Below are 55,245 nucleotides of genomic sequence, written 5' to 3' on the forward strand. Positions count from 1 at the left end.
CGGACGTACCAGTACCAGCTGGACCTCCAGCGGGGCCACTGACACCGACGGCCGACGAGCCACGGCCCGCGGCCCACGTCCCACCGCCGACGTCACGGTGGCCATCGTCACACCCTGTGTGGGGCACGGCCGACCGTAATGGTTGTAGAGTACAACATGAGCGAAGGTTGTAAACGCCAACATCTTCATTGAGTTGCATACGCCAACGCCCAGCACCGCTCTCCGTCCATCTCTGGAGGTCCTGCCCATGCCCGCCGACCACAAGGCGCACCGCCCCTCGTCCGGGGGCGCCGCGCACGGCGTGCGGAATCCGGCCCTGCGCCACGTCCTGACGCACCTCATCACCCCGCTGCTGATGTGCGTGGGCATGGGGCTCGCCTACATGGGGGCCTTCGTGTCGCCCGAGCCGCACCATCTGCCGGTGGCGGTCGTCGGCGCGGGCCCCGAGGCCAAGGTCTTCGCCCAGACGGTGAAGGACAAGGCGGGTGACGCGCTCGACGTCCGTACGCTCGGCACCCGCGCGGCGGCCGTCGACCAGCTGCAGTCCCGGAACATCGACGGCGCCTACGTCCTGAGCGCGAAGTCCCCCGAACTGCTGGTCGCGACCGCCGGGTCCGACATGAGCGCGATGGCCGCGGAGAAAGTCTTCACGCCGGTCGCCGCGCAGCAGGGCGTGCCGCTGAAGGTGACGGACGTGACCCCGACGGTCTCGGACGACCCGACGGGCCAGGGCCTGTTCTTCCTGCTCGTGGCCCTGAGCATCGGCTCGTACGCGTCGGTGGCCGTGATCGGCGGGGCGGGTTCCGCGCTCTCGATGCGGTTGCGGGCGGCTCTCGTGGCCGGTGTGTCCGGCGTGGTCAGTCTCGTCGGCGCGGCTCTCGCGGGACCCGTCTTCCACCTGGCCCACCACGGCCTGTGGGGCATGTGGGGCATGGCCTGGCTGTACTCGGCGGGCATCCTGTTCATCGGCGTGGGGCTGCACACGTTCCTGAAGCGGTGGACGACGCTGGCGCTCATGGTGCTGTTCGTGATGCTGAACTTCACCAGCTCCGGCGGCCTCTTCCGGCCCGAGCTGCAGAACGGCTTCTTCGGCACCCTGCACGCCTTCTGGAACGGCGCCGGCTTCGTCGAGGGCTCCCGCAGCTTGCTCTACTTCGGCGGCCACGACCTGTCCAGGAACGTGTGGACGCTGGCCGCCTGGCTCGTCGTCGGCCTGGTCATGACGGGGCTCGCCGCGCTCACGGAGCACCGGCGCGCTGCCGCCACGGCCGAGCCCCGGCAGGACGCCGCGCACGCCGTGGCACCGGCCCCCTCCCGTTCCGCCCGCGCCGACGAGCAGACCGACGAGCAGACCGAGGAGATGGAGGAGGAAATGGAGGAGGCGGTCGCGGTCTGACCGCCGCCGTCACCCCCACCACCGCCGCCACCACCAGACGCACGTCGAACGCCGGGTTCCCCGCGAGGGGCGCCCGGCGCTCGTGCGTCCGCGGGTCAGACCCCTGTCCGCGGGTCAGACCCTGCCCGCAGGTCAGACCCCTTGGGGAATCCGCTTGGCCCTGCCGTGCAGCTGGATCGCCGTGACGACCTCCACGGCGCCCACGGCGATCAGCCACCAGCCGCCCACCAGGGTGAGCACGGCGACGGACTGGAACGGCGACACGATCAGGACCACGCCGGCCAGCGCGCTCACGACGCCGAGGAAGACCTGCCAGCCGCGCGCCGGCATCCCCGGGTCGGAGGCGGCGGCCACGGCCTGGGTGATGCCGCGGAACAGCCAGCCGATGCCGATCCACAGCGCGAGCAGCAGGATCGACTGCATCGCTCCGCGGAAGCAGAAGAGGCCGAGCAGGATCGACAGCGCGCCACTGATGAACGCCATGACGCGCAGCCCTGTCGTGACGTGCGTCCCGAACGCGGCCACGAGCTGGAAGACGCCGGTGACGAGGAGATACACGCCGAAGAGCACTCCGGCGGCGAACAGGGAGGCGCCGGGCCAGACGAGGACGAGTACGCCCAGGACGAGGGCGGCCAGGCCCGCGAGGAACACGATTTGCCACGCCGACTGTGCGAGGCGTCCCAGCGGGCCCTGTAGCGGGAACGGCTGCTCCTCGCGGGTGCGTTCGGACGCCGGGGTTCGGGGTTCATGCGGTGCGTGCGTCATGTCCGACTGTTCACACGGCACCGGCGTGGCCGCCACTCGGGTGAGGCGAACGACGTACGCGCCCGGCCGGAGCCGTAGCCCGAGCGGCGGTCACCCGCGGACACGAAGCGCGCGAAGTCCGCAGAATCGGTCCATGACGGAACGCTCCAAGAAGACCGAACCGCACTTCCGGGTCCGCCGGGTCTACGATCCGCCGTCCCCCGACGACGGCGTCCGGGTGCTCGTGGACCGGCTGTGGCCGCGCGGCGTCTCCAAGGAACGGGCGGACGTCCAGGAGTGGATGAAGGAGCTCACGCCGTCCTCGGCGCTGCGCTCCTGGTACCACGAGGACCGCGCGTCCCGCTTCCCCGAGTTCGAGCGCCGCTACCGGGACGAGCTGGAGCTCCCGGAGCGCGTCGAGCTGACGGACCGGCTGCGCGAGCTGGCCCGCACGCGCACGGTCACGCTGGTGACGTCGGTGAAGGACGTCGAGCACAGTCATGTGCCGGTCCTGGTGCGGCATCTGACCGGCGACTGACCCGCCGGCGGACGTCCGGCCCCGGCACACTTCAGGTGCGAAACGGTGCAAGCTATGCCAATTTGGTGCGAAGACGCACCACTTGGACGCATGGCCGTGTCCGAGCTACTTGGGCACCGCTGACCCCGGGGCCCTCTCAGGCGCCCCCGGGAGGGCCCGTATGAGCACCACGGATGTGCCGTCCGAGATACCCCGGCCGCAGACCAAGGCCGCCGGACAGGTCGCGGTGCCCGCCATGAAGTGGGTGACGCTGGCGCTGATGACGACCTCGTCGGTGGCGAGCCTGCGCTCCGCCCCGACCATGGCCGTGTACGGCCTGGCCTGCGTCTTCCTGTACATCGTCCCCGCCATCGTGTTCCTGCTGCCCACCGCCCTGGTCTCGGCGGAACTGGCGTCGGGATGGAGCGGAGGCGTGTACCGGTGGGTCAGCGAGGGGCTGTCGAAACCGCTCGGATTCCTCGCCGTCTGGTGCCAGTTCGCCATGACGATCTTCTACTACCCGAGCCTGCTCGCGTATGTGGCCAGCACCATCGCGTACGTCATCGACCCCTCGCTCGCCTCGGACGGTGTCTACACGGCCATCGTCATCATGGTCCTGTACTGGACCGGCGTCTGGGTGTCCTCGCGCGGCACGAAGGCCGTGGCGGGACTGTCGTCGTGGGGCCTGGTCATCGGCACGCTGGTCCCGGGCACGATCCTCGTCGTCCTCGGCCTCGTCTTCCTCGGCCAGGGCAACGCGTCGGCCGCCCCGATGGGCGCCTCGCACCTCTTCCCGCAGTGGACCGGCCTCGCCAGCCTGGTGCTGATCGTCAACAACTTCCTGAGCTACTCCGGAATGGAGATGAACGCCGTCCACGTCTCCTCGCTCAGGAACCCGGCCAGGGAGTACCCACGGTCGATGTTCCTCGCGATGGCGCTCGTCCTGCTGATCTTCATCCTGCCCGCGCTCGCCATCAGCTGGGTCGTGCCGTCCGACCAACTCAGCCTCACCGCGGGCGTCATGCAGGCGTTCGACGCGTTCTTCTCGTACTTCCACGTCGGCTGGCTCACCCCGATCGCCGCCGTCATGCTCGTAGCGGCCGCGCTCGGCGGCATGCTCACCTGGCTCGCCGGGCCGTCCAAGGGCCTGCTGCTGATCTCCCGCGAGGAGGGCTACCTGCCGCCGTTCCTGCAGAAGCTCAACAAGAACGGCATCCAGCAGAACATCCTCGTCACCCAGGGCGTCGTGACGACGGCCATCGCGCTGATGTACGCGCTGATCCCGGACGTCTCCAGCGCGTACTGGATCTTCTCGGTGATCACCACGCAGGTGTACCTCATCGTCTATCTGCTGATGTTCGCCGCCGCGATCCGGCTGCGCAGGACCCGGCCCGACCACCCGCGCGGCTACCGCGCGCCGGCTCTGACGCTGCTGTGCGCCGTGGGGCTCGTCGCCTCGCTCGCGGCCCTCGTCATCGGATTCGTGCCGTCCTCGCAGTTCGGCGGGAGCAGCGTCTGGACGTACATCGGCATCATCGGCGGCGGTCTCGTCGTCCTCGGGCTGCTGATCCCCTGGCTCTTCCTCAGGTTCCGCAAGCCGAACTGGCGCACCGCCGCGGCCACCGCCGACGAGGGGAGCGCGGTATGAGCCCCACCAGGTTCGCCTCCGAGCACCGGTGGATCTATCTCTACGCGATCCTCCTGCTGCTGGCTCTCGTGGTCATCGGTCTCATCCAGTACGACGGCGTGAAGACGACCAACGAGGCTCACAGGAAGGCAAATCAGCTCTCGGACGCGCTCGTGGCCGCCGGGTACAGCGCGCCCGACACCGGTGGCATCGTCCGCACGCTCGGCACCGACGGCGGCAACGTCTGCGACGACCCCGCGACGGCCCTCAAGTCGAGCCTGTGGAAGATCAACCTGTCCAACGGGTCGAGCGGTCCCGGCCAGCGGCCCGTGATCTCGGACCGGCGGGTCGTGGAGGCCGAGGCCCTCGTCCTGGGCGTCTACTGCCCCGACAGGCTCGACAGGATCCAGGACAGGCTGGACGCCCTCAGGACCGACGACACAGTGAGGCGATGACCCATGCCCGCGTCCGACCGTGAACCGGATGAACTGGCCACGCGCATCGCCGAGTTGATGCCGCGCGCCAAGGCCGACCTGACCGAGCTCGTCGCCGTGCCGTCCGTCGCCGATCCGCGCCAGTACCCGCCCGAGGAGTGCCGCAAGGCCGCGCAGTGGGTCGCGGACGCGTTCACCGAGGCGGGCCTGCACGACGTCCACCTCGCCGAGACCCCCGACGGCAGCCACGCCGTCGTCGGTCACCGGCCGGCACCGGCCGGCGCGCCGACCGTGCTCCTGTACTGCCACTACGACGTGCAGCCCCCACTCGACGACGCGGCCTGGACGTCCCCGCCGTTCACCCTCACCGAGCGCGACGGACGCTGGTACGGGCGGGGTACCGCCGACTGCAAGGGCAACATCGTCATGCACCTCACGGCGCTGCGCGCGCTCGGTGACGACATCCCGGTGGGCGTCAAGTTCGTCGCCGAGGGCTCGGAGGAACAGGGCACGGGCGGTCTGGAGGCCTACGTCGCCGAGTACCCCGAGCAGTTCCTCGCCGACGCCCTGCTCGTCTGCGACACCGGGAACGCGGCCGTCGGGACCGGCACGGCGACCACGTCCCTACGGGGCCTCACCAACGTGGTGGTGACCGTCGACACCCTGGCCGGCGAGGTGCACTCGGGCATGTTCGGCGGCCCCGCCCCCGACGCCCTCGCCGCACTCGTCCAGATCCTGTCGACCCTGCGCGACCCGAAGACGGGTGCCACGCGCGTCGACGGCCTTGACGGTGCGGGCACCTGGGAGGGCGCGGGCTACGACGAGGACCGGTTCCGCGCGGACGCGGGCGTCCTCGACGGAGTGCGGCTCACCGGCACGGGTTCCGTCGCCGACCGTCTCTGGGCGCGTCCGGCGGTCACCGTCCTCGGCATCGACTGCCCGCCGGTCGTCGGCTCGTCCGCGTCCATCCCGGCGACCGCGCGCGCGAGGGTCAGCCTGCGCGTGCCGCCCGGCACCGACGCGGACGCCGCGCGCCGGGCGCTCACCGCGCATCTGGAGGCAGCCGCCCCGTGGGGCGCGCGGGTCCGCGTGGAGGCCGAGAGCACCGGCGCCCCGTTCCGGGCGGCCACCGACGGTCCCGCGTACGCCGCGCTCGGCCGCGCCATGAGCGACGTGTACGGGAGACCCATGGAGTTCCTCGGCCAGGGCGGCTCCATCCCGCTGTGCAACGTCCTCGCCCAGGCCTTTCCCCGCGCCGAGATCATCCTGATGGGGGTCGAGGAACCGCAGTGCCTGATCCACGCCCCGAACGAGAGCGTGGACCCCTCCGAGATCGAGCACATGGCGCACGTGGAGGCGCTGTTCCTGCGCGCGTACGGCGCCGCGGCGCGCCGCTGACACACACCCCTGGGAGACCGACGTGACCACGACCGATGCCCCCGCACCCGACTTCGCCGACCGGACCGACTTCGAGGAGGCGGACCGGGGGCTGCTCGCGCCCCCGCCCACCGCGACGATCACGGCCGAGGACGGGCGCGTCGTGTGGAACTTCGGCGACACCGCGTTCCTCGACGAGGACTGCCCCGACACCGCTCACCCGAACCTGTGGCGGCAGTCCCAACTCTGCGCGCGGGCAGGCCTGTTCGAGGTCACCGAGGGCGTGTACCAGGTGCGCGGCTTCGACCTGTCGAACATGACCCTGATCGAGGGCCGGCGCGGCGTCGTGGTCGTCGACCCGCTCGTGTCGGCCGAGACGGCGGCCGCCGCGCTGGCCCTGTACCGGTCGCAGCGCGGCGACCGGCCGGTGACCGGCGTCATCTTCACGCACTCCCACATCGACCACTTCGGCGGTGTCCTCGGTGTCATCGACGCCTCCGACGACGTACCCGTGGTGGCCCCGCAGGGCTTCATGGAGCACTCGGTCGCGGAGAACGTGTACGCCGGTACGGCGATGCTGCGGCGCGGCATGTACTACTCGGGCGCCAACCTGGAGCCCGGCCCCGAGGGCCTGGTGGGCATGGGACTCGGCTTCACCGCGTCCGCCGGCACCCCGGGCCTCGTCCCGCCCACGGTCGAGATCCGGCACACCGGGCAGGAACTCACTCTCGACGGCGTCGTGTTCCGCTTCCAGATGACACCGGGCACCGAGGCGCCGTCGGAGATGAACTTCCTGCTCCCGCAGCTGCGCGCCCTGTGCATGGCGGAGAACGCCACCCACAACCTGCACAACATCCTGACCCTGCGCGGCGCCGTCGTGCGCGACGCCCGGATCTGGGCGCGCTACCTGGGCGAGGCCATCGAGCTGTTCGGCCACGACGCGGACGTCCTGTTCGCCTCGCACCACTGGCCGACGTGGGGCGGCGACCGGATCCGCTCCTTCCTCGCCGAACAGCGCGACCTGTACGCGTACCTGCACGACCAGACGCTGCGTCTGCTCAACCAGGGGTGCACGGGCGCGGAGATCGCCGAACGGATCGAGCTGCCGCCCGCGCTCGCCTCGGCGTGGCACACACGCGGCTACTACGGCTCCGTCAGCCACAACGTGAAGGCCGTCTACCAGCGGTACATGGGCTGGTACGACGGCAATCCCGCGTCCCTGTGGGAGCACACCCCCACGGAGACCGCGCGGCGCTACGTCGACTGCATGGGCGGGCTCGACGCGGTGCTCGGCAAGGCGCGTACGTACCTGGAGGAGGGCGATCTGCGGTTCGCCGCACAGCTGTTGAGGCACGCGGTCTTCGCCGAGCCCGACAGCGCCGACGCGAGGGAACTGCTCGCGCAGACCTTCGAACGGCTCGCGCACGGCGCCGAGAACGCCACCTGGCGCAACTGCTATCTCACCGGCGCCCAGGAGCTGCGCCACGGCGTCAAAAAGACGGGTCTCGCGTCGGGCAACATGGCGGCCGCCCTGAGTGTCGAGCAGCTCTTCGACTCGCTCGCGGTCCGGGTCGACGGGCCGCGGGCGTGGGACCACTCGCTCGTTCTGCACTGGCATCTGTCGGACCTCGGCGAGATGTACCGCATGACGCTGCACAACGGCGTCCTGGTCCACACCCGGACGACCCGCCCCGCCGACGGCGCGGACCTCTCGCTCACCCTCACGAAGCCCCAACTCCTGGAGGTGCTGGCCGGGAAGGGGCTGAACGGCGTCTACCACGCGGGCGACGTGGAGGTGCTCGACACCCTTCTCTCGGTCCTCGACGAGAACGACCCGGACTTCGCGATCGTCACCCCGTGACCAGTGCGGTGGCTGTCAGGTGCCGCGTGCGGCGCGCCGCACGGCGCGCGGGCGGTACTCGACCACGATCAGGGCCAGGGACACGTACCGCTCCACGAGCTCGTCCAGGGAGACCGGGCCCTCCGCCTTGTACCACTCCGCGATGGCGTTGCACATGGCGATCACCGCGCGCCGGGCGTCGTCCGGGTACGGCGTGAGAAAGATGCCCTGCGCCACGCCCCGCTCGACGACCTCACGGAACTGCTGGGTGCCGCGCGCCTCGTTCTTCCTGTAACGCGCCAGGTGCTCGGGCTCCAGGCTGCGCCCCTCGGTCAGCACGATGCTGCTCTTCACGGGGTGCTCCGTGCGGAACCGCACCGTCGCCGCGACGAGGGCCTCCAGCTGCTCGGCCGGATCGTCGCCCGCCGCGGCCAACGCCGCGTCGCACGCGCTGAAGTAGGCGTCGAGACCGTCTTCCAGGATCGCGACCAGCAGATCCTGCTTGCCTTTGTAGTAGTAATAGAGCGCGGACAGGCTCACCCCGGCGCGCTGGGCGATGTCACGGATCGAGGTCGCCCCGTAGCCGCGTTCGGAGAACTCCTGCCGAGCAGCCTCGACGATGGCCTTGTGGCCTGCCGGTTGCGTGGACACAGCTCTCCGATCTCGTCATCCCGTTCCTGGGGCCACGGTGGACTGAACGAACGGTCGAACAGCCGTGGCGGGACATGGCCGAGTGTACCGGCCCACCCGGTCAATCGGCCCGGCACAGGGCGAATGACCAGCGCAGACGCACCGCAGGGGCGCCCGGAACGGCAGGCCGTCGGGGCGCGTGACCACCGTCACAGCCGCACACCCCTCCCGGGCTGGCAGCATGCCGACCATGGGTGCCCAATACAACCAACTCGCCGTGCCGCCGCAGGCGCACGCCCCGGCCCGCCGCGCGGGCCTGCTCCCCCTCGCCGAGGCCCTGGAGATCGAGGCGTCGGGCGACGGCGCGTTCACCGGCATGCCGCACATGGGCCGGCCTCCGCGGGCCTTCGGCGGGGTCACTCTCGCGCAGGCCCTGCTCGCGGCGGGCCGCACCGTCGACGGCGGCCGCAGGCCGCACTCCCTGCACGCCTACTTCCTGCGCTCGGTCGCCCCGGAAGCGCCCGTCTCGTACGAGGTGGAACGCCTGCGGGACGGCTCCTCCTATGCAGCGCGCCAGGTGGCGGCGCGGCAGGACGGCATGTCCGTGCTGAGCCTCTCCGCCTCGTTCAAGAAGCCCGAGAACACGCTCGACCGTCAGGCGAAGATGCCCGGCGCGCCCGCGCCGCACGACTGCGACGCCCCGTACGAGGTGATGGCCCGTGAGCGCCCGGAGCGCTATGCGGCGTCCGTCATCCCCCGCGTCGTCGACCTGCGGCTCGTGGCGCCGGACGCCGACGAGGAGGCGGCGCGGGCGGAGGGCATGTCCCGGCAGCGCTGCTGGCTGCGGGCGGCCAGGCCGCTGCCCGACGAGCCGCTGCTGCACGCCGCCGCGCTCGCGTACCTGTCCGACCTGACGCTCTCCCCCACCGCCGCGCTGCCCTGGGAGCCGCACGGCGCGCGGCGCACGCGGCCGCCGGCGGTGATGTTCGCATCCCTGGACCACGCGATGTGGTTCCACCGCCCGGCACGCGCCGACGCCTGGCCGCTGTACGCCCAGCACACCACGAGCCTGTCCGACGGGCGCGCCACGACGCGGGGTGAACTCTGGTCACAGGAAGGCGAGTTGGTCGCGTCAGCACTCCAGGAGGCACTGATCCGGCACCGGGCCGCGACCACGTGACCGGCACGTACACGGTGGTGGGCAGGGCACTGAAGGCGGGGCGGGGCCGCGCGCGGGCGCTGCTGCAGAAGTCTGGACACGAGCCGACGGGAACCGTAGCTTAACGAATGTTCTGACAGCACGCCTGTCGCGCCTGTCGCGTCCGTCGACAAGGGAGTTGCCGCGTGATCCGTCGCCACCCGAAGGGCATGCCGGCCCACCTCTCCTATCCGGAGGCGTCCGTCGGCGATCTCCTCGCCGGCTCGGCCAGGCGCTACCCGGACCGCGTCGCCCTGCGCGACGGCGACCACACGCTGACGTTCGCGGAACTCCACGAGCAGGCGCTCCGCTTCGCGCGAGGACTGCGCGAGCGCGGCATCACCGAGGGCGACGTGGTGGCACTCCACCAGCCCAACTCCCTCTGGTTCCCGGTCACTTACTACGGGATCCTGCTGGCCGGCGCGGTCGTGGCGCCCGTGAACCCGACGCTTCCTGCCGCGGCCCTGCGCGCGCAGCTGGACGAGGCGGGGGCGCGGGCCGTGGTGACACATCCGGCCACAGCCGCGACGCTGCGCGAGGCCGGCACCGACGGGCTCGAACCGGTCGTCCTCGTACCGCCGTCGGACGCCGCGCCCGGCGATCCCGCACCCGTCGACGGCACGGTGCCGCTCGCCGCACTGCTGGCGGGCGTCCCGGAGCCCGGCCCCCGGGTCTCACCCGACGCGGTCGCCCATCTGTCGTTCACCGGCGGCACGACGGGCCGCTCGAAGGCGGTCGAGGTGAGGCACCGTCATGTCGTGGCGAACTGCCTGCAGTTCACCTGCTGGCGCGCGGCCGCGCTGCCCGCGGTGGACCTGGACGGGGGTGTGTTCCTGGACCCGGTCGACGGGGCGGCCACCGAGTACATCACCCCGCCCGGGGAGGGTGTGTCCATCGCCGTGGCGCCGTTCTTCCACGCCATGGGCCTGGTCGGCCAGTCCATCGGCGTCCTGTCCGGGACGACGGTCGTGCTCTGCGGCCGGTTCGAGCCCGGGCGGTTCCTCGACCAGGCGGAGAAGTTCGCGGCCACCGCGATCGCCGGGTCCCCGGCCCTGTTCCACGCGCTGCTCGCCGCCCCCTCCGCGCAGGGCCGCGCGCTCCCCACGGTCCGCGTCGTCAACTCGGGTGCCGCGCCCATCGACACGACGACACTGCGGGCCCTGCGGACGCTGTTCCCGCGCGCGTGCGTCGTGGAGGGCTACGGGCTGACCGAGGCCACCATGGGCGTGACCTCGGGGATCACCGACCCCGACGACCTCGTCCCGATCGGGTCGGTCGGCCTTCCCGTCTTCGACACCGACGTCGAGATCCGCGACCTCGTCGACACCGGACGGTGTGTGCCCGACGGCGAGACGGGAGAGCTGTGGGCCCGCGGCCCGCAGATCACGGCGGGCTATCCCGGGCATCCGGAGCTGACGGCCGAGCAGTTCGTCGACGGCTGGCTGCGCACCGGCGACCTGGCACGCTGCGACGAACGCGGCCACGTCTACATCGTGGGCCGCGCCAAGGACATGCTCATCTACAAGGGCTACAACGTGTATCCGGGCCAGCTGGAGGAGATCCTCAGCGGCCATCCGGCGGTCGCGCAGGTGTCCGTGGTCGGCGTCCCCTCGGCGGAGGCGGGCGAGATCCCGGTGGCGTACGTCGTGGCGCGCGCGGACGCCTCGCCGGGCGCCGGTCCCGCGCTCGGGGAGGAGCTGATGGCGCACGTGTCCGCCCGCGTCGCCCCGTATCAGCGGGTGCGTGAGGTGCGGTTCCTGGACGCGCTGCCCACCTCGGCCGCGGGGAAGATCCTCAAGGCGGAGCTCCGGCGGACGTACCGGCCGTCGGCTTAACGACCGTTCAGCACCCTTGGCACGGCCACCCGCCGTCGACGGTGGCCTGAACCCGGCCCTCCGCGCACCTCCCGCGCGCCGGGCCCGCATGCCGGGTGACGTTCCGGGCAGGCGACCACCGTACGTGCAGGCCCCGTCACCCGATCGGGCTAACCCGAGATGTCGTGGAGACGATCCGCACGCACGTTTGGAACGTAGAGCCCGTGGGGTGCGTACCCGTCGGCAACCGCGCCGACGACCGGACGGGCGCCGGGGAGGTGCGTGATGCCAGAGATTTCCGTGGACGTCCACATCGGCCGATCCGTCACTGAGGTGTACGACTTCCTCTCCGACGCACGGAATCTCGAACTCTGGTTCTCCGGGGTCGACACCGTCGCAGAGAGCCCAGGGCCGGCCGGACCCGGTGCGGCCCATGTGTACCGCTTCCCGGGGCGCCACCGGGACCATCTGCTCCAGTGCGTGGCGTACGTGCCCGGGGAGCACCTCGTCTTCCGTGGCGACCGGATGTGGAACCCGCTCGGCACCCAGACGCCCGTCTACTCGTTCACGCTCTCCCCGCGCCGCCGCGGCACGCTCCTGCGCCTCACGGTGCAGAGCCGCCTCGCGGGTGCCCTGGTGCTGCTCTCCCCCATGGTCGCGATGGCCTGGCGCCGCGACCTGCCGAGGGACGTACGCCGGCTCGGCGAGCGTCTGGGAGCCCCGCACTGCCACGTCATCGACGCCCCGCGGCGGGTCCGCCTGCCCGTTCCGCCGTTCCCCCCGGCCCCCGCTCGGCCGGCCACTCCGCCCGCCTATACGCCGACCGTCCCGCCCCGCCCACAGGTCCGGCCCGAGCTGCGTGCCGAGCAGCGCCCCGCCTCGGTCCCGGCCGCCCCGGAGCGCGCCCCGCGCCCAGCGGCCTGACCTCCGCACCACACGCTCACGCCGGACGTGAGCCGGCCCCGGGCGCACGAGAAATCAGCGTGCGCCCGGGGCCACGCGGGCAGTAGCGTCGCCGTCCATGACTCTCTCCCGCGTACGGCCTCCCTACGACGCCGACGAACGCACGCAGCTGGTCGCCTGGCTGGACATGCAGCGCGCCATCGTGGAGTGGAAGTGCGAGGGCGTCTCGGAGGAGGACGCCCATCGCTCCGTCCTCCCCGCGTCCCCGGCGATGACCCTGGCGGGGGTGGTGTCCCACCTGCGGTGGGTCGAGCACTGCTGGTTCGAGGTCATGCTGCTCGGCGGCCCGGCCACGGGCCCGCAGTTCGACGACGGGCCGGAGGACGCCGACATGCTCGTCGACGGCGTTCCGCTCGACCAGCTCCTCGGCGAGTACGCGCACCAGTACGCCCGGTCGAACGAGATCACCGCCGCGCACTCGCTCGACCAGGCGGGCCGGCACCCCGAGTTCCGTGCGGGCTCCGCGAACCTCCGCTGGATCCTGCTGCACATGATCGAGGAGACCGCCCGGCACGCCGGCCACCTGGACACGATCCGCGAACTCCTCGACGGCCAGAAGGGCTACTACTGACGGACCGGACCCCGAGCGCTGTGCCGACTCCCGTCGGCGAGCTGCTGCGCGCGAGCCGCCAGGTCCACCTTCCGGATCTTCATGGTGGTCGTCATCGGCATCTCCTCGACGATCTCCACGAGCGGAACCTTGTACGGCGCCATGCTCTCGCGGGCCCATTCCCGCAACACCGACGCGTCCACCGAACCTTTCTGACGGAGCGTCACGAAGGCGACCGGGACCTGGCCCCTCGTCGCGTCGGCGGCCGGGACCACGGCGGCCGTGTGCACCTCGGGGTGGCGGCACAGCAGCATTTCGACCTCGGCGGGAAAGACGCTCATGCCCTTCACCTTGATGAGGTCCTTGTCCCGGCCGAGGTAGTGCAGACAGCCGTCCTCGTCGATCCGCCCGTTGTCCCCCGTGTGCAGCCAGCCGTCGCGCAGCTGGCGGGCCGTGGCGTCCGGCTTGTTCCAGTAGCCGGTCGTCACCGAGGGGCTGCGCACGATGATCTCGCCCGCCTCGCCGAGCGGCAGGGGTTCGCCGGTGACGGGCGACACCACGGCGATGTCCGTGCCGGGCATGGGCAGTCCGCAGAAGACGGGCTCGGCGTGCAGATCGTGGTCCCCGTCCTGGAACCCGTAGGGCGTCACGTCGATCGTGTGGGTCTCGGTCATCCCGTACGCGGCCTCGCGCAGGACCGAGTGGGGACCCGCGGCGGCCGTCCAGGCGCGCCGGACCTCGACGTCGAGCTTGCGGATGAACGAGGTGCACAGCGGGTCGACCAGGGAGCCGAGGTCGTACGAGGCGAAGTCGGGCCTGGCGAGCAGTTCGAGGTAGTTCTCGACGGTGCCGACCATCGTGGTGACCTTGTGGGCGTCGACGGCCCGCAGCACGCGCGCCGGGTCCCAGCGGGGCAGGAGGACCGAAGTCCCGCCCATCATCAGGGGGTTGAGGATGCCGAGGTCCTCACCGGCGATCCAGAATATGGGGATGTAGCACAGGATCACGACCTCGCCGTCGGCCGTCTGGCGGGTGGCTCCGGCGCTGGTGGCGATGGTGTAGATCATGTGCCGCTGGGAGTGCATGCAGCCCTTGGGGAGGCCGGAGGTGCCGCCGGTGTAGTTCAGGGCGGCCAGCGCGTCGAGGTCGGCCGGGGGGCCGTCGACCGGTTCGTGGGCCACTGCCTGGGCCCAGGTGTGGACCGGGAGCCCGTCGACCGCCTCGGGTTCGGGGGCCTCGCCCGCGTCGGTCATCTCCAGGAGCGTGGTGACGAACACCCGGCGCACGGCGGTCTGTTCGCGCACGGAGGCGAGCAGGGGCAGGAAGGTGTCGAGGGTGACGACCGTCTCGGCGCCGCTGTCCTGGAGCTCGTAGGCGAGTTCGGCGCTCTGGAACATGGGGTTGACCGGCACGTGTACGGCGCCGAGGCGCAGGATCGCGAGGAACGCGATGAGGAACTGCGGGCAGTTGGGCAGGTGGACCGCGACCCGGTCGCCGGGTGCCACCCCTTCGGCGGCGAGCCGACCGGCAAGGCGGCGGCTCAGCTCGTCGAGTTCCCGGTAGGTGAGCGTACGGTCCTCGAAGACGACGGCCGCCCGGTCGGGGCGCAGCCTCGCCCAGTGGGCGACATGGTCCGGGACGGAGATCTCGCCGAGCGGGTAGACCGCTTCGGACGGTGTGCCGTGCGGGCGGACCCGGGCCTGACGGGCGCGCAGGTCCGCCAGATACTCGTCGTACCCCTCTGTCTTCATGCCGCTCCTTGGTTGTGTCCCGACCTGGGCTATCCGGACCTTCACCGCACCGGCGTCACCACGTGTCGACGAACCGACGGCGTTCGGGCGCCGTGGCCGCCCGCGGATCCGGGTGCGGGGTGTGCTGGGCGAACGTCATGGTGATCCAGCGGCGGGTGTCGGCGGGGTCGATCACGTCGTCGACCTCGAAGGTGGTCGCCGCGCTGAGCGCCTTGCCCTGCTCGTAACTCTGCGCAAGGAGCTCGTCGTACGTGCGCTGCCGCTCCTGCGGGTCGGCGACGGCCTCGAGTTCGCGGCGGTAGCCGAGCCGGACGCCGCCTTCCAGGCCCATCGGGCCGATCTCGCCGGTGGGCCAGGCGACCGTCGCCGTGTGGGCGCGGAAGCCGCCGCCGGTCATCGCCATCGCGCCGAGGCCGTAGCCCTTGCGCAGGACGGCGGAGAAGACCGGGACGCCGAGGTGGGCGCCCGCGACGAACAGCCGGCTGAAGTGGCGTACCGTCGCCGTCTTTTCGGCGTCGGGGCCCACCATGAACCCGGGGGTGTCGCACAGGGTGACGACGGGCAGGCCGTGGGCGTCGCAGAGTTGCAGGAAGCGGGCCATCTTGTCGGCCGCGTCGCTGTCGATGGCACCGCCGAGGTGCTGGGGATTGTTGGCGACCACGCCCATGGGGCGGCCTTCGACCCGTACGAGCGCGGTGATGACGCCGACGCCGAACCGGGGCCGCAGTTCGAGGACCGAGCCGGTGTCGGCGAGGAGGGTGACCGCCTCGCGGACGTCGTACGCGCGCAGCCGGTTCTCGGGGACGACGTGCCGCAGGAGGCGCTGGTCGGCGCAGTCCCATTCGGTCAGGTCGCCCTGGAAGTAGGAGAGGTACTTCTTGGCCACGGCGACGGCCTCGGCCTCGTCCTCGACCAGGATGTCGACGACGCCGTTCGGGACCTGGACCGACATCGGCCCGACCTCCTCGGGCAGGAACTGCCCGAGGCCGCCCGCCTCGATCATCGCGGGGCCCGCCATGCCGACCGAGGCGTCGGCCGTCGCGATGATGACGTCGCAGCAGCCGAGGAGCGCGGCGTTGCCCGCGAAACAGCGCCCGGCGACGACGCCGACCGTCGGCACCTGGCCGCTGAGCCGGGCCAGCGTGGCGAACGTCGGCACGTCGAGGCCCGCGACCGCCATGTGGTCGGTGTCGCCCGGGCGTCCGCCGCCGCCCTCGGCGAAGAGCACGACCGGTATCCGCTGCCGCTCGGCGAGTTCGAGCATGCGGTCGGTCTTCTTGTGGTTGAGCATGCCCTGCGTCCCGGCGAGGACCGTGTAGTCGTACGCAAGGACCGCGCACTGGCCGCGCCGTTCGCCGAACAGCTCGCCGTTGACCTGGGCCACGCCGGTGACGATGCCGTCGGCGGGGGTGTTGGCGATCAGGTCGTCGAGGGTCCTGCGGCGGCGCTGAGCGGCGATGGCCAGGGCGCCGTACTCGGTGAAGGTGCCCGGGTCGCACAGGTCGGCGAGGTTCTCGCGGGCGGTGCGGTGGCCGGTGCGCCGGCGCCGCTCGACGGCCTGCGGCCTGGCTTCGTCGAGGCCGACGCGGTGGCGCTCGACGACCTCGGCGAGGTCCGGCCTGATCGCGTCGAGATCCACCTCGGCCGCCGCCTGCCCGGCGTTCTCGCTGTCCGACGACGGTGTGAAGACGACGAGTTCGGCCCCCGCGGGCACGACGTCACCGACGCTCGCGCGGACCTCCCGCACGACACCGCCGCGGGGCGCGGTCAGGACGTGTTCCATCTTCATGGCTTCCAGCACGACCAGGGGCGCGCCCGCGGCCACCTCGGCGCCCGGCGCCACGCACACCTCGACGACGCTGCCCGCGGACGGGGCGGTGAGGGCCGAGCCGTGGTTGTCCCGGGAAGGGGCGGCTCCCGGTACGAGCTTGTCGAGGTGCTCGTTGACGAACGCGGTCGTCACCGTGCCGTCCCGGAAGGCGTCGTGGCGCAGGACGGCGCGCAGCAGCGGAACGTTCGACGGGACCCCGGCGAGCGTGAACTCGTCGAGGGCCCCGGCCGCGCGCGCGGCCGCGTCGGCGAAGTCACCGCGATGGGTACGGGTGACCACCTTGGCGACGAGCGAGTCGTACGACCCCGTGATGTCGAGTCCCGCGCGGCCGTGGGTGTCCACGCGCACGCCGGGGCCGCCGGGTGCCTCGAAGGCGGTCAGGGTGCCCTGCGACGCACGGGCCGTGCCGTCGGCGGACAGCTCCTCCAGGTTGACGCGGGTCTGGATCGCGAAGCCGCGCGGCTCGGGGATGTCGCCCTGGAGCAGGCCCAGTTCGGCCAGGGTCCTGCCCTGGGCGAGGCGCAGCTGCGTGGCGACCAGGTCGACGCCGGTGAGTTCCTCGGTGATGGTGTGCTCGACCTGGAGCCGGGGGTTCGTCTCGATGAAGTAGTGGGCGTCCGGGTCGTCCGCGTCGACGAGGAACTCGAAGGTGCCGAGGCCGAGATAGCGGGTCGCGGAGGCCATCGTGAGCGCCGCTTCGATCAGCCGGTCGCGCGCGGGGGCGGGGAGCCAGGGGCTCGGGGCGACCTCGATCAGCTTCTGGTTGCGGCGCTGGACCGAGCACTCCCGGTCCCACAGGTGGGTCACCTGGCCGGTGCCGTCCCCGACGACCTGGATCTCGATGTGCTTGGCGCGGGGCAGCAGTTGCTCGACGTACACGTCCCCGTTGCCGAAGGCGCGCTCCGCCTCGGAGCGGCAGCGTTCGTAGGCCCAGGGCAGGTCGGAGGCGTCGCGCACGGCGCGCATGCCGCGGCCGCCGCCGCCGGCGACCGCCTTCACCATGACGCCGTCGCGGACGCCGGCGAGGAACTCCGTGGCCTCGGCGAGCGAGGTCGGGGCGTCGGTCGCGCCGAGGACGGGGACGCCGTGCCGGACGGCGAGCGCGCGTGAGCTCGCCTTGTCGCCGAAGAGGGCGAGGAGCTGCGGAGTGGGTCCGACGAAGGTGAGGCCTGCCGCCGCGCACGCCTCGGCGAACGCGGCGTTCTCGCTCAGGAACCCGTAGCCGGGGTGGACGAGCCCGCACCCGGCGCGGCGCGCGACGTCGACGAGCTGTGCCGCGTCGAGGTACGCGGCGACGCCCTCGCCCCTGAGCAGGTGGGCCTCGTCGGCCAGGCGCACATGGGCCGCGTCGCGTTCCTCCGCCGTGTACACGGCCACGGTCCGCAGGCCTAGCGCCGCCGCGGCCCGGTGGATGCGCACCGCGATCTCACCGCGGTTGGCGATCAGGACACCTGTCTGGACATCTGTCTGGACGCCTGCCCGAACACCTGCCTGGACACCTGTCATGGGACGTCTCCTCCACGGGCCGGTACGTGACGGCTTCCGGACCCGCCGGGGAACGGCGGACGGACCGGTGCGTTGACGTTGGTGTCAACGTCAACAGCGGCTCCAGTCTGCGTTGACGCTCCCGTCAACGTCAATATCCTGAGGGCATGCCGATCGCGAGAAACTCCTGGACCGTGCGCGACAAGCTCGACCGCCAGGACAGTGCCACCCGCGCCCGCCTGCTCACGGCGGCCCGCACGGTCTTCGAGCGGCGCGGCTACGCACGCACGACGATCGCCGACATCACGGCGGAGGCGGACGTCGGCCGCGCCACGTTCTACGTCTACTTCGCCTCCAAGCAGGACGTCTTCGCCGTGCTCGCCGCGGACCTGCGGGACCGGTTCCTCGCCGCACAGGAGGCCACGGGCCCCGACGCCGAGGACCCGTACCTGCTCGCCGAGCACACCAACGCCGCGTTCCTGGACGCGTACGTCGACAACCTCGCGTTCCTGACGGTGCTGGAACACCAGTCGCTCACGGATCCGGCGATGCGGGGGCTTCGCGACGAGATCCGCGACCGGCCGCGCGGGCGCACCGCGCGCTACATCGCCCGCCTGGTACGGCAGGGCCTGGCCGAGCCCGCCGGGTCACCGGAGTCCGTGGCCGCCGCCGCGGGCGGCATGGTCGCGAGCTTCGCCCAGACCGTCGCGGCCGACCCCACGACACGCGACCGGGCCGTCGCCGAGCTGACCGCGATGTACCTGCGGCTGCTCGGGCTCACGCCCCGGGCCGGACAGCGGCCACCTCAGGACGTGTGACGCCCGCCCCCGTCAGCCGTACGGCTCTCCCCCGCTCGCGTCCCGCCACCGCTCATGTGTTGGCTTGACCAAAGCGTCCGGACGGAGGGGGAAGTTCCTCATGGAGACACCGCGTGCGCCCTACGGCCAGAACCCCGGCTACGGGCAGGATCAGCAGCACTTCTACGGGCCCGACCCCGCGCACCCCGGCTACCCGGACTACGGGCCGACCGTCGACGGCCCCGCGCCACCGCCCCCGCGATCACGCGTCGACGCCCGCAAGGTCTGGTCCGGCGGCGTGATGACCGCGCTCGTCGCCGCCCTGACGGCGGTCGCCGGGATGCTGCTCGTGCGCGGAGTCCTCGGCATCGCCGTGTTCGCGCCCGAGGGCGACGGCGCGATGGGCGACGCCTCCACGGGCCTGCTGGCCGGTGGCGCCGCCGTCGCGGCCCTCGTCGCGACGGTGCTCCTGCACCTCCTGTGCCTCGGCACGCCGCAGCCCTGGCGGTTCTTCTCCTGGATCGTCACGCTTGCCACGTTCGTCATGGTGCTGCTGCCCTTCACCACGTCGGCGGACGTCGCGACGAAGGTGGGCACGGCCGCCGTGTTCGCCGCCGTCGGACTCACCATCGGGATCCTCCTCACCCCCGTGGCCCGCGGGGCGGTGCGCGGGCGCTGACAGCGCCTGACAGCGCCTGACCGGGGGTCCCGCCCCCGCCGCGGGCCGGTGAGCACGCCCGGCTACCGTGGCGCCATGGAACTCATAGGTGAGATCACCGCCGGCCGCCCCCTGCTCGTGCTGGCCGTGAAGGAAGAGGCGCAGTTCCTCGACACCGGTCTCCCGGTCCTGCTCACCGGCATGGGCAAGGTCAACGCGGCCACCGCCCTCGCCACCGTCCTGGCCCGCGGCCCCCGCCCCTCGGGCATCGTGAACCTGGGCACGGCGGGCGCGCTGCGCCCCGGATGGACGGGCACCCATGTCATCGGCTCCGTGCTCCAGCACGACCTCGACGACGCCGTGCTCGCCTCGCTCACGGGCGAGACCTACGGTCCGCCGATCGAACTGCCCGACCGCGACGGCCCCGCCCTCGCGACGGGCGACTCCTTCGTCTCCGACGAGACGGCCCGCGCGCGCCTGGCCGAACTGGCCCCGCTGGTCGACATGGAGGGCTACGCGCTCGCGTCCGCCGCCCAGCAGGCCTGCGTCCCGCTGCGCATCGTCAAACACGTGAGCGACGAGGCGGGCGACGGCGCGGCGCTGACGTGGCGCGAATCGGTCGCCGGGTGCGCGCGCGTCCTCGCCGACTGGGCCGCGCGGAACCTCCCAGTACACCCCTGACCGACTCCCCCGGCGGGTGCGGGCGACCGCGATGAGATGATCGCGGCCCATGTCCCCGCGCGTGCGGCGGCTCTTCCGCAGAGGCCGCCGGGCGCCCTCCGACCGAGACGAGCACGCCTTGGGAACGCGGCCGACGGCCCCGGCCATCCGCACCGACCCCTCCCCCGCCGACGTACCGCCCGCCCCGCATCCCTCATGGACGTCGGCCCTGCGCCGTACCCCCGTGTCGATGTGGCGCGACGACGTGTCGGACTGGGCCGCGGCGCTGACGTACTACGCGATCCTCGCCCTGCTGCCCGCGCTCCTTGTGACCGTCTCGCTCATCGGCCTGGTCAGTCCGGCCACGACGGACGAGGTGATCGCGCACGTGACGGCCTGGGCGCCGGCCGAGTCGGGCGGGGCCCTGCACGACGCGCTGCGTCACATGGCGCACGAGCGGTCCGCAGCCCTCACGGTCACGATCGCCGGAGCGGTCAGCGCCGTGTGGTCGGCGTCCAGTTACTCGGCCGTGTTCCGCAGGGCCCTGCACGCGATGCACGGCGTGCGCGACACCCGGCCGGTGTGGCGCAAGGCCCACCGCATCCTCCTGACCGCCTGCACACTCCTCGCGCTCCTCATGACCAGCGCGCTCGTCCTGGTCCTGAGCGGTTCCCTCGCCCAGTCGCTCGGGCGCCGTCTCGGCCTCGGCGACGCGGGGGCCGCGGCCTGGAACCTCCTCAAGTGGCCCGCGCTGCTGTGCCTGGTGGCGCTGCTCGTCCTGGTCCTGTTCCGGTCGGGGCCGCCCGCCGCCCGTGGGTGGCGGCACGGTGTGCCCGGCGGCGTGCTCGCCGCCCTGATCTGGCTCACCGCGTCCGCCGGCTTCACCTTCTACGCCGCGCAGTTCGGCACCTACAGCAAGCTCTACGGGTCCCTCGCGGGGGTCGTCGTCTTCCTCGTCTGGCTGTGGGTGTCGAACCTGGCGCTGCTGGCCGGCGCCCAGTTCGCCGTCGAACTGGACCGGGCCGCGCCCCTCGCGCCGCGCGTCAGCGCCTGCGACGCAGCGCCTGCGGAGTGAGGTCGGCCAGAGTCGGATAACCGTCGACCGCCATGATCAGGTCGGTCTCGGCGAGCAGGGACCGCAGTACGTGGACGATGCCGTCGACGCCGCCGAGCGCGAGCCCGTAGGCATAGGGGCGGCCTATGCCGACCGCTGTCGCGCCGAGCGCGAGCGCCTTGACGACGTCGGCCCCGGAGCGCACACCCGAGTCGAACAGCACGGGCAGTCCGTCGGCGGCCTCGACGACGTCCGGCAGGGCGTCGAGCGCGGCGAGTCCGCCGTTGGCCTGCCGGCCGCCGTGGTTCGAGCAGTAGATCCCGTCGACGCCGCCGTCCCTGGCGCGCCGTACGTCCTCGGGGTGGCACAGGCCCTTGACGAGGAGCGGCAGGCTGGTGAGCGACCGCAGCCAGGGGAGGTCGTCCCAGGTCAGCGGGTTGCCGAAGACGCTCGCGAACTGCATGACGACGGCCTGTGTGTCGTCCTCGCGGCCCACGGGGAGCCGGGAGCGGAAGACCGGGTCGGAGGTGTAGTTGCCGAGGCAGTGGCCGCGCAGCTGGGGGAAGTTGCCGGTGGACAGGTCGCGGGGCCGCCAGCCGGTGACCCAGGTGTCGAGGGTGACGACGATGCCCTTGAAGCCGGCCGCCTCGGCCCGCCGGACGAGGCTCTCGGCGAGGTCGCGGTCGGTCGGCGTGTAGAGCTGGAAGAAGCCGGGGGTGTCGCCGAACTCCTTCGCGACGTCCTCCATCGGGTCCACGGACAGCGTCGAGGCCACCATCGGAACTCCCGTACGGGCGGCGGCCCGTGCCGTCGCGAGGTCCCCGTGCCCGTCCTGCCCGCAGAGCCCGATCACGCCGACGGGACACATGAACAGCGGGCTCGCGAGCTTCAGCCCGAAGAGGTCCACGGTCAGGTCGCGCCGGTCCGCTCCGACGAACATGCGCGGTACGAGTCCCCACTGCTCGAACGCGGAGACGTTGGCCCGCTGGGTGAACTCGTCGCCCGCGCCGCCCGCGACGTAGGACCACACGGAGGGGGCGAGCGCGGCGGCGGCCCGTTCCTCCAGCTCCGCGAAGGCCATGGGCAGGGTCGGGACGACACCCCCGAGCGCCTCGAAGTAGATCTCGTGCTGGTAGTCACCGAACTGCTGCGCCATCACGGCCACCCTCCTCGTCGACCGCCACCGGGTCCTGGCGGTGGCGATCAGACACTAGTGCGCATGGGGCCGGCTGTGGGGTGCCCGTGGAACGCGGGGTCAGGTCCGCGCCCCCGGGCCGTTTCGGGGACGGCTACACGCCGGAGGGCATGCGCCGCACTGCGGCCTGTGTCTGCTCCCGGCGATCCTGCGGTGGGAGACGCCGGCGACGCCCTCCTCGGCGATGTGGTCGAGGGTGGCGGCGAGCATGCGCTCCAGATGGGTGCGCGGGTCGCCGGCGAAGTAGTCCGTGGTCATGGGCATGCGTACGATCGCACCCTCCGGAATGCACGAACGTACTCTCCATTCACCGGCCCGCTGACGCCGACCGGATGAACTCCGCGAGGGCGGCCCGGTACTCCTGCGGGTGGGTGATGTGCGGGATGTGGCCCGCGCCCTCGAAGGTGTGGCGCTGCGTGTGCGGCAGGGTCGCGGCCAGGCGGTCCATGACCTTCGAGAACCAGGTGGGGCTCACGCTGCCGCGGCTCAGCAGTACGGGCACGGTGCAGGCGGCGAGCCCGTCGACGTCCAGTTCGGCCCAGGACGGGTCGGTCTGTTCGTCCAGCCACGTCTGGGCGTTCGTCACGAACGTCTCGCGCAGGGCAGCGGGCAGTTGGTCCCACATTCCGGGCCCCAGGGCCACCTCCTCCACGAACAGACGCGCACCCTGCTCGTCCTCCCCCTTGCGGAGGTGGTCCATCACCGCGTCGCAGGAGATCATCGTCGGTTGCACCTGGGCAAGGGACTCCGGATCGTCGGCCACGACGCCCACCAGCGGGGGCTCGTGGACCGTGATGCTGCGGAACAGCTCGGGCCGGCTTGCGGCCAGGCCGAGGACGACCGAGGCGCCGAAGGAGTTGCCGGCGACGTGCGCGGGGGCGTGGCCGAGCTCCTCGATCAACGCCGCGAGGTCGTCCTCGTCCTGCCTCCGGGTGCCCTGGCCCGGCACCTTCTCGCTCTCGCCATGACCACGACGGTCGTACGAGACCACGGTGAAGGACGCGCGGAGGTCCGCCTCGATCGCCGGCTGCCAGCTCGTGTGGTCGTTCCACGAGCCATGGACGAGTACGAGCGGCTCGCCGTCCCCCACGGTCTCGTAGAAGAGATTCACGCTGTTGGCGTGTACCTGTGGCATGCCGTGCCTCCTCGGAGAGATGCAGCGGACGCCCGGTCCCGGAGCGCCGCCACAGAGGTCTCTACCGCACCACCCCACGCCACACTCGCCGCCGCGCCGCACGTGATCTCTACCGCGCGTCACTGACAGCACCACCTGTCAGCCGCGCGCACTGCGGCTGGCTACGCACGCCGCCGACAGCTGGATCGGGGAGACAGGCCCTAGGCGTCGAGGGACTTCGCGACCTCGCGGATCACATCGAGGACGAAGTCAGGATGCGAGAGCATGGGAACGTGGCTGCTGTCCACGGGACGGACATTGGCGCCCATGCGCTCGGCGGCGGCCCGCTCAAGGTCGGGGTGCACGGTACGGTCGTTGTTGGCGACGATGAACCAGCTCGGCTTCGTCCGCCAGGCAGTTCCGGGAACCTGCTGGTTGAACAGGTCAGCCACTGGCACAGCGCCCGTCGCCAGGACGAGCTTCTGCTCCGCTTCCGGGAGGTCGCCGCAGAAGTCCCGGAGCCCCGAAGGCTTGAGCCACACGCGGCCGTCAGCGACGTCCACGTGCTCGAAGATGGGCGTGCGGGGGAATTTGTCCTGCTGTTCCTGCGACGTCTCGTCCTCGTCCGGGGCGAGCGCGGCGATGTACACCAGAGCGCCGACGCGGTCGTGGGTGCCCGCTTTGGTGATCAGGGTCCCACCGTAGGAGTGACCGACCAGCACGATGGGGCCGGGGACGTGGTTGAGCGTGAAGTTGACGCACGCGACGTCGCTTTCGAGCGAGTCGAGGCCGTGCTGTGAGGCGAAAACCTCATGGCCTTCAGCCTGGAGCGTGGGGATGAGCTTGTTGAAGCACGACCCATCCGCCCAGAGTCCGTGGGCGAAGACAATGCTGGGCTTGCCCGCCATGACATTTCCTCCTACGGAGAGATCAAGTATGGAACGTTGCACCACATTGCCCGTTCAGTGCCCAGTTTTTTGTGTGAGGGCCAGGTGTGTCGCCACATCCCCATCGTTGGGCCTACGAGGTTGAACTGCCTTCAGGCCCTGGGGTTGATGACGGTGACGCCGCTTCGGGCTTCCAGCGTTGTGCGCAGAGTTGCGTCCTCCCGGGTGAGGCGCTCGTAGATGTGCTTTCGCGGCGGTCTTCCCACCCGGGGTGTGTCGGGCGCTGCCCGCGGGCGCGTTGCAGTTGGGGCAGTCGTGACGTTCGACCGCCGATGCAGCCTGATCGGGCGTGAAGTCCATGACGGCAGCCTCTAAGAAATGCCTCGCACAACATGTGGGCTTCGAGAGGACTTTCGCGAAAGGCGACTTGCGGAAACATGGGCACTCCGGGGGGGCTCGGTAGTGCAGGATCGCCCATCCGCTCGACGAGGCAGCCGGCGCCTTCGGAACTCAAGGCGGCCGCCGGAACCCGCACCATTCCCGAACCGTAGGATTCCGTCCTGTCTTCGAAACCTTAGGATTCCGCATCACCGGCCTCACGGCACACCTGGTCGCGAGGCCGGCACAGCACTCCCCGCACCGCTCACCGCACCTCCTGGAGACCTGATGTACGCCGTCACCGATCCGTCCACCGGCACGACCACCCAGACCTACCCGACCGCTACCGACGCCGAGGTGGCAGCGGCCGTCGACGCCGCCCACGCGGCCACCGCCTGGGGACGCAGCACCTCCGTGGCCGAGCGTGCCGCGCTCCTGCGCCGGCTCGGGGATCTGCACGCCGAGCACCGCGCCGAACTGGCGGCAAGCATCGTGAGCGAGATGGGCAAGCCCCTCGACGAGGCGGAGGGCGAGGTCGACTTCTGCGTCGACATCTACCACTACTACGCCGACCACGCCGAGAAGTTCCTTGCCGACGAGGAGCTCCCCGTCACCTCCGGCCCCGGCCGCGCCGTCATCCGGCGCAGCCCGGTGGGTGTCCTGCTCGGCATCATGCCGTGGAACTTCCCCGCCTACCAGGTCGCCCGGTTCGCCGCCCCGAACCTCGCTCTGGGCAACACCATCGTCCTCAAGCACGCCCCGCAGTGCCCGGCCACCGCGGCGCTCCTCGAGCGGCTGATCACCGAGGCCGGCTTCCCCGCAGGCGCGTACGTCAACGTGTACGCCACCAATGAGCAGATCGCCGACGTGATCGCCGACCCGCGCGTCCAGGGCGTGTCCCTGACCGGCTCGGAGCGGGCCGGCGCGGCCGTCGCCGAGATCGCCGGTCGGCACCTGAAGAAGGTCGTCCTCGAGCTCGGCGGTTCAGACCCGTTCATCGTGCTGTCCACCGACGACCTCGACTCCGTCGTCGACTCCGCCGTCTCCGCCCGCCTCGACAACACCGGTCAGGCCTGCAACGCCGCCAAGAGGTTCATCGTCACCGCCGGTCTCTACGACTCGTTCGTGGAGAAGTTCACCGCCTCGCTGCTCGCCCGCCAGTCCGGGGCTCCGTTGTCCTCGGTCGCCGCGGCCGACACCCTGGAGCGCCAGGTGGCCGCCGCCGTCGAGGAAGGCGCGACGCTGCACACCGAGGGCGAGCGCAAGGGTGCCCACTTCCCGGCCGGTGTCCTCACCGGTCTCACCACCGAGCACGCCACTGCACGCCAGGAGCTCTTCGGCCCCGTCGCCATGGTCTTCCGGGCGGCCGACGAGGAAGACGCGCTGCGGATCGCCAACGACACCCCGTACGGCCTCGGCTCGTACGTCTTCACCACCGACCCCGAGCAGGCCGCCCGGGTCGCCGACGGCATCGACGCGGGCATGGTGTTCGTCAACGGCGTCGGCGCCGAGGGCGCCGAGCTGCCCTTCGGCGGCATCAAGCGTTCCGGCTTCGGCCGCGAGCTGGGCCGCCCGGGCATCGAGGAGTTCGTCAACAAGAAGCTGATCCGCACGGTGGCGTAGGCAGCGACGGACCTGGGGGCCGTGACCAGGCAGTCCCCGTGAGGCGCTCGTCGGGGCGCAGGTTCACCCGTGCATCTGCCTCCAGCCCCCAGGTCCCGACAGCTCGGACTCAGAGGTGGCACAGACCGATCCACGCGACCAGACCAGGGGCTTTGACCGGGGCGCCAGTCGGTCGGGACGGTGACGCCAGGTCGACCGGCTGTTCGGGTCAGCCCGATCGCCCAGGGCCGCAGGGCGCAGTCGTCATCGTCGTGGCGAGCAACCAGAACGCGCTACCGACGGCCGCGCCATAGGCAAGGTGTGCTCCGAGGTCCAGGGCCACCACCTTGGCTTCGTACTCCCAGATCGGCTTGTAGAGACCCGCGACCGGCAGGAGAACGTAGTCGCCGGCGAACACTGTGATGCCGAAAGGCACCCCGTACGCGGGACGGGGCACCGGCAGCGATCCGGCCACGATGCCGTACACGGCGCCCAGCCCCGATCCGTAGCCCCAGTGCGCAACGGTACCGACGAGCCAAGCCGAGCGGTCGGGGAGTTCACGTTGAGTGAACCCTTCGATCACCCGCTTGGCCACCTGCCCAGGGGCCGGTGCCTTCTCCCAGGACTCGACCGGCGCGAATTCCCACGCGACAGGGCTGTCCGTGCCGCCGCCACGGCGGTACTTCAGGTAGTGAACGGCGTCCAGGCACACTGTCCCTACGGCCCCGGCCAACAGGCCGGCCGCCGCTGCCGCAAGCGGAGTCATCCTGGTCAACGATGTACGCATGGCATGTTCTCCTGTCCTGTTTCACCAGCGAGGTCATCGCAGGACGAGTTGCTGACCACCGTCGACGGTCGCGCTTCTGAGGTCGTAAGGCTCACAGTTGGGGAGGTACGTCGCCGCCGAGGAGTGTGATCAGGTGGCCCAGGCGTGTGTCGAATTCGCGGCCGGTCTCGGTGATCTGTGGGTTGTCGTAGCTATCGAACAGGAGGCTGGGCTGGTCGACGGCGAGTTTGGTGTCCCCGTCGGGGTCGGCGTAGATCACGGCCGGCAGTGGTGCGTGCAGCGCGGCCGACGCGTCCTCGCGGAAGGCGCGTTCGGCGAGGATGTGGTTGCCGATGAGGTACTGGGTGGCCTTCCAGAGGGACTGCGAACCGACCATGAGAGCGCAGATGTCGCTGCGGTAGTAGTGCATGAACCCGTGCGGGGCGTTGATCTGGTCGAGTTCGAGGGTGGCGTTCCAGGAGCCGAGTTGGAAGAAGCGGGAGAGATCGGCCTGGGGGACGAGGGTCTCGAAGTGCTCGCACGCGGCGTCGTAGGGGCGCGGGAGCGTCACGACGAGCCGCCGGGCCACATGGTCGGTGGAGGCGTTGTCCGTGGTCATGGCCGTACCTGTTCGTCGTCGGAGCGGATGAGCTCAACGCCGTGGACGTCGACCGTGATGGAGGGGAAGTTGAGGTTGACGCTGTTGTCGGGGTTGCGGCGGAACATGCGTCGTCGCGTCGGCATGACGAGCCCGTCGAAGCTTTGGTGGTGGCCGGTGTAGTGACCGACGAGGAAGCTGTTGTTGATCTCGGCGACGTAGTCCATGCGGCGTTGGAGGCCGAAGGCGTCGTAGTAGAAGACCGCGTTGGGGCTGTGCGTGGCGATCTCGGGCGGGAAGCGCACCTGCAGACGCCGCCAGGTCTGTCCTGCCTCGTGCCATGGTTCGATCTCATGGGTCCGCACGCCTGGATATGCGAAGAGGAACGGGCTGGTGAAGTAGTTCCAGCACGCGTAGCCCAGGAAGTAACCAAGGTGCGGTGCGTCCCAGTCGGTGTTCCGCAGCATTCCTTTGAACGCGGCGCGGGCGGGAGTGAGGGTGTCGACCGGTTCGCCGTCGAGTGTCTGCACGGTGACGCTGTCGGTGGCGGCGTCGAAGACCATCTCCCACTCGGGGCGGGTGAACGGGGTGAAGGTGATGTGTTCTCTGGCCGTGTCGACCGTCAGCACCTGGTCGAAGCTCGTGCCCGGGGGCCAGCCCTTCAGCCCCCAGACCGGGCCGCCGATGGAGACGTCGGCCTTCAGGCCACGCACGGTGTCCCAGAGTTCTTCACCGCCGGCGGTGTCGATGGCCAGATCGAGGAGTTCAGTGCTCATGGCCGTGACGCTTTCCTCGCGAATGCGTACCTTGCCAGTGTCTCGCAGCGGAGGAGGCGGGCAACTCGCAGGAACCGTACGCCACCGTCGCGGCCAGGGGGCGCTGCGAGCCCGCGGGCTTCGCCGGCGTTTCGGTCACGCCTCCCCTTCGCCCTTTGGCAGGCACGTCACCGCCTCACACGGTCGGTCCGCGCTCGGCGAGGTGGTGCTTTACGGAGCAGCGGTGGCATCCCGGTGCGCGGGAGCGGTGCGGGGCGCATGCTGGGAGGGAGGCCTCGACGGTTCTGTCTTCTCGAACCTGGGAGCAGGTCATGCCATCCCTGCATTTCCCTCTGACCTCCTCGATGAGCCCCTCTGATCATTCCCTTCGCCGGACCCGTGTTCCGTAAGTCCTTCAAGGCCACGAGGTCGGTGCCGCGCTCGCGCTGCCAGCGGGAGTCGCCCATGCTGACCGGCATCTCGGTCAGGAGACCTGCCCGATCCCGTCAGGGACCCCGGCCCGCCGGCGCCGCCGGACATCACTCTCCCATTCCTCAGGCAAGTGACTGGTTCACGAACTGCTACAGGGCCTGCATGTTCCCGGCACGCCATTCGAGTCTGTTCCACCTGAACAGCGGCAGTGCCCGTGCGCACGGCCACCGACCCCAGGGACCCTGACCAGGAGGTCCACAGGGGCGAGGGAAGCCGGCAGTCGACAGGCTCGTGCCGACGGAAGGGCAAGGCACCGGCCAGAAGGGCGGAACACATTGAAAATCGTGGTGGCATTGCGGGTCAATGAAGCTGCAGCTCGGTTGTCCCTCGACGGCCCCGAGACCTTGTTGGACGCCCTGCGGGACCAGATGGGTCTCGAGGGCACGAAGAAGGGCTGTGACCAGGGAGCGTGCGGTGCGTGCACCGTGCTGCTCGACGGGAAGCGAGTGCTGTCGTGCCTGACCCTGGCAGCGCAGTGCGACGGTCACGAGGTGACCACCGTCGAGGGGCTGGCGCCCGACGGAGGCGTTCATCCGGTGCAGGCGGCCTTCATCCGTCATGACGCTTTCCAGTGCGGCTATTGCACGCCCGGCCAGATCATGTCGGCCGTCGCGCTGCTGGACGAAGGGCGGGCGGGGTCCGACGAGGAGATCCGGGAGTTCATGAGCGGCAACCTGTGCCGCTGTGCCGCGTATCCGAACATCGTGGCCGCGATCCGCGACGTCGCCGGGGAGGTGGCATCGCATGGCGCCGACTCCGGGGTTTGAGTACGTACGGCCCTCCTCCGTCGAGGACGCGGTCGCCACCGTGAGCGGAGATCCCACAGCCGCCTATCTCGCGGGCGGCACGACGCAACTGGATCTCGTGCTCAAGGACCGGGTGATCTCGCCGCAGCGACTCGTCGACATCACCCGGCTACCGTTGCGTGGGGTCACACGGACGTCAGACGGGCTCCAGGTCGCCGCCATGACGACGATGGAGGAGCTCGCGGCCGATCCGACAGTGACGCGGGAATTGCCACTGGTTCGCGAGGCTCTGCTGAGCGGGGCGTCGACGCAGCTCCGCAACATGGCGACCATCGGAGGAAACCTCCTGCAGCGCACGCGCTGCCGGTACTTCCGCGACCCGACGGTGGCGGCCTGCAACAAGCGTGATCCCGGGTCGGGTTGCGCGGCGGTCACCGGTCACGCCCGGATGCACGCGATTCTCGGGGCGAGCGAACACTGCATCGCGTCGCACGCCTCCGACCTGTGTGTGGCTCTGGTCGCGTTGGACGCCGTCGCACATCTCCAGAGCATGGGCGGCCTGAGCCATGTTCCGCTCACCGAGTTCTACCGCGTACCCGGGGACCGGCCCGATCGGGAGACCGTCCTCGAGCACGGCGAGCTGGTCACGGCGATCGGCATTCCGCTGCTGCCTCCCGGCACCCGGTCGTCCTACCTCAAGGTGCGTGACCGCGCGTCCTACGAGTTCGCGCTCACCTCGGCGGCCGCTGCTCTCGTCGTCGAGCACGACGTGATCAGGTTCGCGCGTCTGGCCCTCGGTGGAGTCGGCACGGTTCCCTGGCGCGCTTACGAGGCGGAGGGCATCCTCGTCGGCGCACCGGTGAGCGAGGGCGCGTTCCGTGCCGCCGCCGAGGCCGCTGTCAACGACCCGTTCACGGTGTCCGGCACCGAGTTCAAGGTCGAGCTCGCCAAGCGGACCGTCGTCCGCGTCCTTCAGACGGTAGCGAGGAACGCGTCATGACCGAGACGAAACCGGCACCGACGCTGCTCGGCGCCGGCGTCGACCGCGTCGATGGACTGTCGAAGGTGCGGGGCGAGGCGCCCTTCCCGTCCGACGTCACCTACCCCCGGCTCGCACACGCCGCCCTCGTCCGCAGCACGATCGCGGCCGGCCGTATCAGCCGCATCACCACACGGGCGGCCGAGGAGGCGCCAGGCGTCCTGGCTGTGATCACGCACCAGAACATGCCCAGGCTGGAGCGTGGCCCGGCGACCCTGATCGGGCCCTCTCCTGTCTCGCCGCTGCAGGATGACCAGGTGTTCCACCACGGGCAGTACGTCGCTGTGGTCGTCGCCGAGAGCCTCCAACAGGCGTCGGCGGCAGCCGAGTTGGTGGACGTCGAATACGAGGTGGCCGCGGGGGTCTTCGATCTCGACGACCCCCGCGGAGAGCTCCGCGTCGACCCGTGGGGCTCCGGCGCGCGGCGGGGCGACGTGGAGGGCGCCCTCGCGTCGGCGGAGGTCACCTTCGAGGCGTCGTACTCCACCGCGGCCAACACGAACAACCCGATCGGTCTCTTCACGACGGTGGCGGCCTGGGAGGGAGACACCCTCACCCTGCACGACTCGACGCAGTGGACGGCCAACGTCCGCACCACGATCGCGGCGCTCTTCGGGCTCCCCGAGGAGTCGGTGCGTGTCCACGCGCCCTTCCTCGGCGGCGGGTTCGGTGCCGGCCTGCGTGTCTGGCCCCATGCCGTCATCGCGGCCGTCGCCGCGCAAGTGACCGGGCGCCCCGTCAAGTTGGAGCTCACCCGCCCGCAGATGTTCACTGGCATCGGCTACCGGCCCGCCACCGAGCAGACCGTCAGGCTCGGCGCGCTGCGCACCGGACAACTCGTCGCACTGCAGCACCACGCGACCATCGCGATCGGCATCGTCGACGAGAACCCCGAGCCTGTCACCCTCATCAGCCAAAGTGCGTATGCCTGCCCGAACGTCGACGTCAGGGATGACGAGCGCCGACTGAACATCCCGCCGCCGGGACCGTTGCGCGCACCTGGTGCGGCACAGGGTACTTTCGCGCTGGAATCCGCCTTGGACGAGCTGTCGTACAAGCTCGGCATGGATCCGCTGGAGCTGCGGCTGCGCAACTACGCCGAGGTCGACGCGCATTCGGGGCTTCCCTGGTCGAGCAATGCGTTGCGGGACTGCTATGCGGTCGGTGCGGAGCGGTTCGGCTGGGCGCAGCGGAATCCCGAGGTGGGGTCGATGCGGGAGGACTCGTGGCAGATCGGCTACGGCGTCGCATCGCTCTCCTACCACTGGTGGCAGGTGCGTTGCGAGGCGCGGGCGACGATCGGGCGCGACGGGACCGCGTTCGTACGGAGCGCGGCCAACGACATCGGCACGGGCACCCGCACAGTGATGACGCAGTTGTCGGCCGAGCTGCTGGGCCTCGGCCTGTCGGATGTCCGCTTCGACCTCGGCGACTCCACGATGCCCTGGTCACCTGCGGCCGGCGGATCGGGTCTCACGACCTCGCTCGGCGTGGCTGTCGACGACGCCTGCCGTTCCCTCCGTGGGAAGTTCCTCGAACTGGCCGTGCAAGGCCCCGGCTCCCCACTGGCTGGGTGTTCGAGCGACGATGTGGTCGTCTCCGGGGGACGCCTGCACCGCAAGGACGATCCTGGCGTGGGCGAGAGCTACGCGGAGGTCCTGGCCCGCCACGGCCTGGACGAGCTGAGCGCCGACGGCCTTGGCGCCCCGCCCGATCCTGCGCAGACGGGCCTGGCGCTCTCCCCACCGTTCGCCGCGAAGTTCGCCGAGGTCAGGATCGATGCCGATCTCGGCATTCTCCGAGTCGCCCGCCTTCTGACCGTCGTGGACGCGGGGCGGATCCTCAATGAGAAGCTCGCGCGTAGTCAGATCGTCGGCGGAACGATCGGCGGCATCGGGCAGGCGCTCTTCGAGGAGACCAGCTTCGATCCCGGCACCGGGCGGATCGCGAACGCGACGTTCGGGGACTATCTGATCCCGGTCAGCGCGGACGTGGGTGACGTCGACGTCGCCTTCGTCGGGCAGCCCGACCCGCTGACACCGGTCGGCACCAAGGGAGTGGGCGAACTGGGCCTCCCGGGAACCGCCGCGGCGATCGCGAACGCCGTCTACCACGCCACGGGGCGGCGCCTCCGCTCCCTTCCGATCGCCATCGAGCAGCTGTACTAGGCAACAATCACGCACACCGAGGGCGACACCCGCCGCTGGGCGGGCGCGGCCCGAGCGGTGTCAGCCAGTCCTCACCACCCTGCGACGTCGACGTCGACGACAACGGCCTCGGCGAAACCCTGTGGCTCCTCCTGAGGAACGTTGTGGCCAACGTCCAGGCCATCAACTCGCCGGACCGGATCGGCTTCTGACACCTCCGGCAGAGGCGGCGCCCCTCACTCGAGGAGTTGCCGGTACACACGGTCGCAAGTGCAGGCCGGGCAAGCCGTTGGATGACGCCGGCCAGGAGCTTGAGGATCTTCGCTGTGTCCTGCACAGCAGGGAGGAACGAGATCGTACGGGTGGCGGCGGGCGTGACGCGGTCGAGCACGTCGGCGATGAACGCGGCTGCAGTCTCCAACGGGCAGGCCCCGTCCTTGGCGGCGGCGTCGTGGGCATCGTGCACCATCCGGACCTCGAGGAAGAAGCCGTCGAGCCGGCGTCCCCTGGAGGCACCGGGGATACGTCTCTCCCCGCCCCGCCGGTCAAGCCGCTCCGATCAGGCCGCAACAGGTGCTCGGCGCAAGTCCTCCGTCGATACTGGCGATGGGTCGCCACCGAGGCGGCCTGACACAACGTCACCAAAGACGCAGGTCCGCGCAGTAACTCCTCACGTCACTCGGAGGTACCAGTGAGAATGTTGATCAACGTGGCCGAGACCGTCGTCGCCGACGCGTTGCGGGGAATGGCCGCGGCCCATCCGGAGCTGGTCGTCGATGTCGAGAACCGGGTGATCGCGCGCAGGGACGCCCCCGTCGAGGGGAAGGTCGCGCTCGTATCGGGTGGCGGGTCGGGGCACGAGCCGCTGCACGGCGGGTTCGTGGGGCCCGGGATGCTGTCGGCCGCGTGCCCCGGAGAGGTGTTCACGTCGCCGGTGCCCGACCAGATGGTGCGGGCCGCGGCCGCCGTGGACAGCGGCGCCGGTGTGCTGTTCATCGTCAAGAACTACACGGGCGACGTGCTCAACTTCGACATGGCCGCCGAACTCGCCGAGGACGAGGGGATCCAGATCGCCAAGGTCCTCGTGAACGACGACGTGGCCGTCACCGACAGCCTGTACACCGCAGGGCGGCGCGGCACGGGCGCGACCCTGTTCGTCGAGAAGATCGCGGGCGCGGCGGCCGAGGAGGGACTGCCGCTGGAGCGGGTCGAGTCGATCGCCCGTCAGGTCAACGCGAACTCACGGAGTTTCGGTGTGGCCCTCAGCGCGTGCAGCACTCCTGCCAAGGGCAGCCCGACCTTCGATCTGCCGCCCGGCGAACTGGAGTTGGGCGTCGGCATCCACGGCGAGCCCGGCCGTGAGCGGCGCGCCATGATGACCTCGGGCGAGATCGCCGACTTCGCCGTGGACGTCGTCCTGGAGGACCTGCAGCCGACGGATCCGGTCATCGTCCTGGTCAACGGCATGGGCGCGACCCCGCTGCTCGAGCTGTACGGGTTCAACGCCGAGGTCCAGCGCGTGCTGAGCGAACGCGGTGTCCCGGTGGCGCGCACACTCGTCGGCAACTACGTCACCTCGCTCGACATGGCCGGCGCCTCCGTCACCCTGTGCCAGGTCGACGAGGAGCTGCTGCGCCTGTGGGACGCACCTGTGAGCACGGCGGGCCTGCGCCGGGGCATGTGAGGCACCCTGTCGTCCGTACCGACACGACCACGCAAGGAGATGACGTGCTCGACGCCGATTTCTTCCGTCGCTGGCTGACGGCGGCCACCGCCGCGGTCGACCGGGAGGCCGCACGGCTCACCGAACTCGACTCGCCGATCGGTGACGCCGACCACGGCAGCAATCTGCAGCGCGGCTTCGTCGCCGTGAGCGCCGTCCTGGACAGGGAGGCGCCGGACACCCCCGGCGGCGTACTCACGCTCGCCGGGCGCCAGTTGATCTCGACGGTGGGCGGCGCGTCGGGCCCGCTGTACGGGACGCTCCTGCGCCGTACGGGCAAGGCGCTGGGCGACGCGCCCGAGGTGAGCGAGGCGGACCTCGCGACGGCACTGCGGGCCGGGGTGGACGCGGTCATGACGCTGGGCGGGGCCGCGCCCGGTGACAAGACCATGATCGACGCGCTGGTCCCGGCGGTGGACGCGCTCGCCACCTCCTTCGACGCGGCCGCCACCGCGGCCGAGCAGGGCGCGCTCGCGACGACGCCGATGCAGGCGCGCAAGGGGCGGGCGAGCTATCTGGGCGAGCGCAGCATCGGGCATCAAGACCCGGGGGCCACGTCGTCCGCGCTGTTGCTCGCGGCGCTCGCCGAGGCGGCCCGCGATGAGTGACCCGGGGAGCACAGACACAGGGGGCGCCGCCGCGAAGGTCGTCGGGATCGTGCTCGTGTCGCACAGCCGCGCTGTCGCCGAGTCCGTGGCGGAGCTCGCGAGGGGTCTCGCGGGCGGCGGTGCGGACGTGCCGGTGGCGCCGGCGGGCGGCACCGAGGACGGCGGGCTCGGCACGAGCGCCGAGCTGATCTCCGGCGCCGCGCGCGCGGTCGACCGGGGTGCGGGCGTCGCGGTGCTCACCGACCTGGGCAGCGCGGTGCTCACCGTGAAGGCGCTGCTGGCCGAGGGTGACGAACTCCCGGACGGGGCACGCCTGGTGGACGCCCCCTTCGTCGAGGGGGCGGTGGCCGCGGTGGTCACCGCGTCGGCCGGGGCCGATCTGGACGCGGTGGAGGCGGCCGCGGTGGAGGCGTACTCGTACCGGAAGGTGTGAGGGGGCGGGGGCGGCGGCGGTCCGTCCGTCGCCCCGGTCCGCGCCGGGCCGCCCCGGTCCCCGCCGGGCCGGGCCGGGCTCAGTTGTCGCGCAGGAACTTCCTCGCCTGTGTCTCGCCGAGCGCGACGGCGGCGCGATGGCTCTCGATGGGCCGGACGCGGGTGTTCCTGAACAGGATGTACGTGACGTCTCGGCGGGCGCCGCCGCGGACGGGGTGGGGGTTGATGCCCAGGTTCGCCGCGGTGGCGTACGACGCCTCGCCGATGAGGCCCTTCGGGCCGGTGTCGCCGACGATGGCGTACTGGACCTTGTCCCGGTAGACGACCGCGGCGAGCGTTCCGCCGCGGATGCCGTCGGCCGCCGGGTTCCAGACGCGGCTCGCTCCGGGGATGACGACGTACGGGAGGCGCTCGGAGCTGAGCCGGCCGCCGCGGGAGTCCTGATAGGCGGTCATGCCGGTGAAGAACGGGTCGGTGCGGCGGTTGCAGTGGCGGCCGGGGCGGCCGTCGCAGTCGATGTCCATGTCGGCCTTCCAGTACACGGCGCCGCCTCTGCCGCACACGGGGATGTTCGCGGGGGTGCCGTCGTCGCCGCGATAGCGGCCGCGCGAGATCTGTGTGCAGCGTCCCAGCTTGCCGAGCAGGTCGGCGGCCCGCACGGAGCCCTCCCGCACGCCCGTGGCCCGGTGCGTCGCGCGCTCGCCGTCGTCGGGCACGCGGGCCAGTGCGGGCAGCGCGGGGACGAGCAGGGCGGCGCCACAGACGGCGGCCAGGGACAGGGGGCGCATGCGCATCAAGAAGGGCCTTCCACGAGGGGACACTGACGCTCGAACACAAACACCCAATCTGGGGCGAGTTGACCGTACCGTCCACCGCTCAGGGGCCGGACGTGCACGATGCGCGCGACACGCCGCTCTTGATGTGACCCCGTCACTCATGTCATACAGGTCCGTACCAATGCTTCCCGGCGGAAGGCCTGCTCGTGCGACGCACCCCCATACGCTCCCTGCCGTACGCGGCCTGCGGCCTCGCCCTCCTGCTCGTCACCTCGTGCGGCCTGCTCGACGACGGCACCCCGCGAGGCCCCGCCCTCACCGCTCCCGCCGGCGTCACGGCGCAGGCGGGCAGCGCCACCTCCGTCCACGTCATGTGGAGCCGGCCCGAGGGCGGCGCCGAGGTCAGGAGCTACACGGTGTACCGCGGCGCCACCCGCGTGAAGGAGGTGCCCGGCGAACAGCACATGACCGACGTCGTCGGGCTGCGCCCCCGCTCCGCGTACACCTTCTCCGTACGGGCCGAGGGCCCTGACGGCGCGTCCGGGCCGCTCAGCGCGAAGGTGGCCGTCACCACCCCGGCCGCCGTGGCCGAGGACCGGTCGGCCCCGAGCCGGCCGGGCGCGCTGCGCGGCCACGCGGACGGCGGGCGGGCCGCGTCCCTGTCGTGGGGCGCGTCGCACGACGACAAGGGCGTCGTCTCGTACGACATCTACCAGGGCACCTCGAAGATCCACAGCGTCGGCGGCGGCGAGACCCGGGCGCTGGTCACCGGCCTTCGGCCCGGCACCGCCTACGCGTTCACCGTGAAGGCGCGCGACGCCGCCGACAACACCTCACCCGCGGGCCCGCCCCTCCGGCTCACCACCGCGAAGGGCTCCGGCGAGGGGCCGGGCACCGCGCCCACGGACTTCCGCGCCGCGTCGCACCGGGCGGGCGGGGCGTACTACATCGACCTGTCGTGGACGCCGCCGCGCACCGGCGGCACCGTGCCCGCGTACCGCATCTATCTGGACGGGCGGCTCGCGACCACCCTCGTCTGGGGCGACGCACCGCCGAAGGGCACGGCGCGGAACAGCTTCTACGTGGGCAAGGAGGCCGGTGTCCGGCACCGCGTGAGGATCCGCGCCCAGCTGCCCGACGGCACGTGGGGCGCCCCGTCCGCCGAACGGGGCGTCAGCACCGGGCCCTGAAGCGCACCGCGTGGGCCGGACGATGGAACCTGTCACCTGCCCGGCTCCTGTCCGCATGCGCCCGGCCCGGCCCGCAAGTTGGCTCTACGTCAGGTAGCACGGGCGTTTGCCAACCATCGGCGGGGCATCGAAGTGCCGCCTCCCGTGCCGCCGGAGGGCAGAGTCATGCGTACTACTCAGATATTCGTCCGTTCGACGCTCACCGTCGCCGCGGCGGCCGCGCTTCCCCTGACCGTGGCCGCGCCGTCCGCCTTCGCGGGCGGCCCCCCGAGCGGCGGCGGGATCGCGGTGACGGCCAACGGGTCCACGGTGCAGGTCAGCACCCGGGCCTGCAGAAACGGCGGCACCGCGAACCTCCTGTCCAGCAGCCAGGCGCGACAGGCCGCGCTGTCCGGCGGGACCGCCTCTTTCCAGAACGTCAGCCCCGGCACCTACACGGTGACGGTCATCTGCACCGGCCAGAGCACACCGGCGGGCACCCAGTCCGTCACCGTCAGCTCGACGCCGACCATTTCGGCGACCTCGATGCCTGCACGCGGTGTGCAGGGCGGGCTCGGCGGAAGCTCGACGGACCACCGCACGGCGACGTACGTCGTCGGCGGGGCCCTCGTGGGCACGGGTGTCATCGGCAGCGCATGGTTCCTCCGCCGCCGTGGCGCACACCACCGGACGTAGGTCCCCGTCCGCGCAGCACTGCCGCCGCTCCGGCTCCGTGCCGGGCCGGCGGCGGTTCTGTGTCAGGCCGGGTCCGGACCGAAGGCCCGGTCCTTCTCGTCACCGTCGAGGCCGAGTTCTTCCAGCGTCTGTTCCAGCCAGCGGACCCAGAACGTCTCCAGGTCGATGCCCGCGCGCAGCACCACGTGCCGCAGACGGTCCGGGGCCGCGTCGAGGCCCGGCGGGAAGTCCCGCTTGTCGATCTCCTCGTACTCCGCCAACTGCCGCCGGTGCAGGCCGAGATGGCGGCGCAGGTCCGCCTCGATGCCGTCGGTGCCGACGACGGCGGCGGCTCGAAGCCGCAGGAGCAGCGGGTCGCGCAGCGGCTTGGGGTCCTGGCTCGCGGCGGTCCAGCGGGCCAGTTCCGCGCGGCCCTCGGGCAGGACCTCGTACTCCTTCTTCTGGCCGCGCGCGGGGGTGGGCGCGGGCAGGGCCCTGATGTATCCCTCGCCCTCCAGGCGGCCCAGCTCGCGATAGATCTGCTGGTGGGTGGCCGACCAGAAGTAGCCGATCGACTTGTCGAAGCGACGCGTCAGTTCGAGGCCCGACGACGGCTTCTCCAGGAGAGCCGTGAGGATCGCGTGCGGGAGTGACATGGGGTGCAGCCTATGTGGAGGGGTGCGGCCTGTGCGGAGGCGTTCACGCGGCCGGCGGGCCCGGCCGCGTGAACGCCGGTCTCACAGCGCGGCAGCCAGCTCGGTGCCCTGGCGGATGGCACGCTTCGCGTCCAGTTCGGCCGCCACGTCGGCGCCGCCGATCAGGTGCGCCGCGCGGCCCGCGGCGAGCAGGTCGTCGTACAGGCCGCGGCGCGACTCCTGGCCGGTGCACAGGACGACGGTGTCGACGGGGATGACGGTGGACGTGCCGTCGACGGTGACGTGCAGGCCCGCGTCGTCGATGCGGTCGTAGGTGGCGCCGGCGACCATGGTGACGCCGCGGTGGCGCAGTTCGGTGCGGTGGATCCAGCCGGTGGTCTTGCCGAGTCCGGCGCCGACCTTCGACGTCTTGCGCTGCAGGAGGTGCACGGCGCGCGGCGGGGCGGGGCGGTCGGGCTTCGCGAGGCCGCCGCGGCCCTGGTAGTCCATGTCGACGCCCCACTGCCGGAAGTACGTCGCCGGGTCCTGGCTGGCCTTGTCGCCGCTGTCGGTGAGGTACTCGGCGACGTCGAAGCCGATGCCTCCCGCGCCGACGATCGCGACGCGCTCCCCGACGTGCGCGCCGTCACGCAGGACGTCGAGGTAGCCGACGACGCTGGGGTGGTCGATCCCGTCGATCTCGGGGGTGCGGGGGGTGACGCCGGTGGCGACGACCACCTCGTCGTACGCGTCCGCGCCGAGGTCCCCGGCGGTGACGGGGGTGTTCAACCTGACGTCCACGCCGTGCAGTTCGAGCTGGGCGCGGTAGTAGCGCAGGGTCTCGTCGAACTCCTCCTTGCCGGGGACCTTGCGGGCGACATTGAGCTGGCCGCCGACCTCGGACGCGGCGTCGAAGAGGGTGACGGCGTGGCCGCACTCGGCGGCGGAGACCGCGCAGGCGAGCCCGGCGGGACCTGCGCCGACGACGGCGACGCGCTTGCGCCGGCGGGTCGGGGCGAGGACCAGTTCGGTCTCGTGGCAGGCGCGCGGGTTGACGAGGCAGGAGGTGATCTTGCCGCTGAAGGTGTGGTCGAGGCAGGCCTGGTTGCAGCCGATGCAGGTGTTGATGGTGTCGGAGCGGTCCTCGGCGGCCTTGTTCACGAAGTCCGGGTCGGCGAGCAGGGGCCGCGCGAGGGACACCATGTCGGCGCAGCCGTCCGCGAGCAACTCCTCGGCGATCTCCGGGGTGTTGATGCGGTTGACCGCGACGAGCGGGATCGAGACCTCGCCCATGAGCTTCTTGGTGACGAAGGCGTACGCGCCGCGCGGCACGGACGTCGCGATGGTGGGGATGCGGGCCTCGTGCCAGCCGATGCCGGTGTTGATGATCGTGGCGCCGGCGGCCTCGATCTCCTTGGCGAGCTGCACGACCTCGTCGAGGGTGGAGCCGCCCGGGACGAGGTCGATCATCGAGAGCCGGTAGATGAGGATGAAGTCGGTGCCGACGCGCTCCCGGACGCGGCGGACGATCTCGACGGGGAAGCGGGTGCGGTTCTCGTACGAGCCGCCCCAGCGGTCGGTGCGCCGGTTGGTGGCGGCGACGATGAACTCGTTGATGAGGTAGCCCTCGGAGCCCATGATCTCCACGCCGTCGTAGCCGGCGCTCTTCGCGAGTTCGGCGGCGCGCGCGAAGTCGTCGATGGTCTGCTCGACCTCGGCGTCGGTGAGCTCGTGCGGCGGGAAGGGGCTGATCGGCGCCTGGAGGGGGCTGGGGGCGACGAGGTCCTGGTGGTAGGCGTAGCGGCCGAAGTGCAGGATCTGCATGGCGATCTTGCTGCCGGCGGCGTGCACGGCGTCGGTGACCTGGCGGTGCTCGGCGGCCTCCGCCTCGGTGGTCAGCTTGGCGCCGCCGTCCCAGGGGCGCCCGGCCTCGTTGGGGGCGATGCCACCGGTGACCATCAGGCCTACTCCGCCGCGGGCGCGGGCGGCGTAGAACTCCGCCATGCGCGCGAAGCCGTTCTCGGCCTCCTCCAGGCCCACGTGCATGGATCCCATCAGGACCCGGTTGGGGAGTGTGGTGAAACCGAGGTCGAGCGGGGTGAGCAGGTGCGGGTATCGGCTCATGGGGCCCTCCGTGCGCGGCGAACGTCGTCACAGTTGTAGACGACGGCAGCTCCCTTTTGCAACAAGTTGCATAAGAGAGGTGCGCCACGACGGGTGCGCCACGGCGGGGCCCGGCCGGGGCTACTTGTCGGCGATCTCCGCCACCCACCCGTACGGCAGTTCCTGGCCGTCGACCGTCACGGCCTCGACGGTCCGGGTCTCGGGGTCGATCTCGGCCTGCACCCCCTCCCCCTCGAAGCGCGGATAGCCGGACTCCCCGTACGCCCCCGTGGCCTCGACGGACACCACGCGCAGCGGGTTGCCGTGCACGGGGTGGCCTTCCTTGTCCGCGAGTTGGGGCTTGACCAGGACGGTGTAGCGCGCGGGCGCATCACTGGTGTCGCTCATGTTCAGGAGGCTAGCCGCGGGCACGCGAACGCGCCTGCGCGCGGCCGGCCTCCCCTCAGCACACCGTTCGGTTGTAGAATGCAACGAGCAGCCGGGTGGGCTGCGCGGACTGCGAGGACTGCACGTGGAAGACCGTGAGACGGCCGTCGAGACCATTCAGCGCGAGATGACGTCCTTCGCGCGGCGCGCCAGGGCGATGGCGGGGCGCATGCACCCCGAGCTGTCACTCGTGTCGTACACCCTGCTCAGCCACCTGGACGAACAGGCCGGCTGCCGGGCGACGGACCTCGCCGCGCACTACGCCCTGGACAAGTCCACGGTGAGCCGGCAGGTCGCGGCCCTCGAGCGGGCCGGGCTCGTGACGCGCCGGGTGGACCCGGACGACCACCGCGTCCAGGTCCTCCATCCGACGGAGGCAGGCGCCGACATCCTCGCCCAGGTCACCGTGAGCCGCCGCCAGGCGTTCCGGGAGCGCGTGGCCGACTGGCCCGAGGAGGATCTCGTGCGGTTCGCCGACTACCTGCTGCGCTACAACGCGCGGGTTCAGGAATAGGGCGTGTCCGGCGGATCAGGTCGGACAGGTCGCGGCGTCCGGTGCGGTGCATCGCAAGGCGCCGGAGCGCCCTGATAGCGGAGCTGTCCGGGCGTTTCGGCAACGCCGCGAGGTGCCGTGCGAATGGGGGCACCTCCCAGCGGTAGCTGGGGGAGCCGCGACCCCGGCCATGATCCGCCGGACACGCCCTAGGGCGTGTTTCGAAAGTAGCGTCGTCCGCCCGGAGGGCGGGCCCCGCGGCGTCTGGTGCGTGCGATCGCAAGGCGCCGGAGCGTCCTAGTGGCGGAGCCACTCGGACGTTTCGGCAACGCCGCATGGGGGTCCCCCCGCTCGAGCGAAGCCGAGAGTGGGGGAGTGCGTGCCAGGCGCCGCGGGGCAGGCGGGACTTCCGAAACACGCCCTAGGCCTGACCCGCGCCGACCACGGCGAAGCCGTCGGACTCGGGGGCGCGGGCCGCCATGAACCTCGTGGTGCGCCGCAGCCGGAAGCCCAGTGACTCGTACAGCCTGATGGCGTTCGTGTTGCGGGCCGAGGTGTGCAGGAACGGGGTCTCGCCGCGCTCCCTGATGCCCGCCGCCACGGCCAGGACGAGCCGGCCGCCGAGCCCCTGTCCCCGGTGCTCCGGGTCGGTGCAGACCGCGCTGATCTCCGTCCAGCCCGGCGGGTGCAGCCGCTCCCCCGCCATCGCGACGAGCGCGCCGCCCCGGCGTATCCCGAGGTACGTGCCCAGCTCGACGGTGCGCGGCAGGAACGGGCCCGGCCGGGTCCGCGCCACCAGGTCCAGCATCTCGGGCACGTCGGCGGCGCCGAGCCGCACGGCCTCCGGGTCCGGGGCGGCGGCCACACCCTCGTCGACGAGCTGCACCCCGTCCATGTCCATCGTGAGTTCCCAGCCGTCCGGCGGCGGCGTACGCATCCCGGGCAGCGGCACCGTCTCGCCCGGGCCCGCGAGCGCGGCGAGGTCCGCCCAGTCGCCGGGCGCCGGATCGTCGGGCAGCGCGAGCCACGGCGACACGTCCAGGGGGTACCGCAGGACCCGGCCCCGCCGCTCGGCGAAGTGCGCGTGCGGGCCGGTGAGGGAGGCGTACGCGGGGTTGTCCAGCGGGTGGGCGGGGGCGGCGGCCGGGACGGTCATGCGGCGGGCTCCAAGAGGGCGGCGGTGGTGTACGGGCGGGTGGGCGGCCGTGCCGACCATGGCCGCCCACTGATGAAAGCCCATGTCACCGCAGGCTGATTCCCTCACGAGGCGAAGTTCACAAGGCCGCAACGATGCGCGCCGCGGGGTGCGCGTTGCCGACGCGTGAACGTTCTTGACATGCTGGCGCGATGTCCCCCGTACCCCTGAGTGACCGCGTCGAGGAACTGCTCGCGGGCGAGCACCCGTTGCCGGTCGTGGAGGCGGGCGACCCCGTCCTCCGGTCCCCCGCGCAGACCTACGACGGTCAGCTCGCGCCCGCGCTCCTGGAGCGTCTGATCACCGCGATGCGCGCGTCGATGCACGCCGCTCCCGGGGTCGGGCTCGCCGCACCGCAGATCGGCGTCCCGCTGCGGCTCGCCGTCATCGAGGACGCGGCCGAGGTCCCCGACGAGGTACGCCTGGTACGCGGCCGGGTGCCGCAGCCGTTCCGCGTCCTGATCAACCCGTCGTACGAGCCCGTGGGCGCGCACCGCGCCGCGTTCTTCGAGGGCTGCCTGAGCGTGCCGGGCCTGCAGGCCGTGGTCGCCCGGCACGAGCGGGTGCGGCTGCGGGCGCTCGACGAGCGGGGCCGCCCCGTGGACGAGGAGTTCACGGGGTGGCCCGCCCGGATCGTGCAGCACGAGACCGACCATCTGCACGGCACGCTCTACCTCGACCGCGCCGAGCTGCGCTCGCTGTCCACGCGGACCGCGATGGCCGAGCGCTGGACGCAGCCCACGCCCGACCTCGCCGCGAGCGCGCTCGGCTTCTCAGTCCCGTAGGGGCCTGTCGTCCGGATCAGGCCAGGTCGGGCATCTCGCCCTGGGTCGTGCTCATGTCGATCACCGAGAACGCGGCACCCTGCTGGTCCGCGACCGCCGCGAAACGGCCGAACGGTGAGTCCATCGGGCCGAAGTGGAGCTTCCCGCCGAGCTTGGTCGCCGTCGCGACCGCCGCGTCGCAGTCGTCGACGGCGAAGTAGACGTTGACGTACGACGGGACCTGCGGCGGGAAGTCCTCGGTCATCTTGAAGCGGCCGAGCTGGGGCCGGCCGTCGAGCTGCCAGACGTTGAAGTCGACGTGCTCGTCCACCATCTTCTTGACCTCGTACGGGAAGACGGCCTCGAAGAACGCGTCCGTCTTCGCGGGGTCCCTCGTGGTCACCTCGGCCCAGGCGAACGAGCCGGGTTCGCCGGTCTTCTCGAACCCCTCGTGCGTACCCGGCTGCCAGAGGCTGAAGAAGACGCCGGCGGGGTCCTGGGCGGTGACCATCGTGCCGAAGTCGGCGACCTGCATCGGCTCCATCGCCAGGGCGCCGCCGGCCTCCTTGACACGGGTCACGGCGGCCTTGATGTCGGGCGTGGCCAGATACAGGTTCCAGGCCGCCGGGACGCCCTCCGTGCCGGGCATCTGCGGCGCGAGCGCGCCGACCCGCTTGCCGTCGGACCTGGCCTGCGTGTAGTTGCCGAACTCCTGCTGTCCCTCCTCGAACGTCCAGCCGAGAAGCTCGCCGTAGAAGCTCTTGGCGGCCTCCAGGTCGGGGAACATGGCGTCGGCCCAGATGGGCGCGCCCTCCGGTCGTGCGGCCATGACGCGAACCCTTCTTCGGTGTGGGGAAAACCTTCTTCCGTCCTCGGTTCACGCTAGCCGCGAGCGGACGGGGCCGCGCGACAAACCCTTACGGAGCGGTGACGTACCGGAGCGGAGCACCGTCAACGCGCCCCCTCCCGCCTAGCGTGGGCGGCATGCGTGTACTGGTCACCGGCGGTGCCGGGTTCATCGGGTCCGCGGTCGTGGACACCCTCTCCGCTCGCGGGCACGAGGTCGTCGCGCTCGACGTCCGCCCGCCCGGCCCGGACGAACGGCGCCCGTGGACCGTCGCCGACGTCCGCGACCGTGCCGCCGTCGAATCGGCGCTCACCGGAGTCGACGCGGTGTGTCACCAGGCGGCGAAGGTCGGCCTCGGCAAGGACTTCGCGGACGCCCCCGACTACGTCTCCCGCAACGACCTCGGCACCGCCGAGCTGCTCGCCGCGATGGCCGCGGCCGGCGTACGCGACCTGGTGCTCGCCGGCTCGATGGTCGTGTACGGGGAGGGCCGGTACGTGTGCGGGCGCCACGGGGTGGTGCGGCCGGGGCCGCGGGCCGAGGCGGATCTGCGGGCGGGCCGGTTCGAGCCCGTGTGCCCGCGGTGCGGCGCCGCGCTCGACCCCGGCCTCGTCACGGAGGACGCCCCCACGGACCCCCGCAACGTGTACGCGACGACGAAGCTCGCCCAGGAACATCTGGCGTCCGCCTGGGCGCGGGCCACCGGCGGGCGCGCGGTGTCGCTGCGCTACCACAACGTGTACGGGCCGGGGATGCCACGCGACACCCCTTACGCGGGCGTCGCCTCGTTCTTCCGCTCGGCGCTTGCCAGAGGTGAGGCTCCGCGCGTCTTCGAGGACGGGCGCCAGCGGCGGGACTTCGTCCACGTACGCGACGTGGCCGCGGCGAACGCCCTCGCCCTGGAGGCCCTGTGCGACCGGCCGGCCGGGGCGTGCTCCGCGTACAACACGGGCAGCGGGGATCCCCGCACGGTGGGTGAGATGGCGCATGCGCTGGCCGCCGCCCATGGTGGCCCGGCGCCGGTGGTGACGGGCGAGTACCGGCTGGGCGACGTACGGCACATCACGGCGGACCCGTCCCTCCTCAAGGCCGAGCTCGGGTGGCACGCGGAGATCGAATTCGAGGCGGGCATGCGGGAGTTCGCGAAGGCGGAGCCGGAGTGACGGGCGCGCTCCGGTGCGCGCGGGCTACGCTCCCGCGGCCGGCAGCGTCACCTCGAAGCAGCAGCCGCCCGCCACGTTGCGCACGGTGGCGCTGCCCCGGTGGGCCTCGACGATGCCCCTGACGATGGCGAGGCCGAGGCCCGCGCCCGACGGAGGTGTGCGGGCGTGGCTGCCGCGCCAGCCCGTGTCGAAGACCCGGGGCAGGTCCTCCTCGGGGATGCCGCCGCAGCCGTCCGTGACCGTGAGGACCACGCCGTCCGCCGAGGCCGCCGCCGCGACGGCGACCGTGCCGTCGGCCGGGGTGCGCCGGATCGCGTTGATCAGGAGGTTGCCGAGTACCCGGCTCATCTCCTTGGCGTCGACCTCCACCGCGAGCGCGTCGATCGCGTCGACGAGGTCGCCGACGAGCCGTACGCCGTGTTGGCCGGCGAGCGGGTCGGCGCCCGCGAGCGCGTCGCCCACCAGGTCGTGCAGGGAGATCCGGGACGGGCTCAGGACGAGCGAGCCCGCGTGGATGCGGGACAGTTCGAAGAGGTCGCCGACCATGTCGTTCATGCGCTCGACCTCGGCGCGGATCTGGCGCAGGTAGCGGTCCGGGTCGGCCGCCATGCCGTCCTCGAGCGCCTCGGACATCGCGCGGAGCCCGGCGAGCGGGGTGCGCAGATCGTGCGAGATCCAGGCGACGAGCTCGCGACGCGAGGTCTCCAGGGCGCGCTCACGGTCCCGGGACACGGCCAGCTTGGCACTGGTGGCTTCCAACTCCCTCGACAGCGCGGAGAGTTCCGCGGTGGCGGGCAGCGCGGGCGCGGCGAAGCTGCCGCCGTCGCCGAAGGAGCGGGCCGCGAGCGTCAGCGCGTTGCTGCGGGCGACGACCCAGCGGCCTAGGAGCAGTGCGGTGGCCAGCGACACGGTGGCGGCCATCGCGGCGACGGTCGTCACGACGGTCAGGTCGTGCGGGGAGAGGAACATCGCCCAGGCCACGACGAGCGTTCCGGCGAGCATCGCCGTCACGGCGACGGCGGCCACCACCGTGAGCGACACCGTCAGGGAGCGCCGGCGCAGCACGAACAGGGCGAGCGCGCCGAGCAGTCCCGCCCCCACGGCGCCGAGGAACGCGAACAGGGCGATGAGGAGGATGTCACGCACGGGGTCCGGTCCGTTCGGTCTGCTCTGTCCATTCGGTCAAGTCGGTCTGGTCGTGCGCCACCGTCGGGCCGGGCTGGGGCTGGGGCTCGGATCCGGGGTCGAGGCGGTAGCCGACTCCCCAGACCGTCTGGATCAGGCGCGGGGCCGCCGGGTCGTCCTCGATCTTGCCGCGCAGCCGGCGGACATGCACCGTCACGGTCGACAGGTCGCCGAAGTCCCAGCCCCACACCTCCCGCATGAGCTCCTCACGGTCGAAGGCGCGGCCCGGATGCCGGAGGAAGAAGGCGAGAAGGTCGAACTCCCGTATGGTCAGGGCGAGTTCATCGCCCCCCTTGGTCGCACGACGGGCCGCCGGGTCGACGGTGAGGGCGCCCGCGCGGAGCGGTCCCGACGGTTTCGGCGCCCCGGCCGCCCGGGCCCGGCGCAGCACCGACTCGACGCGCAGGACCAGCTCGCGCGGGCTGAACGGCTTGGTGACGTAGTCGTCCGCGCCGACCTCCAGGCCGAGGATGCGCTCGCCCTCGTCGCCGCGCGCCGTCAGCATGATCACGGGGACGGGGCCGCGCTCCCGGAGCCTGCGGCACACTTCGAGACCGTCCATGCCGGGCAGCATCAGGTCGAGGACGACCAGGTCGGGCGGCTGCGCGTGGGCACGGTCGAGGGCGGCGGGGCCGTCGGCAGCCCGGTCGACGTCGTAGCCGGCGCGGTCCAGATAGCCCGCGACGACCTCGGCGACGGTCGGGTCGTCGTCGACGACGAGTACGCGGCCGAGCGGTGGTGTCTGCATGGGACCAGCGTCGCACCACGCCCCGTCGGGCCGCTTCGCGCCAGGGGGCCACCGGGCTCATCGTCCGCGTTTCGTAAGGTTCCGGGGCCCGGAATGTCCGTTCTGGATTCGTAGGGTGACACACGTGATCCCCCCTGACTCCAACTCCCCTGCCGGCCCCGCCCCCTCGCACCGGACCACCCCCTGGGCACTGTCGGTCGATGTCGTGCTGCCGTGCCTCGACGAGGCCGCCGCGCTGCCGTGGGTACTGGCCCGTATCCCGGACGGCTGGCGGGCGCTCGTCGTGGACAACGGGTCCACCGACGGCTCCCCCGAGGTGGCCCGGTCCCTGGGCGCGACCGTGGTGACGGAGGCCCGGCGCGGCTTCGGGGCCGCCTGCCACGCAGGCCTGCTGGCCTCCGACGCGGACATCGTCTGCTTCTGCGACTGCGACGCCTCGCTCGATCCCGCCCTGCTCGCGCCGTTCGTGCGGGATGTGGCCGCAGGCCGCTGCGATCTCGTGCTCGGCCGGCGCAGGCCGCTGGGGCGCGGCGCCTTCCCCGTCCACGCGCGCGCCGGGAACCTGGCGCTCGCTCGGATGCTGCGGCGGCGCACCGGCCTTCGCCTGCACGACCTGGGCCCGATGCGGGCCGCACGCCGCGTGCCCCTCCTCGCCCTGGACCTCACGGACCGCCGCAGCGGCTACCCGCTCCAGATGGTCGTACGGGCCGCCGACGCGGGCTGGCGCATCGCGGAACGCGCGGTGCCGTACCGGCCTCGTACGGGAAAGTCCAAGGTCACGGGCACATGGAAGGGCACGTGGCAGGCGGTCCGTGACATGCGGGCCGTTCTCGCGGAGCCACCGCGGACACCGCACCCGGCACGCGGGGAGGCGGCGCCCCGATGAGGTCCTCCGAAGCCGGTGCGCTGCCAGCCGCTCCCGGCACCCCCACCACCCTCCTCGTCATCGCCAAGTCCCCCGTGCCCGGGCAGGTCAAGACCCGGCTCACGCCGCCCTTCACTCCCGGGGAGGCGGCGCGGCTCGCGGAGGCGGCGCTCGTCGACACCTTGCGCGCGGTGCTCGCGGCCCCCGCACGGCGCCGGGTGCTGGTGCTCGACGGGGCGCCCGGGGCCTGGCTGCCCGACGGCATCGAGGTGGTCGCCCAGTGCGGCGGCGGCCTCGACGAGCGGCTCGCGGCGGCGTTCGCCGGATGCGCGGGGCCGGCCGTCCTGATCGGGATGGACACGCCCCAGGTGACCCCCGCACTGCTCGCCCCGGCGCTCGGGGCCGACGCCTGGCGGGACTGCGACGCCTGGTTCGGGCCCGCCGACGACGGCGGGTTCTGGGCGCTCGGGCTGGCCGAGCCTGACCCCGGGCTGCTGCGGGGGGTGCCGATGTCGACGGCGCACACGGGTGCGGTCCAGCGGGCCCGGCTCACCGCGGCGGGGCTGCGCGTACGGGACCTCGCGGCCCTGCGGGACGTCGACACGGCGGACGACGCCGCCCTGGTGGCGGCCGCCGCGCCCGACGGCCGCTTCGCCGCCGAACACGCGCGCCTGACCCGGGCGGTCCGCCCATGAGCACGACCCACGAGGCGGCACCGCCCTGGTGTACGGATCCTTACGCCGACGCCGTGCGCAACGAACGCGGGCCGCTCTTCCTGCGGCGCGCCGACGGCTGGCTGCTGCCGCTGGAGGTGGAGCGCTGGTGCGCGGGCCCCGACGCCGCCGACCTGTCGGCGCTGCGGCACTGCGAGGGGGCCGTCCTGGACATCGGCTGCGGCCCCGGCCGGCTGGTCGCCGCACTCGCCGCGGCCGGCCGTCGCGTGCTCGGCATCGACGTGAGCGAGGCCGCCGTGGCGCGGACGGTCAGCCTCGGGGGTGCCGCGCTGCGCCTGTCCGTGTTCGACCCCCTGCCCGACGAGGGCGGCTGGGGGACGGCCCTCCTGCTGGACGGCAACATCGGGATCGGCGGCGATCCGGGCGCCCTGCTGACCCGTGTCGCCGAACTCGTCCGCCCCGGTGGCCTGTTGACGGCGGAGACGGCGCCGCTCGACGTGGACGAGCGGGTGGAGGTGCGGGTGGACGACGGGCGGGGCGCGTCGGGTTCGCTGTTCCCGTGGGCCCGCGTGGGCACGCGCGCGCTGCTGCGCGTCGCGCGCCCGCTCGGCTGGCGGCCGGTGGCTCAGTGGTCGGTGGGCGGGCGCTCCTTCGTCTCCCTGCGTCGCTGACGTTCCCGCTCCCGCTCGCGTTTCCGCTCCTGTCGGCGCGCCCTGTGGGCCTGCCGCCAGGGCGACCCCGGGGCGAGGAACGTGCGCGTCACGAACCACAGGGCGGACGCGGCGAACAGACCGGCCGTCAGGAGCAGCCAGTGCTGCAGGAAGGCGTCCTCCGAACGGCCGGTGACCAGGGCGTAGTGCTCCGGTCGCGCCCGCGAGATCAGCGGGTACCAGACCAGGAGCAGCAGCCCCGACAGGAACGCGGGGACGCGTGCGTACAGCACCGCCGAGCGGTCACGGCCCCCGAGGGCCTTGCACGCCGCGCGGTCCGCGAGCGAGTACAGCGGTACGAGCACCAGGTCGTGGAGGAGGGCCGCGCCGACGAACCACATCGCCACGCCCCATGCGTCGCCGGCGAGGAGCCGCACGCCCGCGTACCACGCGAGGGCGAACGAGGCGGCGAGGAGCGGGAGTTGGAGCGGACTCTCGCCGTACCAGCGCTCCGTCGGATGCAGGTTCAGGTGCGGGTTCAGCTTCGGCAACCGCTTCAGCCATCGGCTCGCTCGTCCGCTCATCGCAGCGCTCCGAACGTCAGCCGTGCCACCCATTTCGTGTTCAGGACGCCCGGCGCCGCGGGGACGATGATCCGGGCCGGGTAGCCGTGGTCGAGCGTGAGGTCGGCGCCGTCGACGCGGAGGGCGAGGAGCGAGCGCGGGTCGTGGACCTGGTTGTGCCGCAGGGCCGCTTTGCGGAAAGCCCCGTGCTGCTGGAGGGACTCGACGAACACATCGGTGTCGCCGTCGGTCCCGGCGAGCACGGCCAGGTCGCGCAGTCGTACCCCGCTCCAGCGCCGGTCGTCCGTGGACCAGCCCTCGACACAGGCGATGGGCAACGAGGCGGTGTGCTGCGGGAGTTGGAGTAGGTCGGCGCGAGTGAGCCGGTGGACGGTGCCGGACGGGCCGGTGACGACGAGCCGCCAGGGGGCGCCGGCGTCGGCGGCCCGGACGCCCGCCACGGCGGCCGTCTTGTTGATCTGGAACCTGTCGGAGCCCGTGCCGGGATCCTCGCCGCCGTGCGGGGCGAGGAGCGCGGTGCGGCGCCATACGCCGCCGATGCTCTGGCCCGCGGTCGTGACGAGGAGCAGGAGCGAGCCGGCGCCGACCATGGCGAGCGCGCCCCGCCGCGAGACGGTGGGCTCGGCGGGCTGCGCGGGCACCAGGTCACCCGTCTCCGCGACCCCCGCCTTCCGCTCGCGCAGCACGCGCAGCGCCTGGGGTACGCGCAGCACGGCGTGGACGGCGAACGCACTGATGAACACCCAGGCGCCGTAGAAGTGCAGCGGGTAGAAGGACCCGGGGAACAGGTAGTCGAGCTGGACGTTGAGGATGCCGGTCACGAACTCGAAGAGCGCGCCGCCGACGAGCAGGAGCAGTGAGAGCCGTTCGAGGGCGTGGCCGAGGGAGCGGACCGGCGGCAGCGTGAACAGCTTGGGCACGACCGACCACAGCTTGGCGAGGAGCACCGGCACGAGCACGACCCCGACGGTGACGTGCAGGCCCTGGGTGAGCCGGTACAGCCAGTGCGGGTCCGTCGGCCAGGAGAACAGGTAGAAGCCGAGCAGGCCCTTGTCCGGCGTCTTGTCGTTGACCGCCGCGAGGTTCGGGTTGTAGGCGGCGTACGACAGCAGGCCGGTCACGAACAGGAGGGGCATTCCGGCGAGGAGGACGAGACCGAGGACGGCGGTGAAGCGGGGGCCGCGCAGGGGGCTGCGCCACGGATCGGGGAGCGTGCGGGGGAGGTGGAGGTCGCGCATGCGGTTCCTTCAGGCTGTGCGCGGCGGGGACCCGCCGGCCTGCTCCGACGGTAGTGCGGACGGCCGTCGGATCCGCGGAGGAAGATCTGACGGTTCGGTGACGCCACCCCGCGCTGCCACCGGACGGGAGGGTCCGGCGCCTAGCGTTCCGGGTGTGAAGCTGCAAGCACCCCGCACCGCGCGCCCCACCACCGCGTCCGACTCCGGCGGGACGCGCCGTGACCTGCTGGCCGCCGCGGTGGCGGCGGCCCTGGTCGCGACGGCCGTCCTCGTGGGCCGGTACATCGAGGACCACTACGGCACCCTGCACGTCAACTGGCCACCGCTGTACGCCCGCTGGTACCCGCACGTGGGCCCGGGCACTCCGGCGGCGGTGTGCGTCGCCGTGCTCGTCGTGGCGTACGGGCCCGTGGTGGCCGCCCGGCTGCGGTGGCGGCTGCTGCTGCCCGCCGTGTGGGGCGCGTCGGCGGCCTGGACGTTCTCGCTCGCGCTCGTCGACGGCTGGCAGCAGGGCGTCGCCGGGCGCCTGACCACGTCGTACGAGTACCTCACGGTCATCGGCCGGTTCGGGGACGTCGGCGCGACGCTGCGGGACTTCACGCGGCACATCCTGCTGCACTCCCCCGGCCACTGGCCGCCCCATGTCGCGGGCCATCCGCCCGCGGCGACCCTGACCTTCGTCGGCCTGGACCGGATCGGGCTCGGCGGGGGCGCGTGGGCCGGGGTGTGGTGCGTGACGGTGGGCACCACGGCGGCGGTGGCCGTCCTCGTCGCGGTGCGCGCGCTCGCGGACGAGCGGACGGCGCGCCGCGCGGCGCCGTTCCTGGTGCTCGCGCCGGGCGCGGTGTGGGTGGGCACGTCGGCCGACGGGTACTTCGCGGCGGTCGCCGCCTGGTCGCTCGCGCTGCTCGCGGTGGCGGCGACGCGCGGGAGCCGCACGGCGGCGCTCGGCAGCGGACTGCTGTTCGGGCTCACGTGCTATCTGTCGTACGGACTGACGCTGATCGCCGTCGTCGGGGCGGCCGTGCTGGTCGTGGCGCGTACGGCGCGGCCGCTGCCGCTGTTCCTCGTGGGGGCGGCGGTCGTGCCGGTGGCGTTCACCCTCGCCGGGTTCAACTGGTGGGAGGCGTACCGGCTGCTGACGGAGCGCTACTACGAGGGCGCGGGCGGGGTCCGGCCGTACGGCTACTGGGTGTGGGCCAACCTCGCGTGCACGGTGCTGATCGTGGGGCTTGCCACGGCGGCGGGGCTGCGCCGGGTTCCCGGGCAGGTCCTGCGCGCCCGCGGGGAGCCGGCGGGGCGGCTCGCGACGGTCGTGCTCGGCGCGGCGCTCGCCCTGCTGGCCGCCGATCTGTCCGGTATGAGCAAGGCGGAGACGGAACGGATCTGGCTCCCGTTCGGCGTGTGGCTCCTCGCGGCCACCGCTCTCCTGCCGGAGCGGTGGCGGCGCGGCTGGCTGACCGCGCAGGCGGTGCTCGCCCTGCTGGTCAACCATCTGCTGTTCACGGGTTGGTGATCCCGACCGGCTGCGGCTGGTCGTCGCGGGCGGCGGGCCGGCTGCGGATCAGCTGGCGCAGCCGCTCCGCGGGGCGCGGCAGGACGACGAACGCCTCCGCCTGGAGGCAGGCCCAGCTGATCCTCGGCAGGTCGCGCACCGTGGGATAGACGACGAAGCGGGGCTCCCACACCGGGCGGAACTTGGCGTTGAACCGGTACAGGGACTCGATCTGGAACCAGCGCGACAGGAACACGAGAAGCCCGCGCCACACCCGCAGGACCGGCCCCGCGCCGAGGCGCTCGCCGCGTGCGAGAGCGGCCCGGAACACGGCGAAGTTGAGCGACATGCGCTGCACGCCGAGCCCGGGGGCGCCGCGCAGCGCGGCCACGATGAGGAGCTCGTTGAGGCCGGGTTCGGCGGTGCGGTCGCGGCGCATCAGGTCGAGGGAGAGACCGTCCTCGCCCCAGGGCACGAAGTGCAGCAGGGCGCGTACGCGGTCGTTGCCCGCCTCGTCCTCCTGGTGGGCGGTGACGACGACGCAGTCCCCGTCGCCGGGGTCGCCGAACCGGCCGAGCGCCATGGAGAACCCGCGTTCGGTCGCGCTGCCGCGCCAGGCCGCGGCGGCCTCGCGCAGCCGCTTCTTCTCCTCGTCGGGCAGATCGCGTACACGCCGCATGCGGCAGGTGTAGCCGCCGCGCTCGATGCGGTTGACCATCTGCCGGACGTTGCGCATGGAGCGTCCCGCGAGGCTGAACTCGGCGCAGTCGACGATGGCCTCGTCGCCCAGCTCCAGTGCCTTGAGGCCGCCCTCGCGGGTCCAGACCTGTCCGCCGAGTTCGCTGCAGCCCATCACGGCGGGGGTCCAGGCGTGCAGGTCGCACTGGCGCAGGAACTCCTTGATGGCGCCGGGCCACGCCTCGTAGTCGCCGATGGGGTCGCCGCCCGCGAGGGCCACGCCGGACACCACGCGGTAGGCGATGGCGGCCTTGCCCGAGGGCGAGAAGAGGACGCTCTTGTCCTCGCGCAGCGCAAAGTAGCCGAGCGAGTCGCGCCGGCCCTCGTCGGCGAGCAGGGAGCGCAGGCGCTCGTCGCTGTCGGCGGGACGCAGGGTGACGGGCCGCAGGGCGAGGTAGACGCTGGTGACGGCGGTGACGACGCCGAGCGCGAGCAGCGAGAAGTGGACGATGTCGCCGATCCGGTCGCTGGTGTAGTCGATGGGGCCGTACGCGCCGATCAGTCCGTAGCCGACCTGCTGGACCCGGTCGGTGAACGAGATGGCGTGGCCGGCTTCCTGGTCAGCGCGTACGCCGACGATGAGGAGGCCGAGGCCGAAGCTGCAGCCGCCGAGGACGACGAGGTTCCACAGGGCGCGCGTTCTGCCGCGTGGGTCGCCGAGCGCGTAGAACTCCTTGCGGTACGCGATGAGCGCGACGCACAGAACCGCCGAGACGGCGGCGGGGATGAACGCGTGGTGGCGGAAACCCTGAAGGAGCGCGCTGACGGCGAGCAGCCCGACGGCCGCCTCCCAGGCGCGCCGCTTCCGGCGGCGCAGGCCTCTCGCGAGCATCACGAGCAGCAGGCCCGCGGCGAGCGCGGCGGCGCGCGCCATCTCCTCGGCGAGACCCGGCACGTACGGTGCGATCCGCTCTATGCGGGTCTCGTGGATGTGCGGGGCGATCGCCGAAGCGATGTCCAGAATTCCGATGATCAGGCACGTGTGACCTGCCA

The 55,245-nt window shown here is 72.0% G+C and carries 52 protein-coding genes and 1 pseudogene (2 of these 53 cut by a window edge); 31 read left to right on the forward strand and 22 right to left on the reverse strand.

Annotation, left to right across the window (positions count from 1 at the left end; all coding sequences use genetic code 11):
• Together EOT10_RS22930 and EOT10_RS22935 are read left to right on the forward strand one after the other, a co-directional pair.
• Nucleotides 1–42 carry the 3' portion of a GNAT family N-acetyltransferase gene (locus tag EOT10_RS22930; RefSeq protein WP_223281149.1) on the forward strand. Its footprint begins 852 nt before the window's first position, so only the last 42 of its 894 coding nucleotides appear in the window; its start codon lies off the left edge, out of view; it ends in the stop codon at nt 40–42.
• 205 nt (nt 43–247) lie between these two features.
• Complete coding sequence (locus EOT10_RS22935) at nt 248–1,396, forward strand: ABC-2 transporter permease (protein ID WP_431313313.1); 1,149 nt, start codon at nt 248–250, stop codon at nt 1,394–1,396.
• A gap of 132 nt (nt 1,397–1,528) precedes the next feature.
• On the opposite strand, the gene EOT10_RS22940 is transcribed toward EOT10_RS22935, so the two are convergent.
• Complete coding sequence (locus EOT10_RS22940; RefSeq protein WP_127830172.1) at nt 1,529–2,161, reverse strand: HdeD family acid-resistance protein; 633 nt, start codon at nt 2,159–2,161, stop codon at nt 1,529–1,531.
• 133 nt (nt 2,162–2,294) lie between these two features.
• Between EOT10_RS22940 and EOT10_RS22945 the strand changes: the two genes are divergently transcribed.
• The 5 genes from EOT10_RS22945 to EOT10_RS22965 all read left to right on the forward strand — a co-directional run bounded on the left by EOT10_RS22945 (nt 2,295) and on the right by EOT10_RS22965 (nt 7,956).
• Complete coding sequence (locus tag EOT10_RS22945; RefSeq protein ID WP_127830173.1) at nt 2,295–2,678, forward strand: DUF488 domain-containing protein; 384 nt, start codon at nt 2,295–2,297, stop codon at nt 2,676–2,678.
• A 160-nt stretch (nt 2,679–2,838) separates the two neighbouring features.
• The gene (gadC, locus tag EOT10_RS22950; protein WP_127830174.1) at nt 2,839–4,305 is read left to right on the forward strand and encodes a glutamate/gamma-aminobutyrate antiporter GadC; all 1,467 of its coding nucleotides are present in this window, start codon (nt 2,839–2,841) and stop codon (nt 4,303–4,305) included.
• Nucleotides 4,302–4,739, forward strand: coding sequence for a hypothetical protein (locus tag EOT10_RS22955; RefSeq protein WP_127830175.1), 438 nt, complete (start codon nt 4,302–4,304; stop codon nt 4,737–4,739). Before gadC ends, EOT10_RS22955 begins: the two co-directional genes overlap by 4 nt.
• Before the next feature lie 3 nt (nt 4,740–4,742).
• Nucleotides 4,743–6,116: a dipeptidase gene (locus tag EOT10_RS22960; RefSeq protein ID WP_127830176.1), complete on the forward strand. Its 1,374-nt coding sequence runs from the start codon at nt 4,743–4,745 to the stop codon at nt 6,114–6,116.
• Between the two features lie 22 nt (nt 6,117–6,138).
• Entirely contained in the window at nt 6,139–7,956 is a 1,818-nt protein-coding gene (locus EOT10_RS22965) for an alkyl/aryl-sulfatase (RefSeq protein WP_127830177.1), read from the forward strand.
• Between the two features lie 15 nt (nt 7,957–7,971).
• Here the strand turns inward: EOT10_RS22965 and EOT10_RS22970 are convergent, their stop codons facing one another.
• Nucleotides 7,972–8,586 (reverse strand): TetR/AcrR family transcriptional regulator, encoded by a 615-nt coding sequence (locus EOT10_RS22970; RefSeq protein ID WP_189491961.1) that lies wholly within the window; start codon nt 8,584–8,586, stop codon nt 7,972–7,974.
• 229 nt (nt 8,587–8,815) lie between these two features.
• Between EOT10_RS22970 and EOT10_RS22975 the strand changes: the two genes are divergently transcribed.
• The 4 genes from EOT10_RS22975 (at nt 8,816) to EOT10_RS22990 (ending at nt 13,111) form a co-directional block, all read left to right on the forward strand.
• Entirely contained in the window at nt 8,816–9,745 is a 930-nt protein-coding gene (locus EOT10_RS22975; RefSeq protein ID WP_189491964.1) for an acyl-CoA thioesterase, read from the forward strand.
• A gap of 164 nt (nt 9,746–9,909) precedes the next feature.
• On the forward strand, nt 9,910–11,598 hold the full coding sequence (locus tag EOT10_RS22980; protein ID WP_223281150.1) for a class I adenylate-forming enzyme family protein: 1,689 nt from the start codon (nt 9,910–9,912) through the stop codon (nt 11,596–11,598).
• A 264-nt stretch (nt 11,599–11,862) separates the two neighbouring features.
• The gene (locus EOT10_RS22985; protein WP_127830179.1) at nt 11,863–12,501 is read left to right on the forward strand and encodes an SRPBCC family protein; all 639 of its coding nucleotides are present in this window, start codon (nt 11,863–11,865) and stop codon (nt 12,499–12,501) included.
• A gap of 97 nt (nt 12,502–12,598) precedes the next feature.
• Nucleotides 12,599–13,111: a DinB family protein gene (locus tag EOT10_RS22990; RefSeq protein WP_127830180.1), complete on the forward strand. Its 513-nt coding sequence runs from the start codon at nt 12,599–12,601 to the stop codon at nt 13,109–13,111.
• Here EOT10_RS22990 and EOT10_RS22995 read toward each other — a convergent pair.
• Together EOT10_RS22995 and EOT10_RS23000 are read right to left on the reverse strand one after the other, a co-directional pair.
• Nucleotides 13,105–14,841: an AMP-binding protein gene (locus EOT10_RS22995; protein ID WP_127830181.1), complete on the reverse strand. Its 1,737-nt coding sequence runs from the start codon at nt 14,839–14,841 to the stop codon at nt 13,105–13,107. The two genes, EOT10_RS22990 and EOT10_RS22995, sit on opposite strands and share 7 nt — an antisense overlap.
• Nucleotides 14,842–14,896: 55 nt before the next feature.
• Nucleotides 14,897–18,178, reverse strand: coding sequence for a carboxyl transferase domain-containing protein (locus tag EOT10_RS23000; RefSeq protein ID WP_127830182.1), 3,282 nt, complete (start codon nt 18,176–18,178; stop codon nt 14,897–14,899).
• A gap of 146 nt (nt 18,179–18,324) precedes the next feature.
• On the opposite strand from EOT10_RS23000, the gene EOT10_RS23005 reads away from it, so the two are divergent.
• The 4 genes from EOT10_RS23005 (at nt 18,325) to EOT10_RS23020 (ending at nt 21,347) form a co-directional block, all read left to right on the forward strand.
• Entirely contained in the window at nt 18,325–18,975 is a 651-nt protein-coding gene (locus EOT10_RS23005) for a TetR/AcrR family transcriptional regulator (protein WP_127830183.1), read from the forward strand.
• Between the two features lie 100 nt (nt 18,976–19,075).
• Nucleotides 19,076–19,633 carry a DUF6069 family protein gene (locus EOT10_RS23010; RefSeq protein ID WP_223281151.1) on the forward strand — a complete coding sequence of 186 codons (558 nt, stop codon included), beginning with the start codon at nt 19,076–19,078 and terminating at the stop codon, nt 19,631–19,633.
• A 75-nt stretch (nt 19,634–19,708) separates the two neighbouring features.
• Nucleotides 19,709–20,293 (forward strand): nucleosidase, encoded by a 585-nt coding sequence (locus EOT10_RS23015; protein WP_127830184.1) that lies wholly within the window; start codon nt 19,709–19,711, stop codon nt 20,291–20,293.
• 118 nt (nt 20,294–20,411) lie between these two features.
• On the forward strand, nt 20,412–21,347 hold the full coding sequence (locus EOT10_RS23020) for a YihY/virulence factor BrkB family protein (protein ID WP_431313314.1): 936 nt from the start codon (nt 20,412–20,414) through the stop codon (nt 21,345–21,347).
• On the opposite strand, the gene EOT10_RS23025 is transcribed toward EOT10_RS23020, so the two are convergent.
• The 4 genes and pseudogenes from EOT10_RS23025 to EOT10_RS23040 all read right to left on the reverse strand — a co-directional run bounded on the left by EOT10_RS23025 (nt 21,316) and on the right by EOT10_RS23040 (nt 24,543).
• A complete protein-coding gene (locus EOT10_RS23025; RefSeq protein ID WP_127830186.1) occupies nt 21,316–22,482 on the reverse strand; it encodes an alpha-hydroxy-acid oxidizing protein in 1,167 nt (388 codons plus the stop codon). The genes EOT10_RS23020 and EOT10_RS23025 overlap by 32 nt on opposite strands.
• Nucleotides 22,483–22,662: 180 nt before the next feature.
• Nucleotides 22,663–22,779 (reverse strand): annotated as a pseudogene (locus EOT10_RS42085) (sugar O-acetyltransferase); the annotation flags it as partial.
• A 49-nt stretch (nt 22,780–22,828) separates the two neighbouring features.
• Nucleotides 22,829–23,656: an alpha/beta fold hydrolase gene (locus EOT10_RS23035; RefSeq protein ID WP_127830188.1), complete on the reverse strand. Its 828-nt coding sequence runs from the start codon at nt 23,654–23,656 to the stop codon at nt 22,829–22,831.
• A 200-nt stretch (nt 23,657–23,856) separates the two neighbouring features.
• The gene (locus tag EOT10_RS23040) at nt 23,857–24,543 is read right to left on the reverse strand and encodes an alpha/beta hydrolase (RefSeq protein WP_127830189.1); all 687 of its coding nucleotides are present in this window, start codon (nt 24,541–24,543) and stop codon (nt 23,857–23,859) included.
• Nucleotides 24,544–25,188: 645 nt separating this feature from the next.
• Here EOT10_RS23040 and EOT10_RS23050 point away from each other — a divergent pair.
• Nucleotides 25,189–26,523 (forward strand): NAD-dependent succinate-semialdehyde dehydrogenase, encoded by a 1,335-nt coding sequence (locus EOT10_RS23050; protein WP_127830190.1) that lies wholly within the window; start codon nt 25,189–25,191, stop codon nt 26,521–26,523.
• A gap of 208 nt (nt 26,524–26,731) precedes the next feature.
• Here EOT10_RS23050 and EOT10_RS23055 read toward each other — a convergent pair whose 3' ends face one another.
• The 3 genes from EOT10_RS23055 to EOT10_RS23065 form a co-directional block, all read right to left on the reverse strand.
• On the reverse strand, nt 26,732–27,289 hold the full coding sequence (locus EOT10_RS23055; protein ID WP_127830191.1) for a hypothetical protein: 558 nt from the start codon (nt 27,287–27,289) through the stop codon (nt 26,732–26,734).
• A 91-nt stretch (nt 27,290–27,380) separates the two neighbouring features.
• A complete protein-coding gene (locus EOT10_RS41375; protein ID WP_223281152.1) occupies nt 27,381–27,887 on the reverse strand; it encodes a DUF302 domain-containing protein in 507 nt (168 codons plus the stop codon).
• Nucleotides 27,884–28,642 carry a hypothetical protein gene (locus EOT10_RS23065; protein ID WP_127830192.1) on the reverse strand — a complete coding sequence of 253 codons (759 nt, stop codon included), beginning with the start codon at nt 28,640–28,642 and terminating at the stop codon, nt 27,884–27,886. Before EOT10_RS23065 ends, EOT10_RS41375 begins: the two co-directional genes overlap by 4 nt.
• Nucleotides 28,643–29,388: 746 nt before the next feature.
• On the opposite strand from EOT10_RS23065, the gene EOT10_RS23070 reads away from it, so the two are divergent.
• The 6 genes from EOT10_RS23070 to dhaM all read left to right on the forward strand — a co-directional run bounded on the left by EOT10_RS23070 (nt 29,389) and on the right by dhaM (nt 35,809).
• Entirely contained in the window at nt 29,389–29,880 is a 492-nt protein-coding gene (locus EOT10_RS23070; protein WP_431313315.1) for a (2Fe-2S)-binding protein, read from the forward strand.
• Nucleotides 29,858–30,859 carry an FAD binding domain-containing protein gene (locus tag EOT10_RS23075; protein WP_127830194.1) on the forward strand — a complete coding sequence of 334 codons (1,002 nt, stop codon included), beginning with the start codon at nt 29,858–29,860 and terminating at the stop codon, nt 30,857–30,859. The genes EOT10_RS23070 and EOT10_RS23075 overlap by 23 nt, the downstream gene beginning before the upstream one ends.
• Nucleotides 30,856–33,066: a xanthine dehydrogenase family protein molybdopterin-binding subunit gene (locus EOT10_RS23080; protein ID WP_127830195.1), complete on the forward strand. Its 2,211-nt coding sequence runs from the start codon at nt 30,856–30,858 to the stop codon at nt 33,064–33,066. The genes EOT10_RS23075 and EOT10_RS23080 overlap by 4 nt, the downstream gene beginning before the upstream one ends.
• Nucleotides 33,067–33,736: 670 nt before the next feature.
• The gene (gene dhaK, locus EOT10_RS23085; protein WP_127830196.1) at nt 33,737–34,729 is read left to right on the forward strand and encodes a dihydroxyacetone kinase subunit DhaK; all 993 of its coding nucleotides are present in this window, start codon (nt 33,737–33,739) and stop codon (nt 34,727–34,729) included.
• Between the two features lie 44 nt (nt 34,730–34,773).
• Entirely contained in the window at nt 34,774–35,376 is a 603-nt protein-coding gene (dhaL, locus tag EOT10_RS23090) for a dihydroxyacetone kinase subunit DhaL (RefSeq protein ID WP_127830197.1), read from the forward strand.
• Entirely contained in the window at nt 35,369–35,809 is a 441-nt protein-coding gene (gene dhaM / locus EOT10_RS23095; protein WP_127830198.1) for a dihydroxyacetone kinase phosphoryl donor subunit DhaM, read from the forward strand. Before dhaL ends, dhaM begins: the two co-directional genes overlap by 8 nt.
• Nucleotides 35,810–35,888: 79 nt before the next feature.
• Here dhaM and EOT10_RS23100 read toward each other — a convergent pair whose 3' ends face one another.
• On the reverse strand, nt 35,889–36,602 hold the full coding sequence (locus tag EOT10_RS23100) for a glycoside hydrolase family 75 protein (RefSeq protein WP_127830199.1): 714 nt from the start codon (nt 36,600–36,602) through the stop codon (nt 35,889–35,891).
• A 188-nt stretch (nt 36,603–36,790) separates the two neighbouring features.
• Between EOT10_RS23100 and EOT10_RS23105 the strand changes: the two genes are divergently transcribed.
• Together EOT10_RS23105 and EOT10_RS23110 are read left to right on the forward strand one after the other, a co-directional pair.
• Entirely contained in the window at nt 36,791–37,774 is a 984-nt protein-coding gene (locus EOT10_RS23105; protein WP_223281153.1) for a fibronectin type III domain-containing protein, read from the forward strand.
• Nucleotides 37,775–37,939: 165 nt separating this feature from the next.
• Nucleotides 37,940–38,449: a hypothetical protein gene (locus tag EOT10_RS23110; RefSeq protein ID WP_127830200.1), complete on the forward strand. Its 510-nt coding sequence runs from the start codon at nt 37,940–37,942 to the stop codon at nt 38,447–38,449.
• A gap of 62 nt (nt 38,450–38,511) precedes the next feature.
• Here the strand turns inward: EOT10_RS23110 and EOT10_RS23115 are convergent, their stop codons facing one another.
• The 3 genes from EOT10_RS23115 to EOT10_RS23125 form a co-directional block, all read right to left on the reverse strand.
• Entirely contained in the window at nt 38,512–39,084 is a 573-nt protein-coding gene (locus EOT10_RS23115; RefSeq protein WP_127830201.1) for a PadR family transcriptional regulator, read from the reverse strand.
• Nucleotides 39,085–39,165: 81 nt separating this feature from the next.
• The gene (locus EOT10_RS23120) at nt 39,166–41,187 is read right to left on the reverse strand and encodes an NADPH-dependent 2,4-dienoyl-CoA reductase (RefSeq protein WP_127830202.1); all 2,022 of its coding nucleotides are present in this window, start codon (nt 41,185–41,187) and stop codon (nt 39,166–39,168) included.
• A gap of 120 nt (nt 41,188–41,307) precedes the next feature.
• The gene (locus EOT10_RS23125) at nt 41,308–41,574 is read right to left on the reverse strand and encodes a hypothetical protein (protein ID WP_127830203.1); all 267 of its coding nucleotides are present in this window, start codon (nt 41,572–41,574) and stop codon (nt 41,308–41,310) included.
• A 166-nt stretch (nt 41,575–41,740) separates the two neighbouring features.
• Between EOT10_RS23125 and EOT10_RS23130 the strand changes: the two genes are divergently transcribed.
• Nucleotides 41,741–42,127, forward strand: a complete 387-nt coding sequence (locus tag EOT10_RS23130) for a MarR family winged helix-turn-helix transcriptional regulator (RefSeq protein WP_127830316.1) — start codon at nt 41,741–41,743, stop codon at nt 42,125–42,127.
• 400 nt (nt 42,128–42,527) lie between these two features.
• Here EOT10_RS23130 and EOT10_RS23145 read toward each other — a convergent pair whose 3' ends face one another.
• A complete protein-coding gene (locus EOT10_RS23145; protein ID WP_127830317.1) occupies nt 42,528–43,262 on the reverse strand; it encodes a GNAT family N-acetyltransferase in 735 nt (244 codons plus the stop codon).
• Between the two features lie 191 nt (nt 43,263–43,453).
• On the opposite strand from EOT10_RS23145, the gene EOT10_RS23150 reads away from it, so the two are divergent.
• Nucleotides 43,454–44,086, forward strand: a complete 633-nt coding sequence (locus tag EOT10_RS23150) for a peptide deformylase (protein ID WP_127830204.1) — start codon at nt 43,454–43,456, stop codon at nt 44,084–44,086.
• A gap of 16 nt (nt 44,087–44,102) precedes the next feature.
• Here EOT10_RS23150 and EOT10_RS23155 read toward each other — a convergent pair whose 3' ends face one another.
• A complete protein-coding gene (locus tag EOT10_RS23155; protein WP_127830205.1) occupies nt 44,103–44,894 on the reverse strand; it encodes a VOC family protein in 792 nt (263 codons plus the stop codon).
• 155 nt (nt 44,895–45,049) lie between these two features.
• On the opposite strand from EOT10_RS23155, the gene EOT10_RS23160 reads away from it, so the two are divergent.
• Complete coding sequence (locus EOT10_RS23160) at nt 45,050–46,075, forward strand: NAD-dependent epimerase/dehydratase family protein (RefSeq protein ID WP_127830206.1); 1,026 nt, start codon at nt 45,050–45,052, stop codon at nt 46,073–46,075.
• A 24-nt stretch (nt 46,076–46,099) separates the two neighbouring features.
• Here the strand turns inward: EOT10_RS23160 and EOT10_RS23165 are convergent, their stop codons facing one another.
• Nucleotides 46,100–47,221, reverse strand: a complete 1,122-nt coding sequence (locus EOT10_RS23165) for a sensor histidine kinase (RefSeq protein WP_127830207.1) — start codon at nt 47,219–47,221, stop codon at nt 46,100–46,102.
• Nucleotides 47,214–48,008: a response regulator transcription factor gene (locus EOT10_RS23170; RefSeq protein ID WP_127830208.1), complete on the reverse strand. Its 795-nt coding sequence runs from the start codon at nt 48,006–48,008 to the stop codon at nt 47,214–47,216. The genes EOT10_RS23165 and EOT10_RS23170 overlap by 8 nt, the downstream gene beginning before the upstream one ends.
• 124 nt (nt 48,009–48,132) lie before the next feature.
• Here EOT10_RS23170 and EOT10_RS23175 point away from each other — a divergent pair, with 124 nt between their 5' ends.
• From EOT10_RS23175 to EOT10_RS23185, 3 genes are read left to right on the forward strand one after another with little or no spacing between them, the layout of a single operon-like run.
• Nucleotides 48,133–48,894, forward strand: coding sequence for a glycosyltransferase family 2 protein (locus EOT10_RS23175; protein WP_431313316.1), 762 nt, complete (start codon nt 48,133–48,135; stop codon nt 48,892–48,894).
• On the forward strand, nt 48,891–49,568 hold the full coding sequence (locus EOT10_RS23180) for a TIGR04282 family arsenosugar biosynthesis glycosyltransferase (RefSeq protein WP_127830209.1): 678 nt from the start codon (nt 48,891–48,893) through the stop codon (nt 49,566–49,568). The genes EOT10_RS23175 and EOT10_RS23180 overlap by 4 nt, the downstream gene beginning before the upstream one ends.
• Nucleotides 49,565–50,218, forward strand: coding sequence for a class I SAM-dependent methyltransferase (locus EOT10_RS23185; RefSeq protein ID WP_127830210.1), 654 nt, complete (start codon nt 49,565–49,567; stop codon nt 50,216–50,218). Before EOT10_RS23180 ends, EOT10_RS23185 begins: the two co-directional genes overlap by 4 nt.
• Here EOT10_RS23185 and EOT10_RS23190 read toward each other — a convergent pair.
• Complete coding sequence (locus tag EOT10_RS23190; RefSeq protein ID WP_317617359.1) at nt 50,173–50,781, reverse strand: hypothetical protein; 609 nt, start codon at nt 50,779–50,781, stop codon at nt 50,173–50,175. The two genes, EOT10_RS23185 and EOT10_RS23190, sit on opposite strands and share 46 nt — an antisense overlap.
• Nucleotides 50,778–52,019, reverse strand: a complete 1,242-nt coding sequence (locus tag EOT10_RS23195; RefSeq protein WP_127830211.1) for a molybdopterin-dependent oxidoreductase — start codon at nt 52,017–52,019, stop codon at nt 50,778–50,780. Before EOT10_RS23195 ends, EOT10_RS23190 begins: the two co-directional genes overlap by 4 nt.
• Nucleotides 52,020–52,179: 160 nt before the next feature.
• Between EOT10_RS23195 and EOT10_RS23200 the strand changes: the two genes are divergently transcribed.
• Entirely contained in the window at nt 52,180–53,535 is a 1,356-nt protein-coding gene (locus EOT10_RS23200) for a hypothetical protein (protein ID WP_127830319.1), read from the forward strand.
• Here EOT10_RS23200 and EOT10_RS23205 read toward each other — a convergent pair.
• Nucleotides 53,522–55,245: the 3' portion of a phosphatidylglycerol lysyltransferase domain-containing protein gene (locus EOT10_RS23205; RefSeq protein ID WP_223281154.1), read on the reverse strand. Its footprint extends 22 nt past the window's final position; only the last 1,724 of its 1,746 coding nucleotides appear in the window; its start codon lies off the right edge, out of view; it ends in the stop codon at nt 53,522–53,524. The genes EOT10_RS23200 and EOT10_RS23205 overlap by 14 nt on opposite strands.

The organism is Streptomyces antnestii (assembly GCF_004005495.1).
Taxonomy (GTDB): Bacteria; Actinomycetota; Actinomycetes; order Streptomycetales; family Streptomycetaceae; genus Streptomyces; species Streptomyces antnestii.

Bases quoted from the DNA above. Each gene is read 5' to 3' on its own strand.
- EOT10_RS23040 (WP_127830189.1), bottom strand. From the start codon at position 24,543: ATGGCGGGCAAGCCCAGCATTGTCTTCGCCCACGGACTCTGGGCGGAT.
- EOT10_RS41375 (WP_223281152.1), bottom strand. From the start codon at position 27,887: ATGACCACGGACAACGCCTCCACCGACCATGTGGCCCGGCGGCTCGTC.
- EOT10_RS23145 (WP_127830317.1), bottom strand. From the start codon at position 43,262: ATGACCGTCCCGGCCGCCGCCCCCGCCCACCCGCTGGACAACCCCGCG.
- EOT10_RS23015 (WP_127830184.1), top strand. From the start codon at position 19,709: ATGGAACTCATAGGTGAGATCACCGCCGGCCGCCCCCTGCTCGTGCTG.
- EOT10_RS23025 (WP_127830186.1), bottom strand. From the start codon at position 22,482: ATGGCGCAGCAGTTCGGTGACTACCAGCACGAGATCTACTTCGAGGCG.
- EOT10_RS23115 (WP_127830201.1), bottom strand. From the start codon at position 39,084: ATGTCACTCCCGCACGCGATCCTCACGGCTCTCCTGGAGAAGCCGTCG.
- dhaM (WP_127830198.1), top strand. From the start codon at position 35,369: ATGAGTGACCCGGGGAGCACAGACACAGGGGGCGCCGCCGCGAAGGTC.
- EOT10_RS23120 (WP_127830202.1), bottom strand. From the start codon at position 41,187: ATGAGCCGATACCCGCACCTGCTCACCCCGCTCGACCTCGGTTTCACC.
- EOT10_RS23110 (WP_127830200.1), top strand. From the start codon at position 37,940: ATGCGTACTACTCAGATATTCGTCCGTTCGACGCTCACCGTCGCCGCG.
- EOT10_RS23100 (WP_127830199.1), bottom strand. From the start codon at position 36,602: ATGCGCATGCGCCCCCTGTCCCTGGCCGCCGTCTGTGGCGCCGCCCTG.
- EOT10_RS23190 (WP_317617359.1), bottom strand. From the start codon at position 50,781: ATGAGCGGACGAGCGAGCCGATGGCTGAAGCGGTTGCCGAAGCTGAAC.
- EOT10_RS23180 (WP_127830209.1), top strand. From the start codon at position 48,891: ATGAGGTCCTCCGAAGCCGGTGCGCTGCCAGCCGCTCCCGGCACCCCC.
- EOT10_RS23055 (WP_127830191.1), bottom strand. From the start codon at position 27,289: ATGCGTACATCGTTGACCAGGATGACTCCGCTTGCGGCAGCGGCGGCC.
- EOT10_RS22990 (WP_127830180.1), top strand. From the start codon at position 12,599: ATGACTCTCTCCCGCGTACGGCCTCCCTACGACGCCGACGAACGCACG.
- EOT10_RS23150 (WP_127830204.1), top strand. From the start codon at position 43,454: ATGTCCCCCGTACCCCTGAGTGACCGCGTCGAGGAACTGCTCGCGGGC.
- EOT10_RS22975 (WP_189491964.1), top strand. From the start codon at position 8,816: ATGGGTGCCCAATACAACCAACTCGCCGTGCCGCCGCAGGCGCACGCC.
- EOT10_RS23195 (WP_127830211.1), bottom strand. From the start codon at position 52,019: ATGCGCGACCTCCACCTCCCCCGCACGCTCCCCGATCCGTGGCGCAGC.
- EOT10_RS23080 (WP_127830195.1), top strand. From the start codon at position 30,856: ATGACCGAGACGAAACCGGCACCGACGCTGCTCGGCGCCGGCGTCGAC.
- EOT10_RS23035 (WP_127830188.1), bottom strand. From the start codon at position 23,656: ATGCCACAGGTACACGCCAACAGCGTGAATCTCTTCTACGAGACCGTG.
- EOT10_RS23005 (WP_127830183.1), top strand. From the start codon at position 18,325: ATGCCGATCGCGAGAAACTCCTGGACCGTGCGCGACAAGCTCGACCGC.
- EOT10_RS22960 (WP_127830176.1), top strand. From the start codon at position 4,743: ATGCCCGCGTCCGACCGTGAACCGGATGAACTGGCCACGCGCATCGCC.
- EOT10_RS23010 (WP_223281151.1), top strand. From the start codon at position 19,076: ATGGAGACACCGCGTGCGCCCTACGGCCAGAACCCCGGCTACGGGCAG.
- EOT10_RS23075 (WP_127830194.1), top strand. From the start codon at position 29,858: ATGGCGCCGACTCCGGGGTTTGAGTACGTACGGCCCTCCTCCGTCGAG.
- EOT10_RS23000 (WP_127830182.1), bottom strand. From the start codon at position 18,178: ATGACAGGTGTCCAGGCAGGTGTTCGGGCAGGCGTCCAGACAGATGTC.
- EOT10_RS22945 (WP_127830173.1), top strand. From the start codon at position 2,295: ATGACGGAACGCTCCAAGAAGACCGAACCGCACTTCCGGGTCCGCCGG.
- EOT10_RS23065 (WP_127830192.1), bottom strand. From the start codon at position 28,642: ATGAGCACTGAACTCCTCGATCTGGCCATCGACACCGCCGGCGGTGAA.
- EOT10_RS23050 (WP_127830190.1), top strand. From the start codon at position 25,189: ATGTACGCCGTCACCGATCCGTCCACCGGCACGACCACCCAGACCTAC.
- EOT10_RS23155 (WP_127830205.1), bottom strand. From the start codon at position 44,894: ATGGCCGCACGACCGGAGGGCGCGCCCATCTGGGCCGACGCCATGTTC.
- EOT10_RS22935 (WP_431313313.1), top strand. From the start codon at position 248: ATGCCCGCCGACCACAAGGCGCACCGCCCCTCGTCCGGGGGCGCCGCG.
- EOT10_RS22985 (WP_127830179.1), top strand. From the start codon at position 11,863: ATGCCAGAGATTTCCGTGGACGTCCACATCGGCCGATCCGTCACTGAG.
- EOT10_RS23160 (WP_127830206.1), top strand. From the start codon at position 45,050: ATGCGTGTACTGGTCACCGGCGGTGCCGGGTTCATCGGGTCCGCGGTC.
- EOT10_RS23130 (WP_127830316.1), top strand. From the start codon at position 41,741: ATGACGTCCTTCGCGCGGCGCGCCAGGGCGATGGCGGGGCGCATGCAC.
- EOT10_RS23185 (WP_127830210.1), top strand. From the start codon at position 49,565: ATGAGCACGACCCACGAGGCGGCACCGCCCTGGTGTACGGATCCTTAC.
- EOT10_RS22995 (WP_127830181.1), bottom strand. From the start codon at position 14,841: ATGAAGACAGAGGGGTACGACGAGTATCTGGCGGACCTGCGCGCCCGT.
- EOT10_RS22955 (WP_127830175.1), top strand. From the start codon at position 4,302: ATGAGCCCCACCAGGTTCGCCTCCGAGCACCGGTGGATCTATCTCTAC.
- gadC (WP_127830174.1), top strand. From the start codon at position 2,839: ATGAGCACCACGGATGTGCCGTCCGAGATACCCCGGCCGCAGACCAAG.
- EOT10_RS22940 (WP_127830172.1), bottom strand. From the start codon at position 2,161: ATGACGCACGCACCGCATGAACCCCGAACCCCGGCGTCCGAACGCACC.
- EOT10_RS23170 (WP_127830208.1), bottom strand. From the start codon at position 48,008: ATGCAGACACCACCGCTCGGCCGCGTACTCGTCGTCGACGACGACCCG.
- EOT10_RS23125 (WP_127830203.1), bottom strand. From the start codon at position 41,574: ATGAGCGACACCAGTGATGCGCCCGCGCGCTACACCGTCCTGGTCAAG.